This is a genomic window from Kribbella sp. NPDC048915 (genome assembly GCF_040649595.1).
Classification (GTDB): Bacteria; Actinomycetota; Actinomycetes; order Propionibacteriales; family Kribbellaceae; genus Kribbella.
Window position 1 is genome coordinate 53,963 of record NZ_JBEZFT010000018.1, and the last position, 46,784, is coordinate 100,746.

Below are 46,784 nucleotides of genomic sequence, written 5' to 3' on the forward strand. Positions count from 1 at the left end.
CCCACGCCGGTACCCACGCTACGAGGGGAATCCTCCACCGTCGTGCGGAAACCGTCAGGAGGCTTCGCTGGTTTGGGTGGGGGTGTTGCCTGACCAGAGGGTGGTGGCGGTGCCGGCGGTGAGGTGCTGTTCGTAGACGGCCACCTTGTGGGTGATGACGTCCAGGCACTCGGTGAGGTCTTCGATCTGGGCGCGGACGTGGGCCTGGTGGCTCTTCAGCAGCGCCAGGCGGTCGGCCTCGTTGCCGGGGCCTTGGCGGACCAATCCGGTGTAGCGGCGGATGGTGTCGAGGGGCATGCCGGACGAGCGGAACTTGATGCACATGTTCAGCCAGTCGACGTCGTCCTCGGAGTAGACCCGGCGGCCGCTCGATTCGCGGCGTACCGGGTCCGCCAGCAGGCCTTCGCGTTCGTAGAAGCGCAGCGCGTGCACGCTCAACCCGGTGCGTTCGGCCACCTGCCCGATGCTCAGTCCACCCATGATCCGCACTGTAGCTCGGGACTAGATCAAGGGCTTGAGCGCGGACAGTGCCTGCTCCACGTCGGTACGGGTTGTGTAGATGTGGAACGACACCCGCAGCTTGCCGTCGCGGACCGCGGCGCGGATGCCCGCCGCCTCGAAGGCTTGCTGGGCGCCGGGCAGGCTGGTACTGACGATCGCGCTGTTCGACGGCTCCAGCCCCAACCCGGTACGGAACTCGTTGGCGAGCGCGACGTTGTGCCGGTTGATCGTCTCGACGCCGATCCGCTCGACGAGTTCGAGCGCCGGTGCCGCGCCGACGAAGCTGAACCAGGCCGGCGACTGATCGAATCGCCGGGCACGCGGCGCCAGGTCCATCACCGGCCCGTAGTACGACCCGTGGACGTCGCGCGCGGCATACCACCCGGCGGCGGACGGACGGCAGCGTTCCTGCAGTCGCGGCGACAGGTACCCGAACGTCGCACCGCGCGGCGCCATCAGCCACTTGTAGCTGTGCGCAACCAACGCGTCGACGCCGTCGACGGTGATCGGATGCCACCCGACGGCCTGGGTCGCGTCGATCACCAGCAACGCACCGATCTGCTTGCTCGCAGCAACAACTGCGGCCAGGTCGAGGACAGTACCGGTCGACGACTGCACGGCACTCACCGCGACCAGATCGATCCCGGGCGTGATCGCCTCGACCAGCTGCGCGGACGGTACGGCGACCACCTGGACGTCACGGTCTGCGTGGACCTGCCACGGGAACACGTTCGACGTGAACTCGACGTCGTCGGTCAGGACCTTCGCACCGTCCGGCAACGACTCCGCGATCGGAGCGAGTGCGGCGGAGACCGTACTGCCGACGTACACGTCCTCGGAGTCCGCGCCGACCAGTCGCGCGAACGACTCCCGCGCCCGGGTCGTCGACTCGTCCCACGGCTCCCAGCTCGTCGCACCGACGCGCCAGTCCGCGAGCGCCGCCTGCAGCGCGTCCCAGGCCGGCTTCGGCGGCAGACCGTACGACGCGGTGTTCAGCCAGCCCGGCTCGGGATCCCACAGCGCTGCGATGTCCATGCGCCAACCCTAGGCCGCACCAACCCCGGTAAAGGGCTTGACCTAGACAAAGCTCTAGCTCCTAGCGTTCCGCGCAACGAACCTAAGGAGCTGCACACCATGCGCTATCGGACACTCGGCGGAACCGGGATCGAGGTCAGCACCCACTGCCTCGGCGCGATGATGTTCGGCGCGGTCGGCAACCCCGATCACGACGACTGCATCCGGATCGTCCACCACGCCCTCGACCGGGGCATCAACTTCGTCGACACCGCGGACATGTACTCCGCGGGTGAGTCCGAGACGATCGTGGGCAAGGCGCTGAAGGGGCGCCGCGACGACGTGGTCCTCGCGACCAAGGTGCACTTCCCGTTCACCGAGGGACGCAACCGGAGCGGCAACTCGCGGCGCTGGATCACCCGCGCGGTCAAGGACAGTTTGCGGCGCCTGGACACCGATTGGATCGATCTCTACCAGATCCACCGGCCGGACCACACGACCGATATCGAGGAGACGCTGTGGGTGCTGAGTGATCTGGTCAGCGCGGGCAAGATCCGCGCGTTCGGCTGCTCGGCCTTCCCCGCGGAGGACATCGTCGAGGCGTACCACGTGTCCGATCGGCGCGGGTACGGGCGATTTCGGACGAACCAGCCGCCGTACTCGATGATGGCGCGCGGCATCGAGGGTTCGGTGTTGCCGACCTGCCGCCGGCTCGGGATGGGCGTGCTGACCTACAGCCCGCTGGCGTTCGGCTTCCTGTCCGGGAAGATCCGCAAGAATCAGCCGTTGGAGGGGTCCGCCCGGGCCGCGCTCGCCCCCGACCGGTTCGACCCGGCGGTACCCGCGAACGCGGCGAAGTACGACGCTGTCGAGCAGCTGATCGAGGTTGCCGACGGCATCGGTGTGTCGCTCCCGGAACTGGCACTGGCCTTCGTCACCACGCATCCCGCGGTCACGTCGGTCATCGCAGGTCCACGCACGATGGAGCAGCTCGAGGGTCTGCTCAAGGCCGCCGACCTCACCCTCGACGACAAGACCCTGGACCGGATCGACGAGATCGTCCCGCCCGGCACCGACCGCTACCGAGCCGACGCCGCCTGGCAACCGCACGCCCTCACCGACATCTCCGAACGCCGCCGCCCCCTGACCGAGCGCTGACCCACCGCTGACCCACCGCTGACCCCGCCGCTGACCGACCGTTGCCGCTGCGACCGCGCCGGCAGGTCGTAGGCTGAGGGGAGGACTAACGGCGGGAGGGTCATGACGGGGACGACTCCATGGCTGTGACGATGCGGGATGTTGCGCGGGAGGCGGGGGTCTCCCCGAAGACGGTCTCGAACGTGATGAACGGCTACCCGTACATCCGCGAAGAGACCCGCAGCAAGGTGCTGGCCGCGATCGACGCACTCGGCTACCGGATGAACCTGTCCGCGCGGAACCTGAAGTCCGGCCGCACCGGTGTGATCGCGCTCGCCGTCCCCGAGCTGAGCAATCCGTACTTCGCCGAACTCGCCGACGCCGCGATCGCCGCCGCCGGCGAGCACGGCCTGACCGTCATGATCGAGACCACCGGCGCGGACCGCGAGCGGGAGCTGACCGCGCTGGCCCGGCCCCGCGGCCACCTGGTCGACGGACTGCTTTACAGCCCGCTCGGCCTCGGTCCCGAGGACGTCGACCAGCTGCGCACGCACACGCCGATGGTGCTGCTGGGCGAGCGGATCTTCCACGGTCCGGTCGACCACGTGATGATCGACAACGTCGACGGGACGAAGGCCGTCGTACGGCATCTGCTCGACCAGGGCCGGCGGCGGATCGCGGTGATCGGCATCCGCCCGGGCGAGGACGTCGGCACGGCGGCGATCCGGTACGGCGCGTACGCCGAGGCGCTGGCGGAGTACGGCGTACCGGTCCCGGAGAAACTGGCCGTGACCGGCGGGAAGTGGCATCGCTCGAGCGGCGCCGAGGCGATGGAGGAGCTGCTCGCGCTGGGCGAACCGTTCGACGCGGTGTTCGCGCTGAACGACACGCTGGCGCTCGGCGCGATCCGCGCACTCACGGCGCACGGGGTGCGGATCCCGGACGACGTCGCGGTGGCGGGCTTCGACAACATCGACGAGGCCAGCTACAGCAGCCCTACCCTGACCACGGTCGACCCGGACCGCGTGCACATCGCCCGCACCGCCGTGGACCTGCTGGTCGAGCGGATGAACGGCGACGTCTCCGAACACCGCGAAATCGTCTCGCCGTACACCCTCCACACCAGGGAATCCACCCTCGGCCCAGCCTGACCCCAGGCCGGCAAGTTGTCGGCTCATGGGCGGCGCGGACGCCCATCACTCACCAACCGCGACTCGCGATCGACTCTCCCGCTCAAAGCCGGCGTTCGCGGCCGCCGCAGCCTGGGTTAGTGAGTGGTGCAGGTCCGCCCGGGCGCGGTGCTGCCGGGCAGTGCGCCCGGTTGTCCGGAGCCGGTCAGGCTCGGGCTGAGGTCTTGACGTTCCCGGAGGCCGCGGGCATCCTCTCTACACCGATGTAGTACATCGGTGTAGATCGGTGCTCCACCCCGCCTGGAGGACAGATGCCCGCTGATTTCCCACCCTCCCGTCCCCGGCGTCGAGCAGTACTTGGTGGCCTGCTCGGCGCGCTCACGCTGACCGGCTGCGGCGCCCTCGGCGCGCTCGGCGGCAAACCGAAAGTGCGCGAATGGAACCTGTTCGGCGGCGGTGACGGCGCTCGCCTGCTGCAGATCCACGAGCAGTACGTCGCCGAACACCCGGACGTCGCGTTCGAGGCGCACACGCTGGCCTGGGGCCCACCGTTCTACACGAAGCTCGCGATGTCCGCGGCCGGCGGCCGAGCGCCCGAGGTGGCGACCCTGCACCTGTCCCGGCTGAAGGGATTCAGCCCGACGACGATGCTCGACCCGATCCCGCTGGACCTGCTGTCCGACGCCGGCGTGACCGAGTCCGACTTCCTGAAGTCGTCCTGGGACCGCGCGGTCGTCGACGGCAAGTTGTACGCCGTACCGCTCGACACGCACCCGTTCGTCCTCTACTACAACACCGAGATCTGTCAGCAGGCCGGGCTGCTCGAGCCGGACGGGCGGATCAAGACCGTCAAGGGCGTCGACGCGTTCCTCGACATGCTGCGTGCGGTCAAGGACGTCACCGGCAAGTTCGGCGCATCGGTCGAGACCACGAACCCGTGGCGGTTGTGGTGGACGCTGTACGGGCAGCTCGAAGGCGAGTTCTTCGACGAGTCCGGCACCCGGCTGGTCCTCGACGACGCCAAGGCGCTGGAAGCGCTGAACCTGATGGCGAAAATGGCCGCCGACGGCCTCACCCCGAGGTCGTCGAACTACTCGGCCCTGGTCGCGCAGTTCAGCAACGGCGACGCCGGCCTGAGTTTCAACGGTGAGTGGGAAGTCACGACGTACCAGACCGCGAAGATGCCGTTCAGCATGGCGCCGTTCCCGGTCGTGTACGACGTCCCCAAGTACGCCGGTGACGCGCACACGTTCGTGCTGCCGCACCAGAACCACCGGAACGAGGACGACACGTTGGCGACCGTCGAGTACATCGCCTGGATGCTGAAGCACAGCGCGGACTGGGCCGCCGGCGGCCACGTCCCGGCGTACCAGCCGGTGGTGCAGAGCGAGGAGTACCTGAGCCTCAAGCCGCAGGCCGAGTACCGCAGCGTCGCACCGGACGTGCTGTTCGATCCGGACGCCTGGTTCAGCGGTTCGGGCGCGCAGTTGCAGAACGAAGCCGGCGCGGCGTTCAGCGGCGTCTACTCCGGCCAGGCGACGCCGCAGGCGGCGCTCGCGCAGTTCAAGGCCGCCACCCAGAAGCTTCTCGACACCCCGTCCCCGGTCTGAGGAGGTCGATCATGGCCGTTGAAACACCACCTCGAATCACCGAAACAAAGCCGTCGACCGCCGTGCAGCCGGGCACCGGGCAGCCGTGGCAGGAGCGGTGGGGCGGGCTGTTCTTCGTGGCGCCGTTCCTGCTGCTGTTCGCACTGTTCATGCTCTGGCCGACCGTGTCCGGGCTCTGGAACAGCTTCTTCAACACCAGCCTGGCCGGCGTCAAACAGGAGTTCCTCGGTCTGCAGAACTGGCGGGACCTGTTCGGCGACCCGGCCGTCTGGTCCTCGCTGAAGAACACGCTCGTGTTCACGGCGATGAGTACGCCGCCGCTGGTCGTGATCGCGCTCGTGATGGCGCTGCTCGCCAACCGCCGGGGCGTCTTCGGCTGGCTGCTGCGGTTCGCGTACTTCGCGCCGTTTGTGCTGCCCGCGACCGTCGTCACCCTGATCTGGGTGTGGATCTACCAGCCCGGCTTCGGCCTGGTGAACGGGCTGCTGACGGCCGGCGGGTTCGCCGAGATCGACTGGCTGAACACCGAGAACCGGGCCATGCTCGCGGTGGTGATCACGACCGTCTGGTGGACGATCGGGTTCAACTTCCTGCTCTACCTGGCCGCGCTGCAAGGCATTCCCCAGCAGGTCTACGAGGCGGCCGCGATCGACGGCGTGAACGGCCGGCAGCAACTGTTCCGGATCACGCTGCCGCTGCTCAGCCGGACGACCGGTCTGATCGTCGTCCTGCAGCTCGTGGCCTCGCTGAAGATTTTCGACCAGATCTACCTGATGACCAACGGCGGCCCGAACTACGCCACCCGGCCGATCATCCAGTACATCTACGAGTCCGGCTTCACCAGTTACCGGATCGGCTACGCGTCGGCGATCTCGTACCTGTTCTTCGCGATCATCGTGATCGTCGCGGTGGCGCAGTTCAGACTGTTCAGCGGCCGAGGGGAGTCGGAATGACCACGATGACGTTGCCCGCGACCGCACAGTCACCGCGTCCGTCGCGCTGGACGTTCCCGAAGGCGGCGAGTGCCGTCGGGGCGATCATGCTCGCGATCGTCTGGCTGGTTCCGTTGCTCTGGGCCCTCGACACATCGTTGAAGCCAGAGCCGGAGACGACCCGGGCGCCGATCACCTGGTTGCCTGAGGCACCGACTGTCGACGCCTACCGGAGCGTGATCGGACAGGGCGATCTGATCCGCTGGTTCCTCAACAGCACGGTGGTCGCAATTCTCGTGACTGCACTGACGCTGGTCGTCTCGGTACTCGCGGCGTACGGCTTCTCGCGGACGACCTTCCCCGGGCGGAAGGTCCTGTTCGGGCTGATCATCGCCGGCATCCTGGTGCCGCCGCAGGTGCTGATCGTGCCGCTGTTCCAGGAGATGACCAGCCTCGGCCTGGTCGACACGTACTGGGGGATCGTGCTACCGCAGGTGGTCGCGCCGGTGATGGTGTTCGTCCTGAAGAAGTTCTTCGACGGCATCTCCCGCGACTACGAGGACGCCGCCCGGGTCGACGGTGCGACCCGCTGGCGGATCGTCTGGAGCGTGATGGTGCCGATGTCGCGGCCGATCCTCGTTGCCGTCGGCATCTTCACCTTCATCGGGGCCTGGAACAACTTCCTCTGGCCCTTCATCGTGACCACCGACCCGTCAATGATGACGATCCCGGTCGGCCTCGCCAACGTGCAGGGGTCGTACGGCCTGCGCTACGCCCAGATCATGGCCTCCGCGGTCCTGGGCGGCCTTCCCCTGCTGATCGTCTACGCCTTGTTCCAGCGCCACGTCGTCCGCGGTGTCGGCGACGCCGGGATCAAGGGTTAGACATCGCGCCTGATCCACTGCGACAGAACCACTGCGCCCGGAACACATGACAGGAGCAACCTGGTGCCCACTGCCAACGTCACCATCGACCCGGCGTTCACGATCGCGCCCGTGAACCGCCGGACCTTCGGAACCTTCGTCGAGCACATGGGCCGGTGTGTCTACACCGGTATCTACGAGCCCGGCCATGCCACCGCAGACGAGGACGGTTTCCGCAAGGACGTCCTCGAACTGACCCGTGAGCTGGGAGTTTCCGTGGTCCGGTATCCCGGCGGAAACTTCGTTTCCGGCTACCGCTGGGAGGACAGCGTCGGCCCGCGCGAGTCCCGGCCGCGGCGGCTCGACCTCGCCTGGCACAGCGTCGAGACCAACGAGTTCGGACTGGACGAGTTCAGCCGCTGGTGCAGCAAGGCCGGCGTCGAGCCGATGATGGCGCTCAACCTCGGCACGCGGGGCGTCCAGGAAGCGCTCGATCTGCTCGAGTACGCCAACCACCCCGGCGGTACAGCGTTGTCCGACCTGCGCGAGCAGCACGGCGCGTCGCCGTACGGGATCAGACTGTGGTGTCTGGGCAACGAGCTCGACGGGCCGTGGCAGGTCGGCCACAAGACGCCGACGGAGTACGGGCGGCTCGCGGCCGAGACCGCGCGGGCGATGCGGATGATCGAGAAGGATCTCGAGCTCGTCGCCTGCGGTTCGTCGTCGTCCCGGATGCCGCTGTTCGGTACCTGGGAGCGGGACGTGCTGCGGGAGACGTACGAGTTCGTGGACTACATTTCCTGCCACGCGTACTACGGCAACGACGACGGCGACACCGCCTCGTTCCTGGCGTCCGCGGTGAACATGGACCACTTCATCGACTCGGTCGTGGCGACGGCCGACCATGTCGGCGCGGAGCTCAAGAGCAGCAAGAAGATCAGCATCTCGTTCGACGAGTGGAACGTCTGGTACGGCGCACGCTCCCGCCGTACCGACGGACCGGCCGACCAGTGGGAGGTGGCGCCGCGGCGGATCGAGGACGAGTACAACGTCACCGATGCCGTTGTCGTCGGCAACCTGCTGATCTCGCTGCTGCGGCACAGCGACCGGGTCGGCGTCGCCTGCCTCGCGCAGCTCGCGAACGTGATCGCACCGATCATGACCGAGCCCGGCGGCGCGGCGTGGCGGCAGCCGACGTTCCACCCGTTCGCGATCACGTCCCGGCTCGCAGCCGGTCAGGTGCTGCGCGTGGAAACCGTTTCGCCGCTGGTCAGCACCGAGAAGTACGGCGAGGTTTCCGCCGTTGACGCGGTCGCGACGTACGACGACGGCAAGCTCGCGGTGTTCGCGGTCAATCGGTCGACCGAGGGGCCGATCGAGGTCACCATCGACGTCGGCCGGTCGGGCGTGACGCGGGTCGAGGAGGCCGTGATCGTGCACGACCAGGACCCGCTGGCGACGAACTCGGCCGACCTGCCCGACCGCGTCACCCCGCAGCCCCTCGCTGCGCAGCTGACCGACGGCAAGCTGACCATCACCTTGCCGGCAATCAGCTGGACCGCGGTCTCGCTGACGGTCTGATCGCCACCCTTCCGCCGGTCCTGGGGCCCGGTCCGGGGCTCTCAGGGCCGGCGGAAGTGGGTGAGGTGGATGCCGGGGGCAACCTCGAGGTCCCCGATCTCGATGTAGCCGCGGGACTTGTACAGCGTGACCGCCGGGAGGTTGGCCGCCCCGGTCGAGACCAGGCTCACCGGTCGCGGCTCGACGCGGTCGAGCTCGTCGAGCAGCGCCCGGCCGTGACCGCGGCGGGCGTGCGCCGGGTCCACGATCAGGCGGGTGATCTCGACGGTGTCGTCGGTGACCTCGTACGCGACGGCGCCGACCAGCGTGCCACCGTCGTACCGGCCGAGCCAGCGTTCGGTGGACGCCATCAGACCGGCGAGATCCTCCTGGAGCGGCGGGATGCCGTCGAAGCCGATCAGCTCGGCCTCCACGGCGTACGCCGCATGCTGGATCGCCAGCAGACGCTCCGCGAGGTCCCGGTCGGAGAGGTCCAGTGGTGTGATCACCCTGGTCAGGTTACGTGCTGCGGTCAGGTCACCTTCCAGTAGCCGAGGGCCTTCACCCGGTGCTTCGGTACCGCCAGCTCCTTCAGGGCGTACGACGAGAGCGCGCGGGTGGTCGTGGTGTCGCAGGCGATCCAGACGTACGCGTCCGGGGTGACGAGGTCGCGGAGATCGGCCTTCACCTGCTCGACCATGTGCGATCGCGGCACGGTCCGCAGCTCGTGATGCTCCGCGAGGCGGAACGGCAGGCCGCGGTCCGCGTCCCGCGTGGTCTCGAACCAGATCGTGGCCGGCAGCTTCGGGGCGACCGCGAGCAGCGAGTTGATGGCGGGCAGCGAGGCCGGGTCGCCGACGACCAGCAGCCGCGGCGGCAGAGGATCCGGCACCTCGAACTCGGTCCCCTGCACCGTCGCCTCGATCGTGTCGCCCGGCTGGGCCTTCCGCGACCAGTCGCTCGCGCAGCCGTCGTGCAGCGCGAACTCGAGGCTGAACGTGCCCGCTTCGACATCCGGATCGACCAGCGTGTACGCCCGCTGATGCGGCTTGCCCGCGTTGTCGAACCAGAGCCGCACCCACATCGTCGGGTGCACGCCGAGCGCCCGCAGCAGGCCGCCGTCGGTGAAGTGCACGCGGCGGTAGTGGTCGGTGACCTGCTCGGCGCCGGTCACGGTGAAGGTGAAGTCCTTCGCCCGGAAGAGCTTGAGCACCACGCCTTCCCAGCCATGCCTCACGATGGACCTCCAGCGAGAATTGCGGTTGTCGGGACGGATCGCTGCCGGGTAAGTTAGCGCAGCCTAACCTAACTGAAAGTGGGGGCTTTGTGAACGCGAGGGTGTTCCGGGACACGTACGGCGTACCGCACCTGCAGGCCGGGGATCCGCTCGCGTTGGCGTACCTGCAAGGCGTGAACGCGTCCCGGGACCGGGCCTGGCAGCTCGAACTGGAGCACCGGCGCTTTCTCGGGACGACCGCCGCGTTCCTCGGGCCGGAGGCGGCGCCATGGGACGTCTTCGCGCGACAGGTGCGCTTGGCGGACACGGCGCGCCGCTGCTTCGAGTCCCTCGACGACGAGACCCGCGAGTGGATCACGGCGTACGTCGAAGGGGTGAACCATGCCCTGCCGGGTGGAGCCCTGCGGGCGCCCGAGTTCGCCCAGACCGCACTGACGGTGCAGGAGTGGGAGCCGTGGACGCCGCTCGGGATCTGGCTCGCGGTGCACATCCTGTTCGCCGGATTCCCGACGAAACTGTGGCGGACGCATGTCGCGGAGCGGCTCGGCAACGAGGCCGTGGAGCTGTTCAGTTCGGAGGGGCCGCACGGGGCCGGCAGCAACGGCTGGCTGATTCCCGGGGCACACACCGCGTCCGGGCAGGCGATCGTCGCTGGTGATCCGCATCGGTACATCGAGAATCCGGGCGTCTACCAGCAGCTCCGGCTCACCTGCCCGGAGTACGACGTCTTCGGGCTGGCCGTTCCGGGCGTCCCAGGGCTCGCTCACTTCGGGCACACCGGCAGCGTCGCGTGGGCGATCACCAACGCGATGGCCGACTACCAGGACCTGTACGCCGAGCAACTTCGCCGAACCGCGTCCGGCGTCGAGGCGCTCGGGCCGGACGGTTGGGAACCGGCAACGTCTCACACCGAGGTGGTGGATGTCGCCGGCGCGGACGCCGTCGAGATCGAGGTGGTCGAGACGGCCCGCGGCCCGGTGATCACGCACGGACTCGGACAGGCGACGTCGTTGCGGTACCCGCCGCGCGTGACCGGGCGGCTCGGGTTCGAGGTCCTGCCTCAGTTGCTGCGCGCAACGACCGTCGACGACGTGGATGCTGCTGTCGACGGCTGGGTGGAGCCGGTCAACGTGGTACTTGCGGCCGACACCGCCGGTGGCCTCCTGCACCGCGCGGCCGGGGTCGTGCCGCGGCGGTCGCGGGAGAACATGCTGCGAATCGTGCCGGCGTGGGAGGCGCGGTACGCCTGGGACGGCTGGCACGAGATGCCGCGGGCCGCTGTGGACGGGCCGGCGGTGATGGCCAACGCCCGGGAGCTGACGGCGGCGTTGGGTGTCGAGTTCGCGGCGCCGCACCGGGCCGCGCGGATCCGTGAGCTGGTGAGCTCGCGCGACGACTGGACCGTCGAGGACATGTCTCTCATCCACACCGACACGTATCTGGGCTCGGCCGGATCGGTTCTGGATCTGCTTGCCGGCCTGACGAACCTGTCCGACGCGGCCGTTGCCTTGCGCACCGAGTTGCTCGCGTGGGATCGGCACATGGACGGTGCGAGTACGACGGCTTCGACGTACGCCGCCGTACGCAAGGGGCTGGTGTCGCGACTGACCGATCACTTCACGATGCTCGAGGGCGCTGAGGTGGCTGAGGTCTTCGCACCGTGGATGGACCCGCTGACACACGTGTCGTTCGCGCTCGAGAACCTGCTCGCCACCGAGTTGCCCGGGATCGACACGAGTTGGCTGGCGCGTGAAGCGCTCGAGGAAGTCGCGGCCGCGGGGCCCCGGCCGGCGTGGAGTGAAACGCATCAATTGGCGCCGCTGCACATGTTGCGCGGTCCGGTCTTCGCGCCGGGCGAGGAGCCGATGGATCTCGGGTTGTCGGGCGATCACCACTGCGTGCTGTCGACGTCGAGCCTGCCCGGGCTGACCGACGTGTGCATCCGGGCGTCGGCGGCGCGGTACGCGTGGGACCTCGCCGACCGCTCGTCGAGCCGCTGGGTGGTGCCGCTCGGCGCGTCCGGCGTACTCGGGGATCCGCATCACCATGACCAGCTGCCGTTGTGGCTGGCCGGGTCGTTGGCCCTGATGGACGCTCCGGTCGAGCGGGAGGACCGGTCGTTCGAGGTTGCGGTCGAGGGATTCGGCACGGTGCGTGTCGAGGAGGCGGATCCGGAGCGCGATCTCGAACTCATCCACGGGTGGGTGACCGCGGAGCGGGCCGTGTTCTGGGGCATGGGCTCGATGACGCGGGACGAGATCGCGGCGACGTACCGGTTCCTGGACTCGGTGCCCACGCACCACGTGTACGTCGTGCGGCTGGACGGCGAGCCGGTCGCGCTGCTGCAGACCTACGACCCGCAGGCGGATCCGGCGGGCGCGGCGTACGACATCCAGCCCGGGGACCTCGGCGTCCATCTGCTGATCGGTCCAGGTGAGGCGCGCGCTGGTTTCACCGGCCAACTGATCCGCGTCCTCGGCCGCTTCGCCTTCGAGCACCTCGGCCACCCGCGCATCGTCGTCGAGCCCGACGTCCGCAACACCCGCGCAATCGCCCGCTTCCGCCGCTCCGGCTTCATCCTCGGCCCCGAAGCCAAGATCCAACACCCCCACGGCCCCACCAAAACAGCCCAATTCGCCTTCCTCACCCGCCCGCCCGAATAACCCACCCACCGCCCGGACCCCCCGCCGTACTTCCCGGTAGGCTTGAACTAGCAACCGGAGCGCTTGAACAGGAACCGGCGGGCTCGAACAGGAACCGGTGGGCTTGAGCAGGAACCGGTGGGCTTGAACAGGAACCGGTGCGCCTGCACCCGTTATTACCTGTTCAAGCCCCCCGCCACGCGGACACACCCCCGCCTTCTGGCACCACGCCCGCTTCCTGACGCCAGGTCCGCCCCGCACCCACCTCCGCACCGCCGCACCTCCTAACCTCCGCACCTCCCCGGGGGCATGAACAGGAAACAGTGCGCCTGCACCCGTTATTACCTGTTCAACACCCCGCCACGCGGACACACCCCCGCCTTCTGGCACCACGCCCGCTTCCTGACGCCACGCCTCCTCTCCCCACCTCCGCACCGCGCACCGCCGCACCTCCTAACCTCCGCACCTCCCCGGGGGCATGAACAGGAAACAGTGCGCCTGCACCCGTTATTACCTGTTCAACACCCCGCCACGCGGACACACCCCCGCCTTCTGGCACCGCGCCCGCTTCCTGACGCCACGCCCCACCGCGCACCCACCTCCGCACCTCCTAACCTCCGCACCTCCCGGGGGCTTGAACAGCAAACGGTGCGCCTGCACCCGTTATTACCTGTTCAAGCCCCCCGCCACGCGGACACGCCCCCGCCTTCTCGCGGGGGTGGGGCTGGGGGTGGCGGCAGGTTGTTGCCGTTGGGGGGTCGGGCGTGAGTCGGCGGGTTAGCGTGCGGGGGCAGTGGGTGGACGTACTGGGGTGAAAAGATGGCGGTGATGGCTGAGATTTCGCTCGGTGGGCTGGTGCTGCGTGGTCGTGGGCCGGTGGCAGATGTGTTTGTGGCGGCGGGTGGGCGAACGGTGGTGAAGGTGTACCCGCAGCCGCTGGATCGCCGGACCTTCAATGCGGTCGAGGTCGAGCAGGCGAAGCTTGCCGGGTTGCGGTCGGCGTCGTCGATCGTCCGGGTGGAGGCGCTGGACGAGTTGCCGGACGGGCGTACCGGGCTGCGGATGGAGTACTGCCCGCAATCGCTGTCCGATCTGGTCGCCAACGGTCCGCTGCCGGTCGAGGATGTCATCGTGCTCGGGCAGATCCTCGGCTCGGTGCTCGCCGAGGCGCATCACGTCGGCCTCGTGCACGGCGGTGTGACCCCGTCGAACGTGCTCGAGCGCCCGAGCGGGCAGCCCGCGCTGGCGGACTTCGGGATGGCGCTCCGGCTGCGGTTCCCGCGTGATCTCACGTCCGCCGCGGCGTACACCGCACCCGAGGTACTGCGCGAAGGCGAGCTGTCCGAGGCGGCCGACGTCTACGGTCTGGGCGCCGTACTGCAGTTGGCGCTGACCGGTAAGCCCCCGTTCCCGGCGCGGCCCGGTGAGTCGCCGGACGACGTCGTACTGCGGGTGCTGCGCGAACCGCCCGCGGAGACGACCGGACCGCCGGCGCTGTCGGCGCTGCTGCTGCGCATGCTGGCCAAGGACCCTGACGCACGACCGGAAGCGGCAGCGGTGGTGACCGAATTCGAGGCGCTGCTCACCGCAGGAGCAGGTACCGCGCCGGCCACCGCAGGAGCAGGTACGGCGCCGGCCACCGCGGGAGCACGTACGGCACGGCCAACCGCAGGAGCGGGTACGACGCTGCCCACCGGAGCGGCAGGTACTACGCCGATCGCGACCGGCCGCAGCGTACCGCTGGCCGTCGTCGAAGCCCCGAAGAAGGCCCCGAAGCCCCAGAAGGCTCAGAAGCAACCAGATGCCCGCAACCGAGGCTCGCGCGCACCGTTGCTGCTCGGCGCGGGCGCGGCAATCGCAATCGTTGCTGTCGTCCCCTTCCTGCTGCGGGACAATGCCGACACCACAGCCGATCGCCCGGCATCGCCACCGCCGGTCGTGAACGTCCCCACCACGCGCATCACGCCCACGCCGCCCGAGCCGACCATCACGCTGAGTCCCCCGGTGGACAAGGGCACGTCGGTCGTCCTGACCTGGTCGTACCCGAAGCCGCTGACGTACGCCGTCCTCGTCGCCGAGCAGGGCGCGCAGACCCCACGGACGACGGTCGTAGGCAACCGAACCACGCTCACCGTGCCCGTCACCGGCGGTCTGAAGTACTGCTTCCTCATCCAGGGAACAGACGGCGGCCGCCTCGTCCACAGCGCCCGGGTCCCGATCCGCGGCGCCACCTGCAGCCGATGAACGGGACTCGCGGTGGACCGGACGTGCAACCCCGATCGCCTAGGCTGATGACGTGAAGCCGAGCTCGTTCCGCCCCAGGCGGCTCCGCGAAATGCTCCGCGGTCGTGGTCGATCCGAGGCCACGCTGGCCGCGGTGGTGGCCGGATGTGTCGCGCTGATGAGCGTCGTCGTACTGACCGGCGCCGGCTCCCCGGACAACGGCGTGAAGTTCACGCAGTCGGGCCACTGGGTCTACAACAGCGTCGTCGGCCGGATCTTCCACCTGGACGGTTCGACCGGCGAGGTGGACGCCGATGTGGAGTTGAAGGCCGAACCGGGTTCGCAGGTCGTGCAGACCGACAAGCAGGGCTACGTGCTGAGCACGTCGCGGATCGATCAGTTCGGCAAGTCCGACCTGACGGTGCTGGACCCGATCGACCCGCCGGTGACGAACGAGCAGCCCGTCGGCCTCGAGGGACCGGGCGCCGCGTACGCCGTGTACCGCAAGGCCGGCCGCGTGATCCGGTTCGGGGACCAGCAGACCGTTGCCTCGACAGGCGGTCCGCTGGGGGATCCGGTGGTGACGTCTGACGGCACGCTCTGGGTGCATTCGACCAGCGACGGCAAGCTGTGCCGGCTGCCGCTGACCACGGACCGGATGACCTGCCCGGCGTCGGCGCCGAAGGGCCACAAGGGCGGGTTGTCGGCGGTCGGTACGAACGCCGTGTTCGTCGACCTCACCGCGAACGAGGTCTACCGGCTGAACAACGGCGGTATCGACAACCGGGCGAGGCTCGGCGACGAGGACATTCCGGACGACGCGCTGGTCGCGGGCAACGATGTCGCCGGCCGGGTGGCGATCGTCGACCGTGAGCACAGCCAGGTGCACCTGATCGACGTCTCGCATCCGGACAAGCCGGCCGCACCGCGGAAGGCACCGATCCCGAAGGGCACCTACGACAAGGTGGCGTCGTCCGGCGACGGGCTCGCGATCCTGGACCGGAAGAACTCGAACCTGCTGACGCTCGACCGCGACGGGCGCCAGGTCAAGGCGACCAAGATCCCGCACCGCTCGACCGATGGCCCGAGCGAGGGCCGCGAGCGGCCGGAGTCGAACCTGTACCGCGGCGGCGATTCCCGCGTGTACGTCGAGAACGGCACCGGTGACCGTGTCGTGGTCGTCGACCGCGACGGGCGGACGTCACCGGTCGACGTCGGCCCGGGCAAGGACGGCCCGGGTAAGGACGGTGACAAGCGCACGCCCAAGCCGACCGTCACCCCACCGGTGACGCCGCCGAAGACCAACACGCCGAATCCACCCCGATCGACACCGCGGACCACCCCGCCGAACCCGCCCCGGACCACGCCGCCCACCCAGCGGGAAACCCCGCGGCCGCCGACCCGGAAGACCCCGGACCGCCCCGGCACCGAGCGCACCCCCGACCGGACCGAGCCGGAGCGGACCCGGACGACCCCGCCCCCGCCGAAGCGCACGACGCCGCCGACCAAGCCCACTAAGCCGACGGTGACCGCCGGACGCCCCGGCGCACCGCTGAACGTCGCGGCCCGGATCGTCGACGGCAGCGGCGTCGTGACCTGGGGCGCCGCGGCGGCCCACGGCGCAACGATCACGGCCTACCGGATCACCTGGTCGGGCGGTACGAAGTCGGTCAGCGGATCCGCGCGATCGGCGGTGTTCCCGAACCTGAAGACCAAGACGGCGTACACCTTCACCGTCACCGCGGTGAACAGCGTCGGCACCGGTCCGGCGGTCAAGTCGAACCAGGTCGTGGACAAGTGGGCGCAGGCCCAGTCGCCGCGCGAGCTGCTGGTGCAGGACGACGGCATCAGCGGGCGGCTGACGCTCGGCTGGATGGCGCCGACGATGGGCGACGGGACGTTCGTCCGGTACGAGGTCTCGATGGGCTCGAGCACCGCGCCGGCGCGCGTCACCTCCACGACCACGAAGGCGACCATCACCGGACTGACCGACGGGACCAACTACACGTTCTACGCCCGGGCGATCACCCGCGCGCCGGACGGTCAGCTGGTGGTCGGCAAGTACGCGAGCCTGACCGCGACCTCCATCTCGCAGGAAGCGCCGACGACCCGGATCGTCGCCTCGCGCGGCAACGGGACGACGTACGGCGACAAGTGTCAGCAGCCGGAATGCGCGTTCGTCCAGGTCCGGATCGAGAACCTGCAGCCGAACACGAAGTACAGCATCAAGCCGTTCACGTCGGAGTGGGGCAACTTCAACCCCGGCTACTCCAAGGAGACCAACAGCGAGGGGCAACTGCTGGTCCCGGACCAGTTCCCGTGCAGTGCGGTCGGGCAGCTGGTCTGGGCGACGGTGACCGGTCCCGGCGGAGACGTCCACACGTCGAACAAGTTCTTCTGGAAGGCCGCAGACTGAACCGGGCTGCAGACCAAGGCGCCAACTGAAACGGGCCGCCCGGCTGGGCGGCCCGCAAGGTTTCGGACGGGTCAGTTCTTGACGGCCAGGACCGCGGCGATCAGCTGCTGCCAGTCGGTCAGCTCGTCGACGGCCTCGTCGTTGCGCCACTCGGCGGCCGGGACCAGGCCGGGCTCGAGCACGGTGAAACCGTCGCCGTAGAGGTCGAGGATCTCCTGCTCGGAGCGCCAGCTGCCGCGGCCGAGCGTGCCCTGCATGATCTCCTGCAGGGCTTTGGTCTTCGGGTCGTCCTGGCTGCGGAAGTGCGTGATGAACACCGGGCTGCCGGCCGGGATCCGGTCCCGCCAGTAGCGGACGGCGCCCTTCGGGTCCTCGTCGTCGTTCATGTGGTGCAGGACCGCGCAGAAGATCAGGCCGACCGGCTGCTCGAAGTCGATCAGCCGCTGCAGCTCCTCGTCCTCGTAGATCGAGGCGGGCTCGCGCAGGTCGGCCTGGATGACCGTGGTGAACTTGTTCTCCGCGAGCAGCGCGCGGCCGTGGGCGAGCACGATCGGGTCGTTGTCGACGTACACGACCTTGGTCTCCGGCGCGTACCGCTGCGCGATCTGGTGCACGTTGTTCGCAGTCGGCAGCCCGCTGCCGAAGTCGATGAACTGGCGCACCGGCGTGGTCCGCACGATCTCGTCGACGGCCCGGACCAGCACGCCACGGTTGTCGAGCACGATCTGCTGCGACCCGGGCAACTCGTTCAGGAACCGGTCGCCGAAGGCGCGGTCGACCGCGAAGTTGTCCTTGCCGCCCAGCAGGTAGTCGTAGGTCCGCGCGATACTCGGCGTGCTCAGGTCGAAGCCCGGGTACGGCGCGGTCTCCGTCGCCTGCTCGTTCGCATCCGACATCACGTGAATCCTTTCTGTCGTGGCACGTGTCACTGTATGCGACGCCGATGTCACTGCGCTCCCGGCCCCGGCCAGTCTCCGCGGAACCGGCGCAGCGTCAGCGGCCGAACAACGTGCGCAACTCCAGCGACGCCTGGAGTCGGTCGCCCCACGGCTGTCGGCGGAGCGCCTTCCGCAGGTCCCGGACGCCTGCCCAGGCGTGCTCCTTGAGTTCGGCCGTCGGCGCCGTACCGGCCCACAGTGCGTAGTCCACGGCTTGCGCGACGCGAGACAGCCCGGCCGCGGTCTCCGGGTACTCCTTCGCCGCTTCGGCCAGGTCCCGCACGGTCATCCCGGCAGTCACCGGTACGCCGTACGCGCGCAGCCGATCCCGCGCCTCGGCCCACGCGCCGACCACGCCCGCGCGACCGTCCCGCCGCCGGCGCCGCGCCGCGCGCAGCGCTTTCAGCAGCGGTACGCCGACAAGCCACAGCAGCAACAACCCCGCCGACACCGCGAAGACCGCGACCAGCGGGATCCTCGGCATCGGGAGCGTGCCGCCGTCGTCCGGGGCGTCGGTGTGCGGCCGCTCCACCGGGTCCTCGATCTTCTCGACCGGCGGTACGGCGGCCCGCGCCTGGTTGTTGACCTCGTCGATCGATCCGGCCACAGTCGGCCGGCCGGTCGCCGCGTCCGCCGCCGGGTCCAGCGGCCACCAGCCGAGCCCGTCAACGGCTACCTCGGGCCAGGCATAGGCGTCGGAGTTCCGCACCACGTAGGACCCGTCCGCCTCCGGTTCGGCCGGTGCGCGGAACCCGACCACGAGCCGCGCGGGGATCCCGTTCAGCCTCGCGAGGACGACGTACGCGGCGGCGAATTGCGCACTCGTCCCGGACTGCTTCCGCGCGGCCTGTGCGCCGCCGGCCGGACTGTCGACGAGGAACTTCTTCAGCTGCGGCCACCCGTACCCGGTCGGCAGGTTGTCCCCGACCGCGACTGTGTAGTTCTGCCTCAGGTACTTCTCGAGGGCGATCGCCGTCGCCATGGTGGCTCGCTTGCCGCGCAGGGGATCGATCGACGCGATCTCCGGCGGCACCGGCCCGAGGTCGCCCAGCCCACCCGGAGCATCGGCGGCGACGCCGGCATTCAGTAGGTACTCCGCGTCGACGACCGGTTTGTGCCAGCTCAGCGCGTACGCGTCCGGACGCCCCGCCGCCAGCAGCGTCCCGCCGATCGGCTCCACCTGCGGATCCGCCACACCACTGACCGTTGCCGGCAGCAACTGGCTGGGCAGCCACGGCCCGTCCAGGCCTTCGAGTTGCACACTCGCCTGCTCGGGGGAGGTCGGCACCCGCACGTCAGGTCCGGGCGCCAGCTTGGATCCCATCCGCAGGAACGGATGATCGGTCGTCCAGTTCGCTCCGTCGAAGGTGTCGAGTGCGACCTGCCGCCACCGGTCGACCGGCTCCGACGAGGTGTACCTGAACACGACGTCGTCGCGCTCTCGCGAACTCAGCCGACTGGCCAGCTCGTCCAGCGGACTCGTCTGCCGTACGCCGGGTGCCGTCGCGGACTGTACCTGCTGCAAGGAGTACGGCGTCCGCCCCGCCGGATCGACCGCACTCACGACGAGACCACAGGTGATCGCGACGACCGTGACGACTGCCGTCGCGAGCCATGGGGCGATCCGCCGATACTCGAGGTTGTCCGGGATCAGCAACGCCACCACGAGCAGGCCGAGGGCCCCCGCGATCAGGACCGCGGTCCAGCCGGACGCCGCGATGTACAGCTGACTCACGCCGAGGACACCGAGACCGGGGATCAGCGCGACGAGTTGCGGCGTCCGGTCGAGCAACTCGATGGCGAGCAGGCAGGCAATCAGGGTCAGCAGCGGCACGAAGACCACGAGTTCGGGATCGGGCCGCGCCGGCCACGTCGACTCCAGAGTCAGCCGCCAACCCGTCAAACCGTTGCCAAGAGCCCGGATCGACGCGACGGTCGGCAGTCCGGCCGCAGTGGTTGCCCGCAGCACCGTTTCGACGATCGCCAGCAGACCGCCCAGAATGATCAGGATCGTCCGCCACGCGGCCAGCCGGTGCCGGCAGATCTCGGTGACGGCGAAGCTCACCACGCACACCGCCACGATCGGCAGCCACAGATTGCGCAGCCCGAACACCGGCCCGAAACACAACGCGCCGAGCAGTACGGCGGCGAGCACCGCGACGGTCTGCCGCCGGCTCATCGCAGTACCCCGGTCCACTGTCGAAGCGCTTCACGCGCCGAACCACCGAGGACGATCTGCGCGCCGAGGATCGGGGCGACACCCTGCGCGTCCCCGATGCCGATCACTGTCACCGACGAGTAGCGCGTGAGCAGCGGCGCGAAATCCACAGCCGATCCGCGTGCGCCGGTCACCACGACGATCGCCCCGCCCGCCGACGTACCGGTCGTGAGTACGTTCGGCACCAGGCCGGCCTTCTCGTCGTCACGCTGCTGCGTCACACACAACTCGTCCAGGAACATCCGCGACGCGACCGCACCGCACGGAGCCGCCAGGTCGGAGCCGGCCGTGGTCACCAGCCGGCACCGGTGTCCCGCGGTCGAGGCGGCGAAGAGGACCGATGCCGCCGCGTCCACCGCCTGCTCGAAAGTTGCCTCGGACAATGGTCCGCGCCGGGTGTCGAGCAGCACGGTCAGCCGCGGCTGATCGGGATCGGCGTAGTCGCGCACCATCAGCTGCCCGGTCCGCGCGGTTGCCTTCCAGTGCAGGTGCCGGACCTCGTCGCCGACGACGTACGGCCGGACGTCGCGCAGATCGGCCGAGCCGCGCAGCGAGTCGTCCGCGGTCCGCCCGACGTGATGATGACGCGGCCGGCCCGCGACCACGGTCTTGGTCGGATGCCGCTGCGGATGCACCCACAGCGTCGCGACCTCGCCGGTCGCCTTGCTGTTGCGCGTCAGCCCGAGCGGGTCGCGACGCTCCAGCGTCAGCGGTCCGACCTCGACCTTGCCGCGCCGCGAGGTCGGCAGCTCGTACCGATACGTCGCCTCGCTGCTCGGACCGAGCCGGCGGATCTTCACCTCCCGGCGCGCGTCGCCGGCCGAGTCGTACGCCGCGAACGCGGACTGCCAGCGCGCGCCCTCGTTCCGCACGCGCAGCGTGGCCAGCGCCGGGCGGCCGCGCTCGACACGGTCCGGCGACAGCACCCGGTGCACGGTCACGTGCGGCTGCCTGACGGTCAGAACGGTTGCCGCGATCAACGCCCCGAGACCGACCCCGGCCAGCGCCCGGAACACGGAGTACCCGGCCAGCTCGCCCAGCCCGTAGGAGGCGACCGACCCGAGCAGCACCGCCGCTCCACGTCCCGTCAGTCTCATCCGGTCCCCAGTCCCGATTCGCTCGTACTACTTGGCCAACGGCGTCGGGACGGCGGGGAGGACCTCGTCGACCACCGACGACGGCGGCCGTTGGCTCAGCTCCGCGTCCGGCGTCAGCACCAGCCGATGCGCGAGCACCGAGTGCGCCACCTGCTTCACGTCGTCCGGCGTGGTGAACGCGCGGCCGTCCGTGGCGGCGTACGCGCGGGCCGCCCGGACCAGCGCGATGCTGCCGCGCGGGCTGGCGCCGTACCGGACCGCGGTGTGCTCGCGCGTCGCGGCGGCCAGGCGCACGGCGTACGAGCTGATCGCCGGGTCGACGTGGACGGACCGGACGGCGGCGATCGCACCACGCAGCGCCGGGACGTCGATGACCGGGCTCAGCGAGTCGGGCCCGATCTGCCCGGTGTCGCCGAGCACGATCCGCACCTCGGCGTCGTGGTCCGGGTAGCCGACCTCGATCCGCATCAGGAACCGGTCGAGCTGTGCCTCCGGGAGCCGGTACGTGCCTTCCATCTCGATCGGGTTCTGGGTGCCGATGACCAGGAACGGGTCCGGGACGGCGCGGGTCTTCGAGTCGACGGTGACGCGGCGCTCGGCCATCACCTCGAGCAGCGCGGACTGGGTCTTCGGTGTCCCGCGGTTGATCTCGTCGGCGACCACGACGTTCGCGAAGATGCCGCCCGGGTGGAACTCGAAGGTCTCACTGCCCTGGTGGTACACCATCACGCCGGTGATGTCGCCGGGCAGCAGGTCCGGCGTGAACTGGATCCGGTTCCAGGTCGCGTCGACGCTGCGCGCGATGCACCGGGCCAGCGTGGTCTTGCCGAGCCCCGGCACGTCCTCGATCAGCAGATGTCCCTCGGCGAACAGCGCGGTCAGTGCCAGCCGGATCACCTCAGGCTTGCCGTGGATCACCTTCGCCAGGTTGTCGGCCACCGACCGGTACGCCTCGCCCGGTGGGATGGTTGCACTCATTCCGTCACTCCCGTGTGTACGCCGGACTGCACTGGGTGACCCTAGTCGCTGCCGGTCCATCCGCCGTACCGCCGTAGTCCACTACTGGACGGTAGGCAGCTGGATCTCGAAGATCGCGCCGCCCTCGTCGGCGTTGTAGACGCGCAGCTCCCCGCCGTGCGCGAGCACCACCCAGCGCACGATCGACAACCCCAGCCCGGTCGAGCCGGTGGTCGTGTACGCGTCGAACAGGTCCGCACCGACCGCCGGATCGATGCCAGGTCCCTGGTCGGCCACCGTGACCCGGCCGTCGGCGACCGTGACGTTGACGATCGCCTGATCCGCACCCGGCGCCCGGCCGTGCCGCATCGCGTTGGCCAGGACGTTCCCGATCGCGCGCTGCAGCAGCGTCGGGTCGGCCCGCACCATCGTCGGCGCCGTGACCAGCGAGAAGCGGGCGCCCTCGGTCGGCATGTCCTCGACCACGCCGGCGACGAGCTGGTCGAGCCAAACCGGCTGGATCGCGAGGTGCTCGACCCCTGCGGCCAGCCGGGCGCGGACCAGCAAACCGTCGATGATGTCGCCCATCCGGCCGGCCAGCCGCACAGTGCGCGGTAGCAGTTCGGCGCGCTGCTCCGGGTCGCGCGTCGCCGTCTCGGCCAGCGCCCGCAGCGCCGCGACCGGCGTCCGGAGGTCGTGGGCGGTCTCCGCGAGCAACGTCTCCTGCTCCTCGAGCGCGGCCATCGCCGGCCGAATCGCGCGGCCGGACAGCCAGTAGCTGACCAGCGCGGCGGCAGCGATCAGGATCGCGCAGACGACCAGCACGGCGATCATGAGCTGCCGATGCTGTTCGTCCTGCTGCTGGGTGTCCTTCCAGGCGAGTACGGCCCCGAAGTCGCGGCCGTTGGCGTCCTTGAAAGGCCTCGCCGCGATCCGGATCGAATGCCCGTTCTCCGCCCGCGCGTCGACGGAGACCGGCGCACTGTTCCGCACTGCCTCGGCCGCGACCTCGGCCAGCTTCCGCTCGTCGACGCGGGTGCAGTGCCGCGAGCTCAGGAACGGCTCGAAGTCGCTCGGGTTGCCCGGCCGGACTGCGAAGTCGGGACAACCGGACGCCAGCGGATCGCGGCCGACCCGGGTGTAGTCCAGCGCGCCGCCGGAGTCGTCGATCAGCCGGAGCACCGGCTCGACCACCACGCTCAGGTCGTGATCGGTCCGGTCCGCGCTGCGCTGCGCGTCCTGCACGACGATCACCGGTGCCAGTACGACCAGCGCGATGGTGTTCGTGGCGGTGAACAGGACCGTGAGCCACCAGCGCAGCCGGCGGAGCCGCTCGGCCGACGGGCCACGCGCCCGGCGCCGGCTCACGCGGCACCGCCCGGGTTGATCAGCCGATATCCCTGGCCGCGGACCGCCTGGATCAGGTCGGGCCCGCCGCGCAGCCGGCTCCGCAATCGGGTGATCGTCACGTCGACCACGTTCGACATCGGCCCGTCGCCGTCCCAGCAGTGCTCGATCAGCTCCGACCGGGTGACCAGCTGCTCGGGCCGCGACATCAGGTACTCCAGCACGCTGAACTCCTTGCCGCGCAAGGTCACCAGGACGCCCGCCCGATGCACGGTACGGCGGGCCGTGTCGAGTTCGACATCGGCGTACCTGATGATCGGCGGGCGGATGGTCGGGCCGCGGCGGACCAGGCTGAGCACCCGGACGATCAGCTCCTCGACCGCGAACGGTTTGACCAGGTAGTCGTCACCGCCGCCCTCGAACCCGTCCAGCCGGTCCGACAGGGTGGCCATCGCGGTCAGGAACAGCACCGGCACCGCGAACCCCTGCTGCCGCAGCCCGCGGACGTGCTCAAGCGAGTCGCCGTCCGGGAGCATCCGGTCGAACACGACACAGTCGTAGCTGTTCACGTACAGCGCCTCGTCGGCGGAGGCGATGTCCACGGCCAGGTCGACCGCGAGATTCGCCGACCGCAGCGCCGCCGGGACAGCCACCTGGAGCTCTTTGTCGTCCTCTACCACCAGTACGCGCACGCTCGACCTCGGGTGTCATCGAAATGTCATCGTCTCCCCGGATCGTATGTGTCATGAACGGTCACGCAGCGCGCACGTCCATCCGGCCCGCCGGTGGCGCTGCCACATCCTCTGGGGGTTCACTCACATGACTGTCACCATGCTCAACCGCCCTAGTGGCTTCCAGCAGTTGCCGGCCCCCGCCGGGGTCGCCGAGCTCCTCGCGGCGGCGGAGGACGAGGTAATCGCGATGAGCACCTTGTCCCCGGCCGCTCCGATGTTCGGGCCGGCCCTCGCGCCGCGCGAGATCAAGCACGGTGTGCGCTATCGGGCAATCTTTCCCGACCACGCCCGCACCATGCCGGCCGTCGGCCGGCACCTGGGTGCGCTCTCCGCGGCCGGCGTCGCGGTCCGGACCGTCCCGCACGTCCCGATGAACGCGCTGGTGATCGACGGATCGGTCGCCGTCCTGCCCGCCGACACCTCGAACGGCAGCGTCGCCGTCCTGCGGCTGACCAGCGTGGTCATCACCGCGCTGGAGCTGTTCGAGCGGATCTGGCCGGACGCCGTACCGCTGGCGGACCGGGACCTGCCGGACGAGGCCGACCTGTCGCTGCGGGAACAGGAGATGCTGCGGCTGCTGGCGCTCGGGGCGACCGACGAGGTGGCCGCGGCGCACCTGGACATCTCGGTCCGGACAGTACGCCGGATGGTCGCGCAGATCATGAACCGGCTCGGCGCGCGCAGCCGCTTCCAGGCCGGCGTGAAGGCCGCCGACCGCGGCTGGCTGCTTGAGCGGGCATCCTGACCGATCTCAGCGGCAACAGCGGGAAAGCGGCTCCTGTGACTGATCCGTGGGTGGGTCTGAGTGACCGCGCTGTACGACCACGCCGTACGACCACGCCGTACGACCACGCCGTACGACCACGCCGTACGACCGCGCTGTACGACCGCGCGCGTCTCCGCACCCAATACCCTTCAGCCCCTACCGGGGACCGCGAACACCCATCCGCGACCGTGCACACCCGCCCGGGACCTCGCACACCCACACGGGCTCGTGCACCTCGCCCGGGACCTTGCACACCCGCCCGGGACCTTGCACAACCGCCCGGGACCTTGCACAACCGCCCGGGACCTTGCACAAGCAATAACCAGTCCACACCCACCACAACCTGTCCAAGCTTCCGTCTTGAGCCCGCACGACCACCGACGCAGCCGACCTCGCACGAGTGTGCCGTGCTGTGGATCAGCCGGCGGTGGTCTGGTCGGCGGTGATGCGACGCGGTAATGCGACGCGGTAATGCGACGCGGTCGTAGGAGTTTCCGAGTTGCCGCCGCACGGTGGGTTTACCCACGGTGTTGTGGGTTCCGCACCCTTCACACGGGTCAGGAACCCACAACACGATGGGTGAACCCACCGTGCGGGAAGGCGCGCGGCGTCCAGTCCGGGCACCATCTCGATCACCCAAGACCCACCCAGGGATCGGTCACAAGAGCCGGAAAAGCAGGTGGGGGACGGCGCGATTGCCGTCCCCCACCTGCTCGGGTCCTTCGGGTGATTCAGTTCAGTGTGTGCTGGGGCGGCTGTTGGTCCCGGCCGGTCCGGCGGCGCTCACGGACGCCGGTGTCGTGCACCGTGTGGTCCGGGGTGCGTGGTGCCGGGCACACGGGGCCGCGGCGGATCGGACCGCCACCCAGTCTCCGGCTCTTCCACTGCTTCTCTTCGTAGTCGTAGTAGGTGTCGACTCCTCCGACAGTCATCCAGTCCTCCCGTCACAAACCCCCCGTCCCCTGCTGGCCCATCAACAGTCGGACACGACCACCCCGGCAGACAAGCGATTCCGGAAATCACCACGGATCAACAGGCTCGAACGCCGTGTTCTGTTGGATCAGCCCACAAATGTGACCCGTTCGCCAGTCTCAGACGGACACGATCGCGACGCCGTGACCGGGTAACGCGACTCCGCCGCCGATCACCTCGGCCGCGGCGAACGCCATCACGACATGCTGCGGGGTCTCGTCCACGGGGACGACGCGGTCGGCCGCGTCCAGGTTCGCCACCACGCGCAGGCTGCCGCGGGACACCACGATCCACGCCCCGTCCGGGTCGAACGCGACGCCGACGGAGTCGAGCCGGTCGTCGTGCAGCTCGGGCATCCGGGCCCGGAACGTGAGCAGATGCCGGTACCAGTTCAGCACCTCGCGATGCGGCGCCTCGTCCAGCTCGGACCAGTCGAGCAGCGAGCTCTGCCAGGTCTGCGGATCCTGCGGGTCCGGGATCTCGTCGGCGTCCCAGCCGAACGCGGCGAACTCCTGCCGCCGGCCGGTCCGGACCGCCTCGGCCAGCTCGGGTTCGTCGAAGTCGGTGAAGAACCGCCACGGCGTCGAGGCGCCCCATTCCTCACCCATGAACAGCATCGGCGTGTACGGCGACGTGAGCACGAGGGCAGCGCCGATCGCGCGCTGCCCGGGCGTGAGGTTCGGACGGTCGCCGAGCGCCCGGTTGCCGACCTGGTCGTGATTCGAGGTGTACACCATGAACTGACCGCCGCGATGACTGCCCGGATCGACCGGACGGCCCCAGTCCTGGCCGCGGAACGTCGAGTAGCCGCCGTCGTGCCGGAACACCCGCGTCAACGTCTTCGCGAACACGGCCGGATCCCCGAAGTCCACGTAGTACCCGAACCGCTCTCCGGTCAGCAGGGCGTGCAGCGCGTGGTGGAAGTCGTCGCTCCACTGGGCTGTCATCCCCATGCCGTTCTGGGACACCGGCTCGACCATGCGCGGATCGTTGAGGTCCGACTCGGCCACCAGGCCCAGCGGCCGTCCCAGCTCCTTCGACAGCGCAGCTGTCTCGTTCGACAGCTGCTGGAGCAGATGCGTCGAGCTGTCGTCGACCAGTGCGTGTACGGCGTCCAGACGCAGTACGTCGATGTGGAAGTCGCGGAACCAGCGCAATGCGTTGTCGCAGATCCAGCGCCGTACCTCATGGCTGCCGGTGTCGTCGAGGTTGACCGCCGGACCCCACGGCGTGGTGTGGCGGTCGGTGAAGTACGGGCCGAACTCGGCGAGGTAGTTCCCGCTCGGACCGAGGTGGTTGTAGACGACGTCGAGGCAGACGGCCAGCCCGGCGTCGTGACAACGGTCCACGAACCGCTGCAGGGCTTCCGGACCGCCGTACGGCGCGTGCACCGCGTAGAGGTCCACGCCGTCGTACCCCCAGCCGCGGACGCCGGGGAACGCGGCGACGGGCAGCAGCGAGACCACATCTACCCCCAGCACCGCCAGGTAGTCGAGGTGCTCGGCCGCGGCGTCCAGCGTGCCTTCGGGTGTGAACGTGCCCACGTGCAACTCGTAGAACACCGAGCCCGCGACCTCCCGGCCTGTCCAGGTGTCGTCGCTCCAGTCGAAGCGGTCCGCGTGGAACACCCGGCTGAAGCCGTGCACACCGTCCGGCTGCCACGCGCTGCGCGGGTCTGGCAGCGGGTCACTGCCGTCGATCGAGTACGCGTAGTCGGTGCCGTGGTCGGCCTCCACGACGTGGCGTTCCCACCAACCGCTCTGCTGATCCTTGGCGGCGAAGCGCATCGGCAGCACACCGTCGCGTAGGACCAGGTCGACGGCGGTCGCCTCCGGCGCCCAGACGCGGAAGGTGTGCATGAGTTGTCAGCTCCTGACCAGCAGGGCGACCGGGAGGTCCGCCAGCAGATCGTCGATTCGGGCCGCCCCAGTGCCCACCGCGCGGCCCGTCAACACGTTCTTCCACTCCTTCTCAGGCAGCACCACCGTACTGTCGCCCCAGCCGCCCAGCCGCTCCAGCGCGGCCGGCAGTCTGGTCGCCACCGTGATCACCGCATCGCCGCGCGCGAACGCGATCGCATGCCCGCTGGACGTCGGCAGCGGCGTGTAGCTGCCGGCGAAGGCCTCGGGGTACTGCCTGCGGATGCGCAGCGCCCGCGACGTCACGAGCAGCTTCTCGTCGGACAGGTCAGCGGGCTTGCCACCCTGGTCCAGGCGCCGCAGTCGCTCGATCCGCTGCTCGTAGTCGACCGGACGGCGGTTGTCGGGGTCCACGAGGGACAGATCGACCAGCTCGGTTCCTTGGTAGACATCCGGTACGCCGGGCATCGTCAGCTGAACCAGCTTCTGTCCGAGGGTCGCCGCGCGCACGTACTGCGTCTGACCGTCAGCAAAGCGCCGTACGGCCGTCAGCACGGTTTCGTCCTTCAGCACCGCGCCGGCGAAGGCTGTGACGCTCTGCTCGTATTCCTCATCCGGTGACGTCCAGGAGGTGAGTCGCTTGGCCTCGCGGATCGCCTTGAGCAGGTAGGCCTGCATGCGGTCCTCGGACAGCGGTCCGTCGTCCCAGGTGCCGAAGAGGGTCTGCCAGAACAGGTACTCCGTCGCGCCGTCCAGCAGCGGGCTGCGGTGGTCCTCAGACAGGCGGCGCCACTCATGCACCGCCTCCAGCCAGACGGCGGGCTGCTCGGACAGTACGCCGATGCGCGCGCGGACGTCCTCGGACCGCTTCGTGTCGTGGGTGGACAGCGTGGTCATCGCCTTGGGCCACTCGCGGTTCAGCTGAGACGCGTACGCGTGGAACTCCTCCGGCGTGACACCGAAGTGCGCCGGGTCCCCGCCGACCTCGTTCAGCGAGGTCAGCCGCAGCCAGCGGTAGAAGGCGGTGTCCTCGACGCCCTTGGCCATCACCGGGCCGCAGGTCTGCTGGAAACGCACGATCAGCTCGGCGCGTGCCTTCTCGTCGGTCGGACTGGTCTCCCGGCCCAGCAGTAGCTGCAGGACGACGTCCAGCGTCTCCTGGCGGTCCTCGTCCAGCTTCGCGCGCGCCCGATCTGCCGCCCGCTCCACTGCGGCCACCGCGTCCGCCGACGGCTCCTCGCCGGGCACGACGTACGCGCGGTAGACGTCGAACTGGACCAGCAGCTCCACCACGACCTCGTGGAACGCCCGCCGCGTGTGGTCCCGTAGCCGTACGTCGTCCTGGCAGATGCGCGCGAGCAACTCGACCAGCCGATGCACCTCGGCGTACTGACCGTGGCGGACGATCTCGCGCTTCGCCTCCTCCACCACCGGCCCGAAGTCGGCCGGTGCACCGGTCAGCTCCGTGTGCAGTGCAGCGAGCGGTGCAGCACCCGCGGGGTCGACGAACAGGCCGCCGACCCGCAGCAACGCGTCGTACCCGGTGGTGCCGGCGCAAGGCCAGTCACTGGGCAGTTTCTCCTTGCCTTCCAGGATCTTCTCCACCACGACCCATGCGCCGCCGGTCCGCTCGGCCAGCCGGCGCAGGTACCCACGGGGGTCTGCCAAACCATCAGGGTGGTCGATCCGGAAGCCGTGAAGCTTGCCCTCGTGCAGGAGCTCCAGCAACAGCTCATGCGTCGCGTCGAAGACCTCCTGGGTCTCCTGACGTACCGCGGCGAGCGTGTCGACGTCGAAGAACCGCCGGTAGTTCAACTCCTCGTCGGCGACCCGCCAGTGCGCCAGCCGGTACCACTGCGCGGTGACGAGCTCCTCCAACCGCAGGTGCTCCGTCCCGGGTCGCAGCGGGTACTCGTGCTCGTAGTACCGCAGGACGTCACCGTCCACGGACAGCTCACCGTCCGCGAGTACCTTGCCGATCCGCTGGCCCAGCACCGCCATCAGCAACGGCTGGTCGCCCGCACCCCAGTCGACGTCGAACCAGTCCGCGTACGGCGACCCCGGCCCGAGCCGCAGCACCGACCACAGCGCCTTGTTGAGGCTCTCCGGAGTCGGTACGGCGACGTGGTTCGGTACGACGTCCGCGACGGCACCCATGCGGTGCTCGGTCAGCCGCTCGGACAACCGGTCGAACGCGGGCCGGCCGCCCATCGGCTCGGACAACCGGCTGTGGTCCACCACGTCGTACCCGTGCATCGAGCCGGGCGCCGCCTGGAGGATCGGGGACAGGTAGGCATGGGAGATCCCGAGGCCGGACAGGTACGGAACCACCGCCGCCGCGTCGTCGAAACCGAAGTCCGCATGCAGCTGGAACCGGTAGGTGGCCTGCGGGACCCCCGTCATCCGGCGACCTGCCTCGGACGCCGCAGGACCAGGGTGCTGCGAGCCTCCACCTGGACCGTCGAACCGGCCGCGTGCGGCGGCTCGTCGGTGTCCGGTCCGGTCGCGGTCGTCGTGTCCACGACCACCGTCCAGTTCTCGCCGTACTCCTTCGGCGGCAGCAGGAAGTCGACCTGCTCGTAGTGGCTGTTCAGCAGGATCAGGAACGAGTCGTCGACCACCGGCTCGCCGCGCGGGTCCGGCTCGGAGATCGCGTCGCCGTTCAGGAACACCGCGATCGCGCGGGCGTCGTCGCGCTGCCAGTCGCCGTCCTCCATTTCGGTGCCGTTCGGGGTGAACCACACCAGGTCGCCGAGACCGTCGATCCCGGTGTCACCGTGGAAGAACCGCCGGCGGCGCAGCACCGGGTGCTCGTTGCGCAGCCGGACCAGCGATCGGGTGAACGTGAGCAGGTCCTGCTCGGACTCGCCCAGGTCCCAATCCACCCAGGACAGCTCGTTGTCCTGGCAGTAGACGTTGTTGTTCCCGCTCTGCGTTCGGCCCAACTCGTCGCCGTGGGCGATCATCGGGACGCCCTGCGAGATCAGCAGCGTGGTGAGGAAGTTGCGCTGCTGCTTGGCGCGCAGCCGCAGCACCTCCTGGTCGTCGGTCGGCCCCTCTTCGCCGCAGTTCCAGGAGCGGTTGTGGCTCTCGCCGTCGTTGCCGCCCTCGCCGTTCGCCTCGTTGTGCTTGTCGTTGTACGAGACCAGGTCGCGCAGCGTGAAGCCGTCGTGGGCGGTGATGAAGTTGATGCTCGCGAGCGGCCGGCGGCTGTCGTCCTGGTACAGGTCGGACGAACCGGTCAGGCGGGAGGCGAACTCGGCGAGCGTGTACTTCTCGCCCCGCCAGTAGTCCCGGACGGTGTCGCGGTACTTGCCGTTCCACTCCGTCCACAGCGGCGGGAAGTTGCCCACCTGATAGCCGCCGTCGCCGACGTCCCAGGGCTCGGCGATCAGCTTCACCTGGCTCACCACCGGGTCCTGCTGGACCAGGTCGAAGAACGCCGACGGCCGGTCGACCTCGTGGAACTGCCGGGCCAGCGTGGCCGCGAGGTCGAAGCGGAAGCCGTCCACGTGCATCTCGGTCACCCAGTAGCGCAGCGAGTCCATGATCAGCTGCAGGACGTGCGGGTGCCGCATCAGCAGGCTGTTGCCGGTGCCGGTGGTGTCGTAGTAGTGCTTCTTGTCGCTGTCCACCAGCCGGTAGTACGCCGCATTGTCGATGCCCTTGAACGACAGCGTCGGCCCGAACTCGTTGCCCTCGGCGGTGTGGTTGTAGACGACGTCGAGGATCACCTCGATGTCGGCCTCGTGCAGCGCCTTCACCATCGCCTTGAACTCGGTCACCTGTTGCCCGCGGGTACCGGTCGAGGCGTAGGCGTTGTGCGGTGCGAAGAACCCGATCGTGTTGTACCCCCAGTAGTTGGACAGCCCCAGGTCCTGCAGGTGCCCGTCCTGGGCGAACTGATGCACCGGCATCAACTCGATCGCCGAGATGCCCAGCTCTTTCAGGTGCTCGACGATCGCCGGGTGGCCGAGTCCGGCGTACGTCCCGCGGATGTTCTCCGGCAGCGCCGGATGGGTCTTGGTCAGACCCTTCACATGCGCCTCGTAGATCACGGTCTCGTGATAGGCGTGGTTCGGCGGGCGGTCGTTGCCCCAGTCGAAGAACGGGTTGGTCACCACCGACTGCATCGTGTGCTCGCGGTTGTCCATCGTGTTCAGCTCGTCCGGTGTGCCGAAGCGGTAGCTGAACAGTGACTCCTCACCGTCGACCTGTCCGTCGATCGCCTTCGCGTACGGGTCGAGCAGCAGCTTGGAGGGGTTGCAGCGGTGGCCTTCGTCCGGGTTGTACGGCCCGTGCACGCGGAAGCCGTACCGCTGTCCCGGCTGCACGCCCGGGAGGTACGCGTGCCAGACGAACCCGTCCACCTCGGTCAGCTGAATCAATTGTTCGTTTCCGTCGTCGCCGATCAGCGCCAGGTCGACGCGATCGGCGATCTCCGAGAAGAGCGCGAAGTTCGTTCCGGCACCGTCGTAGGTGGCGCCGAGAGGGTACGGGTTACCAGGCCATTTCTGCACCAGATGACAGTAGCCACCCGGACCCCAACTCATCCCTGCCCCGAGTGTTTCGGTCTTGAGAATTCTTCAGGCAAGGGCTTGCAGTTCCCTGCAAGACAGGAAACATCCCAATTTCGGCTCGGTTCGACTAAGCTCTCGCCCTTGTGAAAACGCCTTCCGCCCGGCGGCCGGTCTTCCAGGATTCGACCGGGCGCCGCCGCCGCAGCATCCGCAGAGCAGGCGCGTTCCTCGCCGTGCCCACAGTCGGTTACCTGGCGCTCATGGCGAGTAGTTTGCTGGGCGGGCCACGGATGGACACCCCCTTCATTCCGCTGCCGGAGGCCGCGCAACCGAAGCACCGGCCGACCGCTCCACCGGCCGAGATCGCCGCAAAGACACCGCGGCCCGGGGCCGGCGATCGGTCCGAGACCACCGAGGTCCGCACCCCGTCGGAGACGCCGGAGACGAGTTCCCCGCCGAGCACGACACCGACCGGCGCGCCGCCGGTGACGACGACACCCGGATCGACGGTGACACCAACGATCGTCCCGACGGTCCCGCCGACGACCGGTACGACGATGCCGCCCGGCCGGACCAACTCGCCGACCGCGACGACCACGACGACCACGACGACCACACCGTCGACGCCGACGACCACCCAGCGCTCCCACGGCAACAAGCCGACCACACCGCCCGGTAAGACGAAGACGCCGAACGCGTCGTGAGCAGACCGGTCGCACGGCGGGCGAAGCAGGTACCACTCCGGACACACTGGATCGTCCTGGCGATGTTACTGGTGTGTCTGGCCAGCATGCTGTTGCTGAACGGCTACACGCACCACATGTTCGGGGCGGAACCCGACGGCGCGGTCCAGCCGACCGGCGGCTCGGCGTCGGTGCCACGCCAGATCCTCCGCGGCGGAGCGGTGATCGACGCCGCCGAGGGCAAGCCCCGCTCGGTCGCCCCGAAGCCGCGCACCATCGCGCTCACCTTCGACGACGGCCCCGACCCGGTCTGGACCCCGAAGATCCTCGACCTGCTCCGGCAGCAGCAGGTCCACGCAACGTTCTTCGTCGTCGGAACCGCGGTGGCCGAGCATCCGGACCTGGCACGGCGGATCGTCGCCGAAGGCCACCAGATCGCGGTCCACAGCTTCACCCACGCCAACCTGTCGACGGCGGCCGGCTGGCGGCGTTCGATCGAGCTCCGGCAGAGTCAGCTGATCCTCGCCGGTGCGACCGGTGTCAGTACGACGCTGCTGCGGCCGCCGTACTCTTCGGAGCCCAGCGCGCTGAGCGACCGCGACTGGAAGGCGCTGCAGCAGTCCCGGGACGCCGGCTACCTGGCCGTGCTGACCAGCCAGGACAGCGAGGACTGGCGGAGGCCTGGGACGCAGCAAGTGATCGCCAACTCGATGCCGCGCAGCACAGCCGGGCAGGTGCTGCTGATGCACGACGCCGGTGGTGACCGCAGCCAGACTGTCGAGGCGCTCAGCAAGCTGCTGCCGCGTCTTAAGGCGCGCGGCTTCCGCTTTGCCACGGTCGGCGACGCCGTCGGTCTGCCGGACCCGACGCGTCCGGCGAGCACATGGGACAAGGCCCGCGGTCACGCCGTGATCTGGGCGATGAAGATCAGCGACGGCGTCCTCGCCGTCCTCGGCTGGCTGTTGTACGCCGCCGGCGCGCTCAGCGTGCTGCGCGCGATCACCACGGTGATCGCTGCCCGCCGGCACGCCCGGATGCGGAACTGGACGTACGGTCCGCCGGTCACGGAGCCGGTCAGCGTCATCGTCCCGGCGTACAACGAGAGCGCCGGCATCGAGGCTGCGATCCGCTCGCTGGTGGCCTCGGACCATCCGCTCGAGGTGATCGTCGTCGACGACGGCTCCACGGACGGTACGGCGGACCTCGTCGAGGGACTGGGCATACCCGGTGTGCGCGTGATCCGGCAGGCCAACGCGGGCAAGCCGGTCGCGCTGAACACCGGGCTGCAGGCAGCACGCTTCGAGCTGATCGTGATGGTCGACGGCGACACCGTGTTCGAGCCGGACGCGGTCCGCAAGCTGATCCAGCCGTTCGGTCATCCTGCCGTCGGCGCGGTGTCCGGCAACGCCAAGGTGGGCAACCGCGGCGGGCTGCTCGGCCGCTGGCAGCACATCGAGTACGTGATCGGCTTCAACCTCGACCGCCGGCTGTTCGACCTGGCCGAGTGCATGCCCACGGTGCCCGGTGCGGTGGGCGCGTTCCGCCGTACGGCGCTGGAGCGGATCGGCGGACTCAGCGACGTGACGCTCGCGGAGGACACCGACCTGACCATGGCGCTGTGCCGGGACGGCTGGCGGGTGGTCTACGAGGAGAGCGCGGTCGCCTGGACCGAGGCGCCGGCGTCACTCGGCGCGCTGTGGCGGCAGCGGTACCGCTGGTGCTACGGAACGCTGCAGGCGATGTGGAAGCACCGCGGGGCGATGCTGCAGCGCGGGCGGGCCGGCAAGTTCGGACGCCGCGGCCTGACCTACCTCCTGCTCTTCCAGGTGCTGCTGCCGCTGCTGGCACCTGTCGTGGACGTCTTCGCGATCTACGGCCTCGTCTTCCTGGACCCGGTGCGCGTGCTGGGCGTCTGGGCGGGCTTCGTTTTGCTGCAGCTGGCCATGGGCTTCTACGCGTTCCGTCTGGACGGCGAACGGATCGGACCGCTCTGGACGCTGCCGCTGCAGCAGTTCGTCTACCGGCAGCTGATGTACCTGGTCGTCATCCAGTCGGTCTTCACCGCACTGGCCGGCACGCGACTCCGCTGGCAGCGCATGGAACGGTACGGCAGCCTGGAGGCTCCGGTCGTTCGCTAACCTACAGCGATGACGTTCTCACGGGGAGTACAGGCCGCGCTGCTGGCCTGCGTTCTGGCCGGCGTTCTGGCGGCCGCCACTGGTGGAGCGAAGCCGGTGGTCGTCGGCGGGACGCTGGCGAGCGTCAGCGAGGCGCCGTGGGCGGTCGCACTGAACAACACCCAGTCCGCGTCGCCGAGCGGCCGCTTCTGCGGGGCCACGCTGGTGGCGCCGGACAAGATCGTCACCGCGGCGCACTGCATGGACGAACCTGTGTCGACGTACTACGCGGTGCAGGGCCGGACCGACCTCGCCGACGAGTCGGTCGGGCAGGCCTCGGAGATCAGCAAGGTGTGGGTGCACCCTGGCTACAACACCAAGGACCACCGGTACGACGTTGCGGTGCTGACGCTGGCGAAGCCGTTCACCGGCGTACCGGTGCTGCCCCTGGAGACCAGGGCGCAGGCGGACCGGACGGGCGTCGTGCCGACGGTCTACGGGTGGGGTGACACGCAGGGCACGGGCCCGGACGAGACGCTTCAGAAGGCCGCCGTACCGGACCTCGGCGACAAGACCTGCCTCGCGGACAAGAGCTATGTGGCAAACGGCTATGCGGCTGCCACGAACATCTGTGCCGGCTATGTCGAGGGCGGCATCGATGCCTGCCAGGGCGACTCCGGCGGACCGCTCGTTCTGAACGGCCGTCTGCTCGGTGTCGTGTCCTGGGGCCAGGGCTGCGCGCAGCCCGGTAAACCCGGCGTTTACGCAGAGGTTGCGGCCGCGGCCGAGACACTGGCTCAACAGGTTCGTTAACTGGAAACATACCTGTCAGTACGAGCATCTATCCGTTACGGTCCTGACACGCTCCGAAAACACCATGTCCTTACCTTTCTGGTCAGCTACCCAGTTGCCCAGTGAGGAGAACCATGGCGCAGACCAGACGTCAGTTCCTGCAACAGGTCGGTATCACCGGTGGAGCCGGGGTCCTCTACTCCACCATGTCGGCGCTCGGCCTCACGGGCGTCGCCGAAACCCCCGCCTACGCCGCCCCGTCCCGGGCCGACCTCAACGGCCGCGGCGCCAAGCACGTCGTGATCCTCGGCGCCGGCATCGCCGGGCTCACCTCGGCGTACGAACTGCTCAAGGCCGGCTACAAGGTCACGCTGCTCGAGGCCCGCAACCGCCCGGGCGGCCGGAACTGGACGGTTCGCGGCGGCACCGTCGAGACCGACCTGGCCGGCCACACCCAGCGCGCGACGTTCTCCCCGGGCCAGTACATGAACGCCGGCCCGGCGCGCCTGCCGCAGCACCACGTAACGCTCGAGTACTGCCGTGAGCTCGGTGTCGCGATCGAACCGTTCGTGAACCAGAACGCGGACGCGTACCTGTACCGCGAGGGCACCACCGCGCTGTCCAACATGCCGATCCTGCACCGGACCGCCAAGGCGGATGTGTACGGGTACGTCGCCGAACTGCTCGCCACGGCGACCGACCAGGGCGCGCTCGACAGCAAGCTCACGGCCGCCGACAAGCAGGCGCTGCTGAGCTTCCTGAGCAGCTTCGGTTCGATCGGCAACAAGGCCAGCGGGTTCGCCTACACCGGGACCGACGGCCGGCGCGGTTACACGGTCGAGCCGGGTGCCGGACTCGAGGGCGGCACGACGGCACCGCCGTACGCCCTCAGCGATGTGTTCGCCAGCGGTGTCGGCAACTACTTCTCGTTCGAGTTCGGCTGGGACCAAGCAATGATGATGTTCCAGCCGGTCGGCGGGATGGACCGGATCCCGTACGCGTTCGAGCGGGCGATCGGCAAGGACAAGATCAAGTACGGCGCCGAGGTCACCGGGCTGAAGAACACGTCGACGGGCGTCGAGGTCACGTACACCAGCGGGAACCGGACCAAGCTCGTCACCGCTGACTTCGCGATCTGCACGCTGCCGCCGCACCTGGCCGCGAAGGTCCCGTCCAACCTGCCCGCGCCGATCATTGAAGCGCTCAAATACGCCCGGCCGACGAACGCGGGCAAGATCGGCATCGAGTACGGCCGCCGCTGGTGGGAGGAGGACCTCAAGATCTACGGCGGGATCACCAACAGCAACCTCGACACGTCGAACACCTGGTACCCGTCGTACGGCTTCCACGGCAAGCGCGGCACCGTCATCGGGTACTACAACACCGGCACGAACGCGAACACCTACGGCGCACTCACCCCGCAGCAGCGGCTCGATCGCGCGCTGATGCAAGGCGCCAAGATGCACGGTGAGGTGTACCGCAAGGACATCAAGGCGGCGTTCTCGGTCAACTGGCTGGGCACGAAGTACTCCGAGGCGTCGTGGGTCAGCTGGCCGTCGCAGACCGACGGGATCTACGCGCGGCTGCTCGATGCCACCGGCAACATCTACTTCGCCGGTGACCACCTGTCGCACGCGATCGCCTGGCAGCACGGCGCGATGGTGTCCGCGCGGGCTTCGGTGACCGCACTGCACACCCGGGTGGCGAGCCGATGAAAACTCGACGTGCGCTCATCGCCGGCGCGGCCGCTGTCGCGCTGTTCCTCACCGGTGGTGCGACGACCGCCGCCGGCTGGTTCCCCAAGCCCAAGCCGCCGAAGCCCGGCACCGTCGTGCCGGCGCTGCCCGCGGGCCAGGCCAACCCGATGATCGCCAACGGCGTCGGCATCGGTGCCAACACCCCGATCTACAAGACCAGCGGCATCGGGCCGTCGGCGCTCAACACCGGCGCCTCGGGCGAGGCGGCGTACATCGACACCGCGGTCTTCCCGGGCGGGACGTTGCCCGCGGGCGTCACGATCACCGAGGCCCAAGGCATCAACGTGCTCCGGCGGATCGGCGAGAACCTGGCCGTGGCCGGGTTGTCGTACGCCGACGTCTACACGATGCGCGTGTTCCTGCAGAACCCGTCCGGCGCGGCGGCTGCCGACTTCGCCGGCTGGAACCGGGCGTACCGCCAGTACTTCGCCAACACCGATCTGACCACCGGGGCGTACGTCCCGGTCCCGCTCGGTACGGCGCCGCCGGCGAAACCGTTCGTGGTGAACAAGGCCTGTCCGTCCCGCTTCGCGCTGGAGATCGAGAACCTGCCGGTGTCCGGCTGGCTGGTCGAGGTCGAGGTCGACGCGGCCTACCCGAAGCGCTGAGCCCTACCTGAGCCCTGCCTGAGCCCTGGCTCGCCTGTAGTTGAGTCGTCGTGGGTCGCCGTCCCGTTAACCTGACGGGGTGGCGACCCACGAACAGGTGACCGTCGGCGTGGTCGGTGCCGAGCAGATCGTGCACCGGATCATGAACCTGGCCCGCGAGCTGGACAACCCCGGGCTGCGCCTGGTCACCGCCGTGTACGCCGACGAGCACGACGCACACGAGCAGGCGGCGCGGATCGCCGGCCGGGTCGACGCGTTCCTGTTCGCGGGACCGTTGCCGTACGACGTGGCGGTCGCGGGCGGTCTCCCGGTACCGGCGACGTACGTGCCGAGCGGTGGGCCGGCGTTGTTCTCGACGCTGCTGCGCGGGGTGCTGGAGAAGGTGTTCGACCCGGCCCGGATCAGCGTCGACACGATGTCGCGCCGGGACCTCAAGCATGTCTACGAAGAGATCGGACTGAGTTCGGCGGGCGTCCGGCTGAAGGAGTACACCGGCCCGGAGTCGGCCGAGACGTTCCTCGACTTCCACCGGTCGCTGCACGAACGCGGCCGTACCACCGGGGCCGTCACCACCGTGCCGACCGTCGATGTCGCGCTGCGCGCGGCCGGCGTACCGACACTGCGGATGACTCCGTCCTCGATGACGATCCGCCAGGCATTGACCACGGCCGTCCTGATGGGCAGCGGCGCGAAGCTCGAGGAATCGCGGATCGTCACGATGATCGTGCGGGTGCCGGCCGCCTCGCTGCCGGCGCATGCCAGCGCGAGCGCGTACTGGTACCAGGAGTTGCGCCTGTCGCTGCACCGCGAACTGCTGCGCGAGGCCCGGCCGATGGACGCCGCCGTGGTGCCGCGTGACGAGCACAGCTTCCTGATCGTCACCACGATGGGTTCGTTGCGGCTGGCCACCGACAACCTGTCGGTCGCGCCGTTCCTGGACCGGATCTCCGAAGAACTGGGGATCCGGTTGGAGATCGGCATCGGGACCGGTACGTCGACGCGCGAGGCCGAGGTGAACGCGCAATCCGCCGTCGACAAGGCGGCCGGTGGCGACTCGGCCTTCGTGGTCGGTCCGCAGGGTTTGGTGCTGCAGATCCCCGGCGAGCGCACCCGGGCCGCGGAGCGGCCGGTGCGGACGGACTCGCGGGCGCTGCAGGTCCTGGCGACGCTCGCGGAACGGCTCGAGGAGGCCAAGGACACCGAGCGGGTCGTGGACGCGGAGAAGGTTGCCGAGCTGCTCGGCGTGACGTTGCGGACGGCGCGGCGGACGCTGACCACGCTGGTCGACGAAGGCCTGGCCTGGCCGATGCCGCCGCCACGATCGAACAAGCTCGGGCGGCCGCCGCGGCCTTATCAGCTGCTGGTGGAGAAGATCCCGCGCTGAGTCGGCTTATTACGGACGTCCATAACAGCTATTCAGGTCTTGCCGTAGCTGCTCGGCTGGGGCAGGGTTGGTCGCGTGCCAGAACCCCAACACGCAGTCGCAGTGGTGGACAGCCGGACGGCGACCGAACGGGCCCACCAGGCGGGTCAGGACGCCTGGTGGGTCTACCTGGCCGAAGTGCTCGGCCATCTGCGGTTGCCCTACCGAACGCTCTCCCCTGCTCAGGCGACCACTCCACCCGCCGATGTTTCCGTGCTGGTTTTCGCGACGGCTCCTGATGCCGGGTCCTTCGACGGACTCGAGGCTTGGGTTCGCGAGGGTGGTGCTGTAGTCGTCGTCGGCGATCCTGGTCCGCTGGCGGACTTGACCGGCGTGACCGCGGACTCGGCTGTCGCTGAAGATCACGTGGTCTTGGCGGACGGCCCGGTGTGGTCGGCGGTGCCGCCGGTCGCGCTGCATGCGGTCGGTGGTGTTCAACTGGCTGCTGACGTCGACGCACTGGCCGCTGACACCGATGTGCTTGCCGGCGGGGTCGAGGTGCTGGCCCACTGGCAGGGCTCTGATACGGCGGCGATTACCGTTCGGCGGTTGGGCCGCGGTGTCGTCCTGACGTACGGCGTCGACCTGTGGCAGACCGTCGTACGCATCCAGCAGGGGTACCCGGTCACCGCAGACGGGGAGCCCGCCGCGGACGGTACGGCGCCGATCGACGACGGCATCCTCAAGTGCGAGGACGGGATGGTGCTCAGCTTCGAGCACGACCGGTCGATGCCGCCGGGGCAGCCGCCGCTCGATCCGTCGTACCGCCACGAGTACCCGCCGCCCAGCGCCGTACCGATCTTCGACCAGCCGCACGCCGATTGGTGGTGCTCGCTGTTCGCGCAGAGCCTGTGGTGGGCGGCTGAGCACGTCGGCGCTTCAGTGCCCTGGCTCTGGTACTGGCCGTCGGGGGTGGATGCGGTCGCGCACATGTCGCACGACTCCGACCAGAACGAGGAAGAGGACGGGCAGGCCGCTCTCGACGCGTTCGCCGAGGCCGGCGTCGAGGTCACCTGGTGCCAGGTCTTTCCGGGCGGCTACTCACCCGCGCTGTACCAGGCGATCACCGCGGCCGGCCACGAGAACGCCCTGCATTACAACGCGATGGGCGACGCCGACCTGGCAGTCTGGGGCTGGCCGTACATCCGCGCGCAGTACGCGTGGGCCCAGGCCGTCACCGGCGTCGACGAGATCGTGTCGAACAAGAACCACTACACCCGCTGGGAAGGGTGGACCGAGTTCTACGTCTGGTGCGAGCGGCTCGGGATCCAGATCGACGAGTCACGCGGGCCGAGCAAACAGGGTGCCGTCGGGTTCACCTTCGGCGCCTCGCAGATCTCGTTCCCGATGGCGCCTGTTGCTGAGGGCAACCGATTCTACGACGTACTGAATCTGCCGTTGCACACGCAGGATCTCGCATGGGCCGGGCACGCCGCCGTACGCGACGTCATCCTGGACGGGGCGCAGGCGGTGCACGGCGTCGCGCACTTCCTGTTCCACGGGCCGCACCTGAATCTTCGCCCGGCCACTCGGACCGCGTGTATCGAGTTGGCCGCCGAGGCCCGCCGACGCGGGATGCCGTGGTGGACGGCCGGCCGGATCAACAGCTGGGAGCGGGCGCGTCGCGGCGTCACCTTGTCGATCGAGCCGCATCCGGACGGCGTCGCCGTACGAGCTCGGTCGGAGTCGGCACTGCCGGGCGCGGCGGTCCTGCTCGCCCTACCGTCGGCCGGCAACGACCCGCTCGTCAAGGAAGGCAGTGGATCCGCGCGGGCCGTGGTCCGTTTCGGACGGTCGTTCGTCGAGCTGACCGCGGACATTGTTGCTGGAGACAACAGATGGGTGATCACGCCATGATGCCTCAGTGGCCGGAGTTCGGTGACGACGAGGAGAAGGAGCTGCTCGAGGTCCTGCACTCGGGGAAGTGGGGCAGCACGAGCGGCGACGTCGTCGCCACGTTCGCTCAGGAGTTCGCCGAGTACCAGCAGGCTGCGCACGCGGTCTGCCTGGCCAACGGCACTCTCGCCCTCGCGGTCGCGTTGCGGGCCGCCGGTGTCGGCATCGGCGACGAGGTGATCGTGCCGCCGTACACGTTCATCGCGACCGCCTCCGCCGCGTTGTTCGTCGGTGCGGTGCCGGTCTTCGCCGACGTCGACCCCGACACGCATCTGCTCGACCCGGCCGCGACCGAGGCTGCTGTGACTCCGCGGACGAAGGCCGTCATCGTGGTACATCTCGCCGGGCGGCCGGCGGACATGGACGCCTTTACCGCCTTGGGCGCGCGGCACGGGCTGACCGTCATCGAGGACGCGGCCCAGGCGCACGGTGCGGCGTACAACGGCCGCCCGGTCGGGGCGATCGGCGACCTCGGCACATTCAGCTTCCAGAGCAGCAAGAACATCACGGCCGGCGAAGGCGGCGCCGTCCTCACCGATTCCGCTGAGCTGGCCGGCGCCGTGTATTCGCTGGTCAACGTCGGCCGCGTGCCGGGCGGCGGTTGGTACCAGCACGAGAGTGTCGGGTACAACCTGCGGCTGACCGAGTTCCAGGCGGCGATCCTGCGCGCGCAACTACGCCGGCATCCGCAGCAGCAGGAGGTCCGTGAACGCAACGCCCAACTGCTGACCTCGCTGCTGTCCGGCGTCGACGGTCTTCAGCTCGCGCCGGACGATCCTGCGATCACCGCGCACGGCCGGCACCTCTTCATGCTGCGGCTCCCGGGCCGCCGCGAGGCCGTCCTGCAGTCGCTCACGGCCGCCGGGTTCTCACGTGCTTCGTCGGGGTACGTACCTTTGCACCGCAACGACGCCGTACGGCGCGAAGCTCAGGCCATCACCGCTCGCCTCGGCCAGCCGTACCCTGAACCCGCCTGTCCTCATGCCGACCTGGTCTCGTCCGACACGATCTGGCTCCCGCAGCCGTACCTGCTCGGCACCGAATCCCAGACGCACGCCCTGGCGACTGCTATCACTGAGGCAGTCAATGCTTGAGGAGCGCGATGGCGATCGAGTACGAGGCCAAGGTTCTGGACATCTCCCCGGCTGAGGTCGCGGACCGGATCCTGGCTCTCGGCGGGCGGCACGTGGCCGACCGTCAGATGCGGCGGTACGTGTACGACATCGCGCCCGGCGACCGGTCCCGCTGGATCCGCCTGCGCGACACCGGTACGTCGGTGACGCTGACGGTCAAGGAGATCGCGCACGACGGTATCGACGGCACCAGCGAAACCGAGGTGACCGTCGACGACTTCGACACCACCAACGCTCTGCTCGGGCAGCTCGGCTTTTCGCCGAAGTCGTACCAGGAGAATCGGCGGTCCAGCTACGAACTCGAGGCCGCCGCCCTGGAGATCGACCAATGGCCGCTGATCCCGCCGTACCTGGAGATCGAGGGCCACTCGCCGTCGCACGTCGTGAAGGTCGCGGCGCTCCTCGGGTACACCGCCGCGCAACTGACCGCGGAGAACACCACCAAGGTGTACGCGCACTACGGCATCGACCTCGGGGCCATCGCCGACCTTCGCTTCGGGGGTTGACCTGGAGCGCGCTCCAGCCGTGACGCTGAGGTCATGAACACACCCACGATGGCCCTCGGGGCGATGTACTTCGGCACGAGGGTGGACGAACGGACCGCCTTCAGCATCCTCGACCGGTACGCCGAACTCGGCGGCACGTATATCGACACCTCCAACAACTACAGCTTCTGGACCTCCGACACCGGCTTCGGCGGCCAGAGCGAGGCCTTGCTCGGCCGCTGGCTGGCATCCAACCCCGGCGTAGGCATCCGCCTCAGCACCAAGGTCGGCGCCCAGCCCACGCGGGTCGGCGGCTTCCCCGACCACCTCGAGGGGCTCCGAGCCGATGTCGTCCGTACCTCGATGGCGCAGAGCCTGGAACGCCTGGGCGTGGACCGCGTCGACCTGTACTGGGCACACGTCGAAGACCCGACCGTGCCGGTGGAGGATCTGGTCGCGACGTTCGGCGGCCTGGTCAGCGACGGCCTCACCGCCCGCTGGGGCGTCTCGAACCACCCGTCCTGGCTCCTCGAACGCATCCGCGCCACCGCCGCCCTTGCCGGCCACGCCGAACCCACCGCCTACCAGCAGCGCTACTCCTACCTCCAGCCCGCCGGCGGCATGCCCGTCGAAGGCCAGCCGATCCCCACCGGCATGCTCTCCCCCGACGGCCTCGACTTCCTCCGGCGCGACCCCACCGTCGACGGCTGGGTCTACACCGCCACCCTCCTCGGCCGCTACGACCGCCCCGACCGCCCCCTGCAGATCGAGTACCGCCACCCCGGCACCGACCGCCGCCTGGCTGCGCTCACCGAAGTAGCCAAGTCCCGCGGTCTCCGCCCCGGCCAGGTGGTGCTCGCCTGGCTGACGTCCAACACCCCGGCCCTCACTCCCATAGTCGGCGTCAGCACGGTCGCCCAAGTGGAACAAGCCGCAGAAGCCACCTCCACCACCCTCGATGCGGACGAACTGGAAGTCCTCAACAACGCCTGACCAGAGCGACCCCGCCCGCCGCAGCGCCGGCCACACCCACGCCACTGCGGCGAATTCGCCCGTACGCCATCGAAGTGCCCGAGAGGCGTCGGGTGGGCGCTTCGGGCAGGCGCGAACGTCCTGTAGGTGCCCGCGGATTGGCTCAGCTGGCGGGTGTGTCCGGTAGGGCGGCGAACGCGTCTGCCTCGCGGAGCATGGCTTCGTCCGCTTTCCATCGGGGCCGTCGGGTGATGGGTACGACGGAGTCATCCGCAGGTGGTGAGGCCGGCGGCGTTGTGGTGGCTGAGGCATCCGGGGGTGGTGGCTCCGGCGACATATTGCCGTCGCCCCGGATGCGGCGTCGGCGGTGTGCGGGTGGTTCGGCCCAGGTGGGGCGTCTGACGTGGACCTCGTTGCCGATGATGGTGATGCGCCAGCGCCCCGCGTGCAGGTCTTTGTGGTGACGACGGCAGAGCAGGACCAAATTCGAGCCCTTCGTCTCGCCACCGTCGATCCAGGAGACCAAGTGATGCGCCTCGCACATGATCGGCGGGGCTCCGCAGACGACGCAGCCGCGATCGCGACGGTTCAGGGCGTAGCGCATCGGCTTGGTCACCAGGCGTTCGCTGCGTCCGACGTCGAGTGGCTCTGAGTTCGACCCCAGTACGAGCGGGATGATCTTGGCATCGCACGCCAACCGACGCACGGTTGCCGCCGACAGCCCATCGCCGTACACCGTCTGCCCGATCCCCGTCGCAACAGCCGCCTTCAGATCTTCGAAGTCGATCGTCACCGTCAGGTGAGCCTTCGCGCCAAACCCCGGCACCCGCCCGCGACTGTCAACCAGCGCGCCAGAGGACCCGCCAACAGCATGCCCGGCCCAGGGGTCGTCCTGAGTACCCGCGGTCGGCTCGGTGGGCGATTGGGTGGCGGGTGGCTTCGAGGTTGGGAGGTTGGCGGGTGGCTTCGAGGTTGGGAGGTTGGCGTCGTACGCAGCAGCTGCGACGTTGAGGGTATTGGTCAGCGCGTCGGCTTGGCGCTTTTCGCGGGATCGAGGGTCGTGTTCGCCGTCGATGGTCTTGTGGGGGCGAGCGCCGGCGTGGATGAGGGAGCGCAGGAGTTCGGCGTTCTCGTTGGCGAGGTACCCGCGGAACTTCACACCGCGATCCGCGTTCGTCAGGATGAGTGACTCGCGCTCGTACGCCTTGTGCTCTTCGGGTTCCGGCCCGTCGGTGTCGAGGATGTCGCGGACCTTCCTCCCGGCGCTGCGGAGTTCACCTGGGGACAGATGGGCGGCGAGTTTCACCAGCTGCTGCTCGGCGGCGTCGCGGTCGGCGACAGGTACGTGCGTCGGCACGCGATCCAGCGCGGAGACGATCGCGGCGGCTTGCGCAGGACGCAACGACCATCCGATACCACTACTCGACTCCTCCGCGTCGTCCGATTCGTCCGCGGGCTGGTCGGTTTCTCCGGCGCTGTCGGCGTCGGTGGGCGCGCCGTGGATGGTCTCGTCCAGACCAGCTGACACAGCCGGGTACTTCGAGAGCGCGCGGGCCAGACGCACTGTGGCGTGGGCGGTCGAGGAATCCAACCGGTATCGGAAGCGAATGAGCTCGGCCGTGTCACGGGCGCCGAGCTCAGTCGCATACCCGGTGGTCTCCACAGCATCGATCACGCGCAGCCGGTACGACTCCAGGCGAGCGATCTCAGCCTCCAGCGCGTCGAGAGTCGACAGCAGTTCGCCGCCGCTCATCGACCACGCCGGTCGCTCGCCCAGAAGTTCCATACCCAACACGCTACCCGGCACCTCGGACAATTTCTTATCCAGAAGCCCTTATTCCGTTGACAATTCGTGGGCCCACAACAGCCCACACCTCTTAGGCAACCCGATCCAGAGTGTCCGGTACGCCAACTTGCCGCGCCGCGGTACGGGCGGTCAGCCAACGGACGGCGCACGCTCGATGCCCTTGGCAACGACATCTCGATCGAATGGTCCGGAGCTGGAAGATTCGCAGCGGTCAGGCCCGCGCGGGGCGAAGAGGCTGGGGTGCGCGCGGCGTGAAGGGTTAATGGCTCTTGTGCCTGATCCGTGGGTGGGTCTGGGGTGACCGAGTCGGGGGCGCCCGCGCTGGACGACCGCGCTTGTCCCCGCGCGGTGGGTTCACCCATCGTGTTGTGGGTTCCTGACCCGTGTGTCCGTCCGGCAGCAGTGCCCCCGTACTGCGTGTCTGCGCGGTGAGTGCCC

35 protein-coding genes are annotated in these 46,784 nt (G+C 69.2%); 19 read left to right on the forward strand and 16 right to left on the reverse strand.

The window, feature by feature from the left end; translation table 11 throughout:
- Positions 1-54: 54 nt before the first annotated feature.
- Both AB0B82_RS12675 and AB0B82_RS12680 read right to left on the reverse strand, forming a co-directional pair.
- Positions 55-480, reverse strand: coding sequence for a MerR family transcriptional regulator (locus AB0B82_RS12675; RefSeq protein WP_360165962.1), 426 nt, complete (start codon positions 478-480; stop codon positions 55-57).
- Positions 481-501: 21 nt separating this feature from the next.
- Positions 502-1,536 (reverse strand): aminotransferase class V-fold PLP-dependent enzyme, encoded by a 1,035-nt coding sequence (locus tag AB0B82_RS12680; protein WP_360165965.1) that lies wholly within the window; start codon positions 1,534-1,536, stop codon positions 502-504.
- A 99-nt stretch (positions 1,537-1,635) separates the two neighbouring features.
- Between AB0B82_RS12680 and AB0B82_RS12685 the strand changes: the two genes are divergently transcribed.
- The 6 genes from AB0B82_RS12685 (at position 1,636) to AB0B82_RS12710 (ending at position 8,768) form a co-directional block, all read left to right on the forward strand.
- The gene (locus AB0B82_RS12685; protein ID WP_360165968.1) at positions 1,636-2,673 is read left to right on the forward strand and encodes an aldo/keto reductase; all 1,038 of its coding nucleotides are present in this window, start codon (positions 1,636-1,638) and stop codon (positions 2,671-2,673) included.
- Positions 2,674-2,792: 119 nt separating this feature from the next.
- On the forward strand, positions 2,793-3,803 hold the full coding sequence (locus AB0B82_RS12690; protein ID WP_360165971.1) for a LacI family DNA-binding transcriptional regulator: 1,011 nt from the start codon (positions 2,793-2,795) through the stop codon (positions 3,801-3,803).
- A 290-nt stretch (positions 3,804-4,093) separates the two neighbouring features.
- A complete protein-coding gene (locus AB0B82_RS12695) occupies positions 4,094-5,392 on the forward strand; it encodes an extracellular solute-binding protein (protein WP_360165974.1) in 1,299 nt (432 codons plus the stop codon).
- An 11-nt stretch (positions 5,393-5,403) separates the two neighbouring features.
- Entirely contained in the window at positions 5,404-6,345 is a 942-nt protein-coding gene (locus tag AB0B82_RS12700; protein ID WP_360165977.1) for a sugar ABC transporter permease, read from the forward strand.
- Positions 6,342-7,208, forward strand: a complete 867-nt coding sequence (locus AB0B82_RS12705) for a carbohydrate ABC transporter permease (RefSeq protein ID WP_360165980.1) — start codon at positions 6,342-6,344, stop codon at positions 7,206-7,208. The genes AB0B82_RS12700 and AB0B82_RS12705 overlap by 4 nt, the downstream gene beginning before the upstream one ends.
- Before the next feature lie 63 nt (positions 7,209-7,271).
- A complete protein-coding gene (locus AB0B82_RS12710; RefSeq protein WP_360165983.1) occupies positions 7,272-8,768 on the forward strand; it encodes an alpha-N-arabinofuranosidase in 1,497 nt (498 codons plus the stop codon).
- Between the two features lie 41 nt (positions 8,769-8,809).
- On the opposite strand, the gene AB0B82_RS12715 is transcribed toward AB0B82_RS12710, so the two are convergent.
- The gene (locus tag AB0B82_RS12715) at positions 8,810-9,256 is read right to left on the reverse strand and encodes a GNAT family N-acetyltransferase (protein ID WP_360165986.1); all 447 of its coding nucleotides are present in this window, start codon (positions 9,254-9,256) and stop codon (positions 8,810-8,812) included.
- A 23-nt stretch (positions 9,257-9,279) separates the two neighbouring features.
- Positions 9,280-9,984: a siderophore-interacting protein gene (locus AB0B82_RS12720; RefSeq protein WP_360165989.1), complete on the reverse strand. Its 705-nt coding sequence runs from the start codon at positions 9,982-9,984 to the stop codon at positions 9,280-9,282.
- Between the two features lie 89 nt (positions 9,985-10,073).
- Between AB0B82_RS12720 and AB0B82_RS12725 the strand changes: the two genes are divergently transcribed.
- The 3 genes from AB0B82_RS12725 to AB0B82_RS12735 all read left to right on the forward strand — a co-directional run bounded on the left by AB0B82_RS12725 (position 10,074) and on the right by AB0B82_RS12735 (position 17,265).
- Positions 10,074-12,647, forward strand: a complete 2,574-nt coding sequence (locus tag AB0B82_RS12725) for a GNAT family N-acetyltransferase (RefSeq protein ID WP_360165992.1) — start codon at positions 10,074-10,076, stop codon at positions 12,645-12,647.
- A gap of 807 nt (positions 12,648-13,454) precedes the next feature.
- Positions 13,455-14,870, forward strand: coding sequence for a serine/threonine-protein kinase (locus tag AB0B82_RS12730; RefSeq protein ID WP_360165995.1), 1,416 nt, complete (start codon positions 13,455-13,457; stop codon positions 14,868-14,870).
- Positions 14,871-14,922: 52 nt separating this feature from the next.
- Positions 14,923-17,265 carry a fibronectin type III domain-containing protein gene (locus AB0B82_RS12735; RefSeq protein ID WP_360165998.1) on the forward strand — a complete coding sequence of 781 codons (2,343 nt, stop codon included), beginning with the start codon at positions 14,923-14,925 and terminating at the stop codon, positions 17,263-17,265.
- A 71-nt stretch (positions 17,266-17,336) separates the two neighbouring features.
- Here the strand turns inward: AB0B82_RS12735 and AB0B82_RS12740 are convergent, their stop codons facing one another.
- The 6 genes from AB0B82_RS12740 to AB0B82_RS12765 all read right to left on the reverse strand — a co-directional run bounded on the left by AB0B82_RS12740 (position 17,337) and on the right by AB0B82_RS12765 (position 24,514).
- A complete protein-coding gene (locus AB0B82_RS12740) occupies positions 17,337-18,161 on the reverse strand; it encodes an SAM-dependent methyltransferase (RefSeq protein ID WP_360166001.1) in 825 nt (274 codons plus the stop codon).
- Positions 18,162-18,258: 97 nt separating this feature from the next.
- The gene (locus AB0B82_RS12745) at positions 18,259-20,382 is read right to left on the reverse strand and encodes a DUF3488 and transglutaminase-like domain-containing protein (RefSeq protein WP_360166003.1); all 2,124 of its coding nucleotides are present in this window, start codon (positions 20,380-20,382) and stop codon (positions 18,259-18,261) included.
- Positions 20,379-21,518 (reverse strand): DUF58 domain-containing protein, encoded by a 1,140-nt coding sequence (locus AB0B82_RS12750; RefSeq protein WP_360166006.1) that lies wholly within the window; start codon positions 21,516-21,518, stop codon positions 20,379-20,381. The genes AB0B82_RS12745 and AB0B82_RS12750 overlap by 4 nt, the downstream gene beginning before the upstream one ends.
- 27 nt (positions 21,519-21,545) lie before the next feature.
- On the reverse strand, positions 21,546-22,496 hold the full coding sequence (locus AB0B82_RS12755; protein ID WP_360166009.1) for a MoxR family ATPase: 951 nt from the start codon (positions 22,494-22,496) through the stop codon (positions 21,546-21,548).
- Positions 22,497-22,577: 81 nt separating this feature from the next.
- Positions 22,578-23,843, reverse strand: coding sequence for a HAMP domain-containing sensor histidine kinase (locus AB0B82_RS12760; protein WP_360166012.1), 1,266 nt, complete (start codon positions 23,841-23,843; stop codon positions 22,578-22,580).
- Positions 23,840-24,514, reverse strand: a complete 675-nt coding sequence (locus AB0B82_RS12765) for a response regulator transcription factor (RefSeq protein WP_360166015.1) — start codon at positions 24,512-24,514, stop codon at positions 23,840-23,842. Before AB0B82_RS12765 ends, AB0B82_RS12760 begins: the two co-directional genes overlap by 4 nt.
- A 127-nt stretch (positions 24,515-24,641) precedes the next feature.
- On the opposite strand from AB0B82_RS12765, the gene AB0B82_RS12770 reads away from it, so the two are divergent.
- A complete protein-coding gene (locus AB0B82_RS12770) occupies positions 24,642-25,301 on the forward strand; it encodes a helix-turn-helix transcriptional regulator (RefSeq protein ID WP_360166018.1) in 660 nt (219 codons plus the stop codon).
- 752 nt (positions 25,302-26,053) lie between these two features.
- Here AB0B82_RS12770 and AB0B82_RS12775 read toward each other — a convergent pair.
- The 5 genes from AB0B82_RS12775 to AB0B82_RS12795 all read right to left on the reverse strand — a co-directional run bounded on the left by AB0B82_RS12775 (position 26,054) and on the right by AB0B82_RS12795 (position 33,424).
- Positions 26,054-26,254 (reverse strand): hypothetical protein, encoded by a 201-nt coding sequence (locus AB0B82_RS12775; protein WP_360166021.1) that lies wholly within the window; start codon positions 26,252-26,254, stop codon positions 26,054-26,056.
- Positions 26,255-26,413: 159 nt separating this feature from the next.
- Positions 26,414-28,153, reverse strand: a complete 1,740-nt coding sequence (treZ, locus tag AB0B82_RS12780) for a malto-oligosyltrehalose trehalohydrolase (RefSeq protein ID WP_360166024.1) — start codon at positions 28,151-28,153, stop codon at positions 26,414-26,416.
- Between the two features lie 6 nt (positions 28,154-28,159).
- On the reverse strand, positions 28,160-30,556 hold the full coding sequence (treY, locus tag AB0B82_RS12785; protein ID WP_360166027.1) for a malto-oligosyltrehalose synthase: 2,397 nt from the start codon (positions 30,554-30,556) through the stop codon (positions 28,160-28,162).
- Entirely contained in the window at positions 30,553-32,673 is a 2,121-nt protein-coding gene (gene glgX, locus AB0B82_RS12790) for a glycogen debranching protein GlgX (protein WP_360166031.1), read from the reverse strand. Before glgX ends, treY begins: the two co-directional genes overlap by 4 nt.
- Positions 32,674-32,920: 247 nt before the next feature.
- Positions 32,921-33,424, reverse strand: coding sequence for a hypothetical protein (locus AB0B82_RS12795; protein ID WP_360166034.1), 504 nt, complete (start codon positions 33,422-33,424; stop codon positions 32,921-32,923).
- A 15-nt stretch (positions 33,425-33,439) separates the two neighbouring features.
- Here AB0B82_RS12795 and AB0B82_RS12800 point away from each other — a divergent pair, with 15 nt between their 5' ends.
- The 9 genes from AB0B82_RS12800 to AB0B82_RS12840 all read left to right on the forward strand — a co-directional run bounded on the left by AB0B82_RS12800 (position 33,440) and on the right by AB0B82_RS12840 (position 44,560).
- Complete coding sequence (locus AB0B82_RS12800) at positions 33,440-35,494, forward strand: glycosyltransferase (protein ID WP_360166037.1); 2,055 nt, start codon at positions 33,440-33,442, stop codon at positions 35,492-35,494.
- A gap of 9 nt (positions 35,495-35,503) precedes the next feature.
- On the forward strand, positions 35,504-36,286 hold the full coding sequence (locus AB0B82_RS12805; RefSeq protein WP_360166040.1) for a serine protease: 783 nt from the start codon (positions 35,504-35,506) through the stop codon (positions 36,284-36,286).
- 113 nt (positions 36,287-36,399) lie between these two features.
- A complete protein-coding gene (locus AB0B82_RS12810) occupies positions 36,400-37,980 on the forward strand; it encodes an FAD-dependent oxidoreductase (protein ID WP_360166043.1) in 1,581 nt (526 codons plus the stop codon).
- Positions 37,977-38,630 carry a Rid family hydrolase gene (locus AB0B82_RS12815; RefSeq protein ID WP_360166045.1) on the forward strand — a complete coding sequence of 218 codons (654 nt, stop codon included), beginning with the start codon at positions 37,977-37,979 and terminating at the stop codon, positions 38,628-38,630. The genes AB0B82_RS12810 and AB0B82_RS12815 overlap by 4 nt, the downstream gene beginning before the upstream one ends.
- A gap of 79 nt (positions 38,631-38,709) precedes the next feature.
- Positions 38,710-40,014: a hypothetical protein gene (locus AB0B82_RS12820; protein WP_360166047.1), complete on the forward strand. Its 1,305-nt coding sequence runs from the start codon at positions 38,710-38,712 to the stop codon at positions 40,012-40,014.
- A gap of 75 nt (positions 40,015-40,089) precedes the next feature.
- Positions 40,090-41,910, forward strand: coding sequence for a hypothetical protein (locus AB0B82_RS12825; protein ID WP_360166050.1), 1,821 nt, complete (start codon positions 40,090-40,092; stop codon positions 41,908-41,910).
- Positions 41,892-43,043, forward strand: a complete 1,152-nt coding sequence (locus AB0B82_RS12830) for a DegT/DnrJ/EryC1/StrS family aminotransferase (protein ID WP_360166053.1) — start codon at positions 41,892-41,894, stop codon at positions 43,041-43,043. The genes AB0B82_RS12825 and AB0B82_RS12830 overlap by 19 nt, the downstream gene beginning before the upstream one ends.
- A gap of 8 nt (positions 43,044-43,051) precedes the next feature.
- A complete protein-coding gene (locus AB0B82_RS12835) occupies positions 43,052-43,588 on the forward strand; it encodes a CYTH domain-containing protein (RefSeq protein WP_360166056.1) in 537 nt (178 codons plus the stop codon).
- A gap of 33 nt (positions 43,589-43,621) precedes the next feature.
- Complete coding sequence (locus AB0B82_RS12840) at positions 43,622-44,560, forward strand: aldo/keto reductase (protein ID WP_360166059.1); 939 nt, start codon at positions 43,622-43,624, stop codon at positions 44,558-44,560.
- 142 nt (positions 44,561-44,702) lie between these two features.
- On the opposite strand, the gene AB0B82_RS12845 is transcribed toward AB0B82_RS12840, so the two are convergent.
- Positions 44,703-46,346 carry a DUF222 domain-containing protein gene (locus AB0B82_RS12845; RefSeq protein ID WP_360166068.1) on the reverse strand — a complete coding sequence of 548 codons (1,644 nt, stop codon included), beginning with the start codon at positions 46,344-46,346 and terminating at the stop codon, positions 44,703-44,705.
- Positions 46,347-46,784: the final 438 nt, after the last annotated feature.

Coding starts and splice junctions, on each gene's coding strand:
- AB0B82_RS12675 (WP_360165962.1), bottom strand. CDS start 480: ATGGGTGGACTGAGCATCGGGCAGGTGGCCGAACGCACCGGGTTGAGC.
- AB0B82_RS12680 (WP_360165965.1), bottom strand. CDS start 1,536: ATGGACATCGCAGCGCTGTGGGATCCCGAGCCGGGCTGGCTGAACACC.
- AB0B82_RS12685 (WP_360165968.1), top strand. CDS start 1,636: ATGCGCTATCGGACACTCGGCGGAACCGGGATCGAGGTCAGCACCCAC.
- AB0B82_RS12690 (WP_360165971.1), top strand. CDS start 2,793: ATGGCTGTGACGATGCGGGATGTTGCGCGGGAGGCGGGGGTCTCCCCG.
- AB0B82_RS12695 (WP_360165974.1), top strand. CDS start 4,094: ATGCCCGCTGATTTCCCACCCTCCCGTCCCCGGCGTCGAGCAGTACTT.
- AB0B82_RS12700 (WP_360165977.1), top strand. CDS start 5,404: ATGGCCGTTGAAACACCACCTCGAATCACCGAAACAAAGCCGTCGACC.
- AB0B82_RS12705 (WP_360165980.1), top strand. CDS start 6,342: ATGACCACGATGACGTTGCCCGCGACCGCACAGTCACCGCGTCCGTCG.
- AB0B82_RS12730 (WP_360165995.1), top strand. CDS start 13,455: ATGGCTGAGATTTCGCTCGGTGGGCTGGTGCTGCGTGGTCGTGGGCCG.
- AB0B82_RS12740 (WP_360166001.1), bottom strand. CDS start 18,161: ATGTCGGATGCGAACGAGCAGGCGACGGAGACCGCGCCGTACCCGGGC.
- AB0B82_RS12745 (WP_360166003.1), bottom strand. CDS start 20,382: ATGAGCCGGCGGCAGACCGTCGCGGTGCTCGCCGCCGTACTGCTCGGC.
- AB0B82_RS12750 (WP_360166006.1), bottom strand. CDS start 21,518: ATGAGACTGACGGGACGTGGAGCGGCGGTGCTGCTCGGGTCGGTCGCC.
- AB0B82_RS12755 (WP_360166009.1), bottom strand. CDS start 22,496: ATGAGTGCAACCATCCCACCGGGCGAGGCGTACCGGTCGGTGGCCGAC.
- AB0B82_RS12770 (WP_360166018.1), top strand. CDS start 24,642: ATGACTGTCACCATGCTCAACCGCCCTAGTGGCTTCCAGCAGTTGCCG.
- AB0B82_RS12775 (WP_360166021.1), bottom strand. CDS start 26,254: ATGACTGTCGGAGGAGTCGACACCTACTACGACTACGAAGAGAAGCAG.
- treZ (WP_360166024.1), bottom strand. CDS start 28,153: ATGCACACCTTCCGCGTCTGGGCGCCGGAGGCGACCGCCGTCGACCTG.
- treY (WP_360166027.1), bottom strand. CDS start 30,556: ATGACGGGGGTCCCGCAGGCCACCTACCGGTTCCAGCTGCATGCGGAC.
- AB0B82_RS12800 (WP_360166037.1), top strand. CDS start 33,440: ATGTTACTGGTGTGTCTGGCCAGCATGCTGTTGCTGAACGGCTACACG.
- AB0B82_RS12805 (WP_360166040.1), top strand. CDS start 35,504: ATGACGTTCTCACGGGGAGTACAGGCCGCGCTGCTGGCCTGCGTTCTG.
- AB0B82_RS12810 (WP_360166043.1), top strand. CDS start 36,400: ATGGCGCAGACCAGACGTCAGTTCCTGCAACAGGTCGGTATCACCGGT.
- AB0B82_RS12815 (WP_360166045.1), top strand. CDS start 37,977: ATGAAAACTCGACGTGCGCTCATCGCCGGCGCGGCCGCTGTCGCGCTG.
- AB0B82_RS12830 (WP_360166053.1), top strand. CDS start 41,892: ATGGGTGATCACGCCATGATGCCTCAGTGGCCGGAGTTCGGTGACGAC.
- AB0B82_RS12835 (WP_360166056.1), top strand. CDS start 43,052: ATGGCGATCGAGTACGAGGCCAAGGTTCTGGACATCTCCCCGGCTGAG.
- AB0B82_RS12840 (WP_360166059.1), top strand. CDS start 43,622: ATGAACACACCCACGATGGCCCTCGGGGCGATGTACTTCGGCACGAGG.